Origin of the sequence: Variovorax sp. RA8 (genome assembly GCF_901827175.1) — a bacterium.
Classification (GTDB): domain Bacteria; phylum Pseudomonadota; class Gammaproteobacteria; order Burkholderiales; family Burkholderiaceae_C; genus Variovorax.
Window position 1 is genome coordinate 2,851,609 of sequence record NZ_LR594662.1, and the last position, 56,886, is coordinate 2,908,494.

Consider the following 56,886-nt stretch of genomic DNA (forward strand, 5'->3'; position numbering starts at 1 on the left):
AACGGCCAGGGCGCGGGGTTGTGGCCGGCGAGCAGCAGGCGGCCGATGTCGATCACCAGCCAGGCGATCAACCCGATCGACAGCGAGTAGACGAGGTGCGAGGCCCACCCCCCGCGCCCGGAGATCGCGAGCGCCGCGGCGATGACGCAGCAGAAGCCCGCGGTCGCGATGCCATGCCGCAGGACAGCCCGGAGGTTGTCCGGGCTGAACCTGCGCGCGAGGGCATCGCTCACCGTGAGTTCCCGCGGCGCAGGGCGCGGCGCTCGCGCTCCAGCAGGCGGTCGTAGAGCTGGCCGCCGGGCGCGACGAAGAACACCACCGCGCCGTGTATCAGCAGTCCCAGGCCCCAGCCCAGCAGGGGGTACATGGCCCAGTTCTGGCCGCGCGAGCTGGCCAGCAGCACGAGGAAGACGTTCACCAGCACATACACGGTTGCATGGACGTACCAGCCCATCTTGGCGCCGGCGCGACGGCGGGCGAGGCGTTCGGCGGGGTCGCTGGTGGGGTGGAGATCGTGGGTCATGGCGTTGGCTCTCGTAGGAAAGGACATTCTTGCGGAAGAAGCGGGGTACGTCTAAGAGGTCTGCGCCTTTTGTCAGGCGCGTGCGGCCGGCAGGCCCATGCGGCCCTCGCGGATCGCCAGCTTCCACAGGCGCAGCGCACGGGCCGAGAAGATGCCGCTGAAGGTGCCGTAAAGCGTGCCGATGCCCAGCGCGAAGCCGGCATGGCGTGCCAGTTCCGGATGCATTGCGAGCAGCACGCCGACCGTGTACTTGGTGAAGAAGATGCCCATCATCAGCACCAGCGGCGCTGCGCTGCCGGGCAGGTGGAAGGTGCGCGTCGCGGCGTCGAAGCGGGCGGCGGCGGGCAGCGGCCAGCGCTGCACCGCCAGCATCAGCGCGGTGGCTGCACCGGCCCAGCCGAGCAGCGCGACCGGCGAATCGCCGAAGGTCGAGAGCATGCCGTAGAAGGACAGCCCGATCATCGCGATCGGCAGCAAGGTCACGCGGGCCAGGCTCACGGTGCCGGCGGCCAGTTGCTTGAGGCCCAGCCACACGAGCAGGGCGAAGAGCACGAACACCCAGCGTGGGGTGTGGGCCAGGATCTGGGTCAGCATCAGCATGTTGTTTCTCCGTGGAGGGGTTCCGAAAGCGTCGATGGAGCGGACTGTGCCGGCCCGTCCGCACACCCGCCATGCCCTTGCGACGAACTGCCGTGGCCCGGCGCGAGTTGCAATCCGCAGTCGCCGGACGCAATGCGCAACGCTGGCTTTACCGGGGCTTTACGGTTCGTAAGAACAGGGCGCTACGATTCGACGCTCCACTAAAGGCTGCTTGCGAACCGCCCAGTGCCGATGTCTTCCCCCACCCCAGAGCCCGCCGCCACCGCTCCCCTCGCCGAACCGCCCGCGCCGCGGCCGCCTTCGCGCCGCAGGCTCTGGCTGGGCAGCCTGGCCGCGCTGCTGCTCGTGGTGGTCCTGGGCGGCGTGGCCTGGTACCTGATCAAGCGCTCGGGCGAGCCGGTCGCCGGCCGCGGCGGCTTCGGGCCTCCCGGCTCCACCGTCGGCCATGCGGTGGCGCGCCGGGCCGAGCTGCCGGTGACCATCGATGCGCTCGGCACGGTGACGCCGCTGGCGACCATCACCCTGAAGCCGCAGGTCGGCGGCGTGCTCACCGAGGTGCTCTATACCGAAGGCCAGGCGGTGACCAAGGGCCAGTTGCTGGCCCGCATCGATCCGCGGCCCTACGAGCAGGCGCTGATGCAGGCCCAGGGCACGCGCGTGCGCGACGAGGCGCAGCTGGAGGCCGCGCGCGTCACGCTGGCGCGCTACCGCACACTCCTGACCCAGGATTCGATCGCGCGCCAGGACGTCGACACCCAGGCCGCGCTCGTCAAGCAGCTCGAAGGCACGGTGACCACCGATCGCGCCTCCGAGGCCGCGGCCAGGCTCAACGTCGAATACACGCGCATCACCGCGCCGGTGGCCGGGCGCATCGGCCTGCGCACGGTCGATCCCGGCAACACGGTGACGGCCAACGCGGCCACCGGCATCGCGGTGATCACGCAGATGAACCCCATCGACGTGCAGTTCGCCGTGCCGCAGGACCGCCTGCCCGACATCCAGGCCCAGCTCGCCAAGGGCCTGGCGCTGCCGGTCAAGGCGATGGACCGCACGCGCAGCGCCACGCTCGACACCGGCACTTTCTCCACGCTCGACAACGTCGTGGACACCAGCACCGGCACCATCAAGGGCAAGGCCCGCTTCGGCAACGCCGGGACCACGCTGTTCCCCAACCAGTTCGTCAATGTGCAGATGACCCTGCGCACCGTCGACGCGGTCGTGGTGCCGGTGACTGCGGTGCGCACCGGGCCCACCGGGAGCTACGTGTACGTGATCAACGAGGACCGCACCGTCTCCATGCGGACGGTCAAGCGGGGCGAGTCGACGGTCGAGCTGGCAGCGATCACCGAGGGCCTGGAGGCCGGCGAGAAGGTGGTGACCGAAGGCGGCGACCGCCTCAAGGAGGGCGCGCAGGTGGTGCTGCAGGGCGACAAGCCGGCAGCCGGCCCGCGCGCGGGCGCCTCGGGTCCTCGGGGCCCGCGCGGCGAGGGACGGCGCCGCCAGGCACCGCCGCAGTGAGGGATCCTCGATGAGTCCATCGCGCCCCTTCATCGAGCGGCCGGTGGCGACCGGCCTGCTGATGCTCGCGATCGTGCTCGCCGGCCTGGTGGGCTTCCGCTTCCTGCCGCTGGCGGCCCTGCCGCAGGTGGACTACCCGACCATCCAGGTGCAGACCCTCTACCCGGGCGCCAGCCCCGAGGTGATGAGCCGCACCGTCACAGCGCCGCTGGAGCGCCAGTTCGGCCAGATGGCGGGGCTGGACCGGATGAGCTCGGTGAGCTCGAACGGCGTGTCCATCGTCACCCTGCAGTTCGCACTGGACCAGACGCTGGACGTGGCCGAGCAGCAGGTGCAGGCCGCGATCAACGCCGGCGGCTCCCTGCTGCCGGCCGACCTGCCGGCGCCGCCGGTCTATGCCAAGGTCAACCCGGCCGACGCGCCGATCCTCACGCTGGCCGTCAGCTCCAGCACCATGCCGCTGACGGAGGTGCAGAACCTCGTCAACACCCGCCTCGCGCAGAAGATCAGCCAGGTGGCCGGCGTGGGCCTGGTCTCGCTCTCGGGCGGGCAGCGCCCGGCGGTGCGCATCCAGGCCGACACCAACGCGCTGGCCTCGGTGGGCATCGGGCTGGACACGCTGCGCACCGCCATCGCCGCGGCGAATGCCAACAGCGCCAAGGGCAGCTTCGATGGGCCACAGCGCGCCTACACCATCAATGCCAACGACCAGCTGGTCGCCGCGGCCGAGTACAAGAACCTGATCGTCGCCTGGAAGAACGGCGCGCCGGTGCGCATGAGCGATGTCGCGCGCGTGGTCGATGGGGCCGAGAACACGCAGCTCGGGGCCTGGGCGGCGGCGCGCGCGGAATCGAAGGACGATCAAGACGCGGCAACCCGCGCCGCGCCGGGCCGCCCCAAGCAAGCGGGCGCCCCCTCGGGGGGCAGCGAGGACACGGCAGTGCCGAGCGTGGAGGGCGAGTTGTACCCCGCGATCATCCTCAACGTGCAGCGCCAGCCTGGGGCCAACGTCATCGGCACCGTCGATGCCATCAAGAAGCAACTGCCCGAGCTCGAGGCCTCGTTGCCGGGCGCGCTCAAGGTCGAGGTGCTGAGCGACCGCACCACCGGCATCCGTGCCTCGGTGCGCCACGTCCAGCTCGAGCTGGCCTTGGCCGTGGTGCTGGTGGTCCTGGTGATCTTCCTGTTCCTGCACAGCGTGCGCGCCACGGTCATCGCGAGCATCGCGGTGCCGATCTCGCTGATCGGCACGCTGGGCCTCATGTATCTGCTGGGCTACAGCCTCAACAACCTGAGCCTGATGGCGCTGACCATCGCCACCGGCTTCGTGGTGGACGATGCGATCGTCATGATCGAGAACATCGCGCGCTACCTGGAGGAGGGCGATCCGCCCTTCCAGGCCGCGCTCAAGGGGGCGACGCAGATCGGCTTCACCATCATCTCGCTGACGGTGTCGTTGGTGGCGGTGCTGATCCCGCTGCTCTTCATGGGCGACGTGGTGGGGCGGCTGTTCCGCGAGTTCGCGGTCACGCTGGCGATCACCATCCTGATCTCGGCCGTGGTCTCGCTGACCCTGGTGCCGATGATGTCGGCGCGCTGGCTCAAGCCGCAGGCCGAGGAGGGTGGCCGCTTCGGTACGCGCGTGCAGCATTTCTTCGAGCGCGTGATCGCGCGCTACGACACCTGGCTGCAATGGGTGCTGCGCCACCAGCCCCTGACGCTCGTGGTGGCGGCGCTGACGCTGGCGCTGACGGTGCTGCTCTACGTCGCCATCCCGAAAGGGCTGTTCCCGACGCAGGACACCGGCCAATTGCAGGCGCGGGTCGAGGCGGCGCAGGATGTGTCCTATGCGCGCATGGCCGAGCTGCAGAAGGCCGCGGCCAATGCCATCCTGGCCGACCCCGACGTGCGCAGCCTCAGCTCGGTGGTGGGCGTGGACGCGGCCAACAACACCGCGCTCAACACCGGGCGCATGCTGATCAACCTGCGCTCGAGCCGCGATGACCAGGCCGCCGTCATGCAGCGCCTGCGCGAGCGCGTGAACGCGGTGGCCGGCGTGACGCTCTACCTTCAGCCCACGCAGGACCTGACCATCGATGCCGAGACCGGCCCGACCGAGTTCCGTGTCGCGCTCGAGGGCGTGGACACCGCGGTCGTGAATGGCTGGGCGAAGAAGCTGGTCGAGCGGCTGCGCAGCACGCCGCAGGTGCGCAACGCGACCACCGACGCCGGCGCGCAGGGCCTGGCCGCCTACGTCGACATCGACCGCAACACCGCCTCGCGGCTGTCGGTCACGGCCAGCTCGGTCGACGATGCGCTCTACAGCGCATTCGGCCAGCGCATCGTCTCCACCATCTTCACCGAGACCAACCAGTACCGCGTCATCCTGGAGGCGCAGCGCGAGGCCCTCGCGTCGCCGCAGGGCCTGGGCAACCTGCAGCTGCGCACCGGCGCCGGCACGCCGACGCCGCTGTCCTCGCTGGCCACCGTGCGCGAGCAGCTCGCGCCGCTGCAGGTCACGCGCGTGGCGCAGTACCCGTCCGCGACCGTGGGTTTCGACACCGCGCCCGGCGTCGCGCTGGGCAAGTCGGTCTCGGCGATCCGCGCAGCGGCCAGGGAGATCGGTCTGCCGGCGAGCGTGCGGCTGAATTTCCTGGGCGCGGCGGGCGCTTACGAGAGGTCGCTCACCAACCAGCTGTGGTTGATCCTCGCAGCGGTGGTGTGCGTGTACATCGTGCTGGGCGTGCTCTACGAGAGCTACATCCATCCCCTGACCATCCTGTCCACGTTGCCCTCCGCCGGCGTCGGCGCGCTGCTGGCGCTGATGGTGACGGGCAACGACCTGGGGGTGATCGGGATCATCGGCATCATCCTGCTGATCGGCATCGTGAAGAAGAACGCGATCATGATGATCGACTTCGCGATCGACGCCGAGCGGCATGAAGGGAAGTCGCCGCAGGAGGCGATCCACCAGGCGGCGCTGCTGCGCTTCCGGCCGATCCTGATGACGACGCTGGCGGCGCTGTTCGCGGCGCTGCCATTGATGTTGGGATGGGGCGAAGGCGCGGAGTTGCGGCGGCCGCTGGGGCTGTCGATCTTCGGTGGGCTGGTGGTGAGTCAGGTGCTGACGCTGTTCACGACGCCGGTGATCTATCTGGCCTTTGATCGGATGGGGCGGAGGTTCGGGGGGAAGCGTGATGCTGCGCACGCCTGAGGTGTTGCTCCGTCTTTCCTTGAGAGAGGGTTGGGGCGGGGGCACTCGTTCGAAAGAAGGGGCACCTTCACCTTCTCCCGAAAGGACAGGGAAGACCGGAGAGAGGCGCAGATGAACCTCTCCCGCCCCTTCGTCGAACGCCCCATCGCCACAGTCCTCCTGACCATCGGCATCGCCCTGGCCGGCATCGTGGCCTTCTTCGTCCTGCCGGTCTCTCCGCTGCCCCAGGTCGACTACCCGACCATCTCCGTCCAGGCGAGCCTGGCCGGAGCCAGCCCCAGCACCATGGCCTCCAGCGTGGCCACGCCGCTGGAGCGCAGGCTGGGCATCATCCCCGGCGTCAACGAGCTGACCTCGACCAGCTCCAACGGCTCGGCGCGCATCACGCTGCAGTTCGACCTCAGCCGCAACATCGACAGCGCCGCGCGCGAGGTGCAGGCGGCCATCAACGCCGCCCGCGCGGACCTGCCGGCCACGCTGCGCAGCAACCCGACCTACCGCAAGCGCAATCCGGCCTCGGCGCCGGTCATGATCCTCGCGCTCACCTCCAGGACGCGCACGCCGGGCCAGATCTACGAGGCGGTGTCCAACATCGTGAGCCAGCGTCTGTCGCAGGTCGAGGGCGTGGGCGAGGTCGAGATCGGCGGCGGCTCGCTGCCGGCCGTGCGAGTGGAGCTGGAGCCGTTCTCGCTCAACCGCATGGGCATCAGCACCGAGGACGTGCGCGCCGCCATTCAGGCCAACAACGCGAACCGGCCCAAGGGTGCGATCGAGAGCGGCGACCGCCGGCTCCAGATCTACACCCCCGCGCCCGGCCGCCGCGCCGCCGACTATCGCGACCTGGTGATCGCCTGGCGCAACAACGCGCCCGTGCGCCTGGGCGACGTGGCCCGCGTGATCGACAGCGTCGAGAACACGCGCACGCTGGGCCTCTTCAACGGCGAGCCGGCGGTGGTGATACTGGTCACGCAGGAGCCGGGCGCCAACATCATCGACACGGTGGACGGCATCCGCGACCTGATGCCCGAGCTGCGCGCGCAGCTGCCGCAGGACATCGACATCCAGATCGCCTCGGACCGCACCAACTCCATCCGCGCCTCGCTGCGCGAGATCGAGACCACGCTGATGATCTCGATCGTGCTGGTGGTGCTGGTGGTGGGCCTGTTCCTGCGCAAGGCGCGCGCCACCATCATCCCGGCGGTGGCGACGGTGGTCTCGCTGCTCGGCACCTTCGGCGTGATGCACCTGCTGGGCTTCAGCCTCAACAACCTGAGCCTGATGGCGCTCACGGTGGCCACCGGCTTCGTGGTGGACGACGCCATCGTGGTGCTGGAGAACACCGCGCGCCATGTCGAGGCCGGCATGAAGCGCATGGAGGCGGCGCTGCGCGGCGCGCGCGAGGTAGGCTTCACCGTGCTGTCGATCAGCCTGTCGCTGGTGGCGGTGTTCATCCCGCTGCTGTTCATGGGCGGGCAGGTGGGGCGGCTGTTCCGCGAGTTCGCCGTGACGCTATCGGCTTCGGTGCTGATCTCGCTGGTGATCTCGCTGACCACCACGCCGATGCTGTGCGCCATGCTGCTGCGCAGCGAAGCGGAGGAGCCGAGAAAGAAGCGCGGGCGCGTGCTGACCTGGCTGAGCGGCAGTTTCGAGCGCGCCTGGCATTGGACGCTGCGCGTCTACGCCCACAGCCTGGACTGGGCGCTGGCCAGCAAGGGCGTCGTGATGGTGGTGCTGCTGGCGGTGATCGGCCTCAACGTGTACCTCTTCAACGCCATTCCCAAGGGCTACTTCCCGCAACAGGACAACGGCCAGCTCAACGCCGGCATCCGCGCCGACCAGAGCATTTCCTCCGCCGCGGTCGCCGACAAGCTGCGCCAGGCGGTGGACATCATCCGCAAGGACCCGGCGGTCGCGACCGTGGTCGGCTTCTCCGGCGGCGGCCGCGCGGGCGGCGGCTTCATGTACGTGAACCTCAAGCCGTTGGCGCAGCGCAAGGAAAAGACGCAGGCCGTCATCGACCGCCTGCGCCCGCAGCTCAGCCAGCTCACCGGCCTGCGCGTGTTCCTGTTCCCGGTGCAGGACCTGCGCATGGGCGGGCGCTCCAGCAACTCCAGCTACCAGTACACGCTGAAGAGCGACAACCTCCAGGACCTGCGCAAGTGGACCGGCAGGCTCGCCGAGCGCCTGCGCCAGGAGACCGCGCTGACCGACATCGACAGCGACGACGCGGCCAATGGCGTCGAGACCTTCGTCGAAGTGGACCGCGACGCCGCGGCGCGCCTGGGCGTGACTTCGAGCGCGGTCGACAGTGCGCTCTACAACGCCTACGGCCAGCGCTCGGTCGCCACCATCTACGACGAGCTCAACCAGTACTCGGTGATCATGGAGTGGGCGCCGCGCTTCCAGCGCGCACCGATCGCGCTGAAGGATCTCTACGTGCCCTCGACGCTCAACGCAGTCACCAGCGCGAGCGGCACGACCACCGTCAGCACGCTGCGGGCCAACACCGACACCTCCACCGGCACCTCGACCACCACCTCGGCCAACCCGGCCTCGCGCACCTCGTCGGCCGGCCAGCAGATCGCGACCAGCACCACGCCGATGGTGCCGCTCGCGGCCTTCGCCAAGCTCAGCGAGCGCGCGGTGCCGAGCTCCATCGACCACCAGGACACCGAGCTTGCGAGCACCGTCTCCTTCAGCCTGGCCGAGGGCGTGAGCATCGCCGACGCCAGGCGCATCGTGGCCCAGGCCGAGGCCGACATCGCGATGCCGGTCAACGTGCGCGGCAGCTTCCAGGGCACCGCGCTGGCGGCGCAGCAGTCGCAGGCGCAGCAGCTGTTCCTGATCTTCGCGGCGCTGGTCGTGATCTACATCGTGCTGGGCGTGCTGTATGAAAGCCTGGTGCATCCCATCACCGTGCTGACCACGCTGCCCTCGGCCGGCGTGGGCGCGGTGCTGGCGCTGCTGATATTCCGCATGGAGTTCTCGATCATTGCGCTGATCGGCGTGTTCCTGCTGATCGGGATCGTCAAGAAGAACGCGATCCTGATCATCGACTTCGCGCTCGAGGCGGAGCGCGCCCGCGGCCTGAGCGCCGTGGAGGCGGTGCGCGAAGCCTGCCTGCTGCGCTTCCGCCCCATCCTGATGACCACGCTAGCCGCGGCGCTGGGCGCCTTGCCGCTGGCGGTCGGTTTCGGCGAAGGCGCCGAGCTGCGCCAGCCGCTGGGCGTGGCCATCATCGGCGGGCTGATCGCGAGCCAGCTGCTGACGCTCCTGACCACGCCCGTGGTCTACGTGCTGCTCGACAAGCTGCGCCGCCGTCCCGCCAACGAGAAGTACCTGAGCCGCAACGCCTCCGATCCTTCCCTGTCTCCCGCCACCTCTCTGTCTCTCGCTCCCTCCGGGAGGGGGCGGGGGTGAGGGCTGCGGCAGTTGATCCAACGACTACGAACATGAACGTCCCGAACGCGCTACTTCACCGGCCCCTGCGCTGCGCTGCCGTCATCGCAATGGCACTCGCGCTCGGCGCCTGCGCCGTCGGCCCGAGCTATCAGCAGCCTTCGACGGCCATGACCTCGTCATGGAAGGAAGCGTCCGCCGCTGAAGGCTGGCTCCCGGCCGCCCCGGCCGATGCCCTGGACCGCGGCGAATGGTGGAAGCTCTTCGGCGACCCGGTACTCGACGAGCTGGCCGCCCGCGTGCAGGTCTCCAACCAGAACATCGCAGCCGCGGTGGCCAGCTACACGCAGGCCCAGGCGGTGGTGCGCGAGCAGCGCGCCGCGCTGTTCCCCTCGGTCTCGGCCGGCGGCAGTGCGACGCGGTCCGGCGCGCGCAACACCTCGCCCAGCACCGCCGCCAGCGCCGCACTGCGGGCCGACTGGGCGCCCGACGTCTGGGGCCGGCTGCGCCAGGCGGTCGGTGGCGCCCAGGCCAGCGCCCAGGCCAGCGAGGCCGACCTGGCCTCGGCGCGCTTGTCGGCGGTGGGCGAGCTCGCGACCAACTACTTCTCGCTGCGCGAGGCCGATGCCGAGCTGCGGCTGCTGGAGGTCACGCTGGAGGGCTACCAGCGCAGCCTGGAGATCGCGCGCAACCGCTACAACGCCGGCATCGCGGCCCAGACCGACGTGCTGCAGGCGCAAACGCTCTACGTCAATACGCAGGCCGAGCGCGTGGCGCTGAGGCGCAACCGCGACACGCTGGAACACGCGATCGCCGTGCTGGTCGGCGCTGCGCCCGCCGACTTCGACCTGCCCGCGGCCGACTGGACGCCCACCGTGCCCGGCATTCCGACCGGCGTGCCGTCGACGCTGCTGCAGCGCCGGCCCGACATCGCCGCGTCGGAGCGCGCGGTGGCAGTGGCCAATGCGCAGATCGGCATCGCGCGCACGGCCTACTTTCCGAGCTTCAGCCTGAGCGGCGCGCTCAGCAGCAGCGCGAGCCGCGTGGGCGATCTGTTCAACGCCTCGAACACGTTGTGGTCGCTGGGCCTGTCGGTGGCGCAGACGGTGTTCGATGCCGGCGCCATCGGCGCCCAGGTCGACCAGGCGAAGGCGGCGCACGAGGCGGCGGTGGCGCGCTACCGCCAGACCGTGCTCATCGCCTTCCAGGATGTCGAGGACCAGCTCACCGCGGGCGCGAGCCTGGCGCAGCAGGAAGGCCTGCGGCGCGAGGCCTCGGCGGCGGCGGACCGCAGCGAGCAGCAGTTCCTCAATCGCTACCGGCAAGGGCAGGTGAGCTATACGGATGTGGTGTCGGCGCAGGTCCTGGCGCTCAATGCGCGGCGGACGGTGCTGCAGCTGCAGGTGAGTCGGCAGAGTGCGGCGGTGGGGCTGATCCAGGCGTTGGGTGGGGGGTGGCAGGCGGGGTGGGCAGGGACTGCGGCGTCTCGCACCAGTTCCTGACTTTGCTCCCTCCCCCGAAGGGGGAGCAGGACCTCAAGCGGCTCCGCTCGCAGTCGCAGCGCTTGCAGATACGATCCGTGATCCAAAGGCATCCGAGAACCTTGTCGATGACCCGTATCGCCCTGATCCACGCGCTCGCCCATTCGGTGCCGCCCATCAATGCAGCCTTCGAGCGCGACTGGCCCGAGGCGCTGCGGATGAACCTGCTCGACGACAGCCTCTCGGCAGACCTGGCGCGCGAAGGGCGCGGGCTGGACGCGGCGATGCACGAGCGCTTCCAGCGGCTGGCGCAGTACGCGGTCGACACCGGCGCGCAGGGCATTCTCTTCACCTGCTCGGCCTTCGGGCCTTGCATCGAGGCGGTGGCGCGGCGGCATGCGGGGATGCCGGTGCTCAAGCCCAACGAGGCGATGATCGCGGAGGCTGCGGCCGGGGCCGGGACTGGCAAGCTCGGGCTGATCGCTACCTTCGGGCCGACGCTCGAATCCATGCCGCCGGAATTTCCGGCCGGCGTCGAGCTGGTGCTCGCGCTGGCCGAAGGCGCACTCGATGCGCTCAACGCGGGCGACACCGGGGCGCACGACGCGTGCATCGCCGCGCAAGCCCGTGCTCTGCGCGACAAGGGGTGCACCGGCATCGCGCTCGCCCAGTTCAGCATGGCGCGCGCCCGCGCAGCCTGCGAGGCCGCCTCGGGCCTGCCGGTGCTGACCACGGTCGACAGCGCGGTGAGAGCGCTGCGCACGCGCCTGGCAGGGCGCGCATAAGGTCTTCGCGCTGCGTCCTTCTTCGCATGCCGGTGCTGGGACGGGCATGCCAGATGCGGATGAATTCTCGCTTTTTGTCGTATCTGTCTGACGCCGCGGGCGAGTATTTCTAGCATTCGACGGTCGCTGGCCCTCGGGGTTTCACAAGCAACGGTCTGAGCTTCCGGCGTGTGCGCGGGAAAGGAGGGCCACCGCTCTGGCGGCATTGCCCGCCACGTGCGCGCCGCGCGTGAGTCCCTGAGCGGCCTGCAGGCCGGCACCGATCTCTGGACCAACGCCCACTGGCGCGCCGGCGTCTATGCCGGCCAGCTCGACGGCGACATGCAGGTCAAGGGCTTCGCCCGCGGCATCGCCAACCTCGCCGTCGGCAGCAACGACCTGCGCAGCCAGTACCTAGGCGGCTATGCGACCTATACCGATACCAGCGGCTTCTATGTCGATGGCGTGCTGCAGGCCGGGCGCCATCGCTACGAGGTCAAGCCCCAGACCAGCCTGCGCACCAAGGGCAAGGCCAGCAGCCTGAGCGCCTCGCTGGAGCTCGGGCAGTCCTTCGCGCTCGGCGAGGGCTGGCAGATCCAGCCGCAGGCGCAACTGGTGCACCAGCGCCTGGACCTCGACGACGTGGACATCGCTGGCGCACTCGTGCAGCAGGCGCGCGACAGCAGCTGGCTCGCCCGCGTGGGCGTGCGCGTCAAGGGCGACATCGCCACCCCCGCAGGCCGGCTGCAGCCCTATGCGCGGGTGAACCTGTACCGCGCCTCGGGCGGCAACGATGTCACGCGCTTCACCAACCCGGCGGCCAGCACGGCCATCGCGAGCAGCAGCGGCAATACCTCGACCGAGCTGGCCGCGGGCTTCACGCTGGGGTTGAGCGAATCGACCAGCCTCTATGGCGAAGTGGGCAAGCTGTGGGCCTCGGGCGGAGATACGCGCGTGAAGAGCTCCATCGACGCATCCGTTGGCATCAAGGTGCGCTGGTAGAGGAGGCGCCCTGAACGGAGGCTGACCCGCCTCCTCGCGATAATCGGCGCTCTTGAAAAAGGAGCGCGCGTGGATATCGTTTTGCTGGCCAAGGCCGCCATCATGGGCATCGTCGAGGGACTGACCGAGTTCCTGCCCATCTCGTCGACCGGCCATCTGATCCTCGCCGGTTCGCTGCTGGGCTTCGACGACGACAAGGCCAAGGTCTTCGACATCGCGATCCAGACCGGCGCCATCCTCGCCGTGATCATCGTCTACTGGCAGAAGATCCATTCCACGCTCGTGGCGCTGCCGCGCCAGCACAAGGCACAGCGCCTGGTGCTCAACGTGCTGATCGGCTTCCTGCCGGCGGTGGTGCTCGGGCTTTTGTTCGGCAAGCTGATCAAGGCGCACCTGTTCACCGCGATCGTGGTCGCCAGCACCTTCATCATCGGCGGCTTCATCATCCTCTGGGCCGAGAAGCGTCCGCCCGGCTCGGTGCGCGTCGAGCACGTGGACGACATGACGCCCTGGGACGCGCTCAAGGTCGGCCTGGTGCAGTGCTTCGCGATGATCCCGGGCACCAGCCGCAGCGGCGCCACCATCATCGGCGGCATGCTGCTGGGCCTGTCGCGCAAGGCGGCGACGGACTTCTCTTTCTTCCTCGCCATCCCGACGCTGATCGGCGCGGGTGCCTACAGCCTCTACAAGGAGCGAGCGCTGCTGTCGATGGCGGATCTTCCAATGTTCGTGGTCGGCCTGGTCTTCTCCTTCGCGAGCGCCTGGCTTTGCGTGCGCTGGCTGCTGAAGTACATCAGCACCCACAGCTTCATCCCTTTTGCCTGGTACCGCATCGCCTTCGGCATCGTGGTGCTTGCCACGGCGTGGAGCGGTGCGGTCGTCTGGGCTGACTAGCACCAAAAAAAAGCCCCAGCAAGAGCTGGGGCCTGGGCCGGGGATGCACTCAACGCATCACGGCACGTTCGAACTGTGCACCGAGAAGGGCTTGAACGGCAGGGCCAGCTTGCCGGCGAACTCGCCGTTGGCGGTCAGCGTGGGGCAGACGCCGGCGCTGGTGCAGAAGCCGCTGCTCGGATCAGGGTAGACCACGTCGCCGAAGCGGTAGTTGGCGATGCCCGCTCCCGCGTAGTCGGCCACCGTCAGGACGTTGCCCTTGGTCGAATAGTTGTCGGCCATCGTCACCATGATCGGGTCGACGCGTGAGTCTTCCATCGTGCGAATCACGCTGCCGGTGGACGCAGTGTCGCTGCTGTTCACGAGCCTGACCCAGCCCCACTTCCGGTTGGCCCGGTCGGTGAACAGGATCAGGTCGTTGATCGGGTCCGACACGCCGGCGTAGTCCTTGGCTGCCGCCAGGTGCGTGATGTTCGCGCCCAAGCCGTAGACGGTGCCCGCCGGCTGGATATCCGTCGGGGCGGGCGTCGTCGGCTTCACGCCGGCGGCGTAGCGGCCCAGGGAGTACAGCTGCAGGTCGCCCCCCTCGGTCGCAATGGCGGCGCGGGCATATTGCGGGTCGGCACGCCAGAACGGGTAGTCGGAGATCCGGGCCTGTTCGTCCTTGCTCCAGTAGCTGCGGGTGGCGGTCGTCCACACCGCCGTCGGGCGCTTGGGCAGCGTCTCGGTCTTCACCACCACGGGCATGGCCTGAGGCTTGTCCGCCAACAGGTACGGCCATTGGGTAGCGGCCAAGCCGACGTTCTGCGTTTCGAGGTTGCTCGCGGCGCTGCCCAGGTACATGTCGTTCGTGTACTTGAACAACGGCCCGAGATCGATGAACGCCGCCTTCTTCTCGCTCTTGGAGACCACCACCACCACGCCGCCCTTGGCGTAGCGTTCGTAGTCCTCACCGCCCGGCAGCATCTTGGCCCGGTTATTCGCCATCGGCGAGTTGAGCAGCTGGAAGTTGGAGATCTGTCCTGCGGCGTCGTACTTCAGCATCGAGGTGTACGGGTGGACGCCGGTGGTGGCGGCGATGCCCGTGGGCGCCTTGACGTCAGCCGGCAGATCCACGTAACCGACGACCTTCATGAACACGTAGTTGCCCTGGTCGGGGAAGCCGGGGTGCATCATGTCCATCCAGCCGTGCCACCAGTCGTAGCGGGCCTGTCCCGGCTTCCAGTCCTGCGGGGCCGAGCCGAGGGAGACGATGGCCACCTGGCCCTTGGTGTTCGGCACGTCCCATCCTGACACCAACGCGAATTCGCCACCCCCGGTGACAGTGACGGCGGTCGGCACGAAGCCGAGCTTGAACGAGGTCGAGGCCCGATTCTGCGCGGTGAGCGTGCCTACCGTGTACAGCTTGGCCGGCTTTGTCGGGCTGCCTTGGGTGCACACCAACGACAGGCGCGTGGCCGGGGAATCGGCCGCGTTCTCGCCGCGATGCTCACAGACCGGGAGGTCGGCCGGGTCGTTCTTCGTCAGCACGCCCGTCGCAACGTAGTCGTCGATGGAGGTCGGCAGGAGCCGGCGTTGCTGCCACAGCAGCTGTGGGCGCTGCTGGAACGTGCGCCGGTCGGTGGCCGAGTTCTGGAACCAGCCCACGGAGTTCTCCATGCTCTGGCCGGAGGTCGGAACGCCGACGCTGGCAGCGTGGATCGACACGTACATGTTGTTCGTCGAGTCCTCGCGGCCGAGCTGGTAGACCGAGCCGATGCCGCTCATCGTGCCGACGTCAGCGCGCTCGGGCAGTGTCGCCACGCCGCTCTTGCTGGCGGGCGACCCGTACTTGTAGGTCACGCCCACGTCGGCGTTGAACTTGTAGGCCATCGCCGCATAGGCGCTGGGCACCACCGTTCCGGCGCTGTCGACGATGTCTCCAGTCAGGGCACTGCCAGGGGCGGGAGCCGGTGCAGGAGCAGGAGCAGGAGCAGGAGCAGGAGCCGGCGCTGGCGCTGGCGCTGGCGCTGGCGCTGGCGCTGGCGCTGGCGCGGGAGCCGGAGCCGGAGCCGGAGCGGGAGCGGGAGCGGGAGCCGGGGCCGGAGCCGGAGCCGGAGCAGACGTAGGTGCAGGACCGGCCGACACGCATGACTTCGCCGTCATGAAGGCGGGATCCGTACCGAAGAAGTTGTTCGTGCACTCCGCGGTCCCGGTGACGGACTTGGTGACCCAGCGCGAGTCGGCGCCGTACTGCACCGATGTGTCAGCAGGCACTGTGAACGAGGAACCTTCCTGGGCGAGCACGGTTCCCGCTGGAGGCACGGTGGGAGCGGAAGGAGCAAGGGCGGTCTGCACATAGCACGCCTTCGCCACGTATTCCAGCGGGTCGCGGCCGAAGGTTTCGTTGTTGCAGACGACGCTGCCGGAGAGCTGTCTGCTTGTCCAGGACGATCTCGCACCGTACTGCACCTCCGTCGACGAGGCCAGGTTGAACGTCTGTCCTTCATTGGCGACCTTGACCCAGCTCGAATCGAGCTTGTCGAGCAGTTCCGCCCCTTTGCCTGCCACGGGCTCGGGTGTCGATGCGGCTGGCGAAGCAGGCGTCACGTCCGCGCTTTGAGGTAAAGCGAAGCCGCCGCCTGCGCAGCTTCCTCCACCCCCGCAACCTGAGAGCGCGCTTGCCGCGACGCAAAGCAGAAGGGCGTGTTTGTCGATCTTTCTCACACTGAGTCTCCTAGTTGGCTTTAAGTTGGAAAAAAGAAGTCCCCCTGCGCCTTCCAAAGGCGCAAAGAACTTGGCGAAGAAATCGGGAAAGGGCTCGCCGAGGCGAGCGGCTACGGGGGCGGCACGGTGGGCGCGCCTTCCCCGGTTGCTAGTGCGTGGTGGGAGGTGGCTGCAGATCGAATCCAGCGATCACGGCGGCAGCCTGGCCGTTCAAGAGAGCGCCATGTGTCGCATCCCTTCTCGCGTGCCGGTTCGACTCGTTCGTTCTGGAGCTGCTAGACAGCGACCGCGTCGATCAGGCTCCGGAGCCTGGTCTTGAAACGCATGCCGACCGACGCGCCTTGCGGCCGCACTGCCACCGCGGAAGGGCGGCCGGCTTGGGTCGGTGCCCACATGTCGTCGCGCGAGGTCGGCCCGGCACTACCCGTCTGAGGCGAGGCCAGCATCACGGAAGCCAGGAAGGCCGACTGGCCGGCTGCCTTGGACGCCTCGCTCAGTTGGCTCCAGTTTGCTGGACGCGTGTTCGAAGGAAGCACATCCAGATGGCCCAGCAAGGAGCGGCTCACGTCCAGCAGCGCACTGGCGGAGGCCAGGCAGAAATACACCGCGGTCGGCGTGGGTGCTTGCTCGGCGCCTGGCCGTTCGAAAGGTGCAGCGGAGAACTCGTCGCGCGGCAGGCAGTGATGCGCTGTGGCGGTGGTTTCGAGTGCGCAGAGCAACTGGTCGATCTCGTGCAGCGCGCGGTGCATGAGTTCGGTCTCGAGTGGTGTGCTTGTCACGGAGAAGCTCCTGGACTGGCGCGAGACAACTCTGGAATCTGACTACCGGGATCGGTCTCGCTCGATCACCGGCTTGAATTCAGTGTTCCTTTTTGCCTGGCGGGTCGATAGGCCCGGAGGAGCCAAGAAGCTGCCGCGCGGCGGGTCACGGCGCCGGAGGCTGGGTGTGGCCCGCGTCAGGCCATCCGCTTGGGTCGCGGGGCGCGATCCGTTCCTGGTGACGGCTGCGTGCCGGGCGCCATGCTGTCGAGCATGACGGGGTGCAAGTCGACAGTTGAGCCGGTTGGCCCGCCCGGATTGATCCGTGGCGGATTAATCCCTTTGTCGGGGCGGGCGTGGGAATGCCGGGTGGCGATTGCACCCGGAGCGCGCGACGCTCAGATGAGCTTTTCCTCGGGCGTCGAGATCTTGCGCAGCGGGCTGTGGCGCGTGGCCGGCATCTTGAGCGGGTGCTCGGCGTAGGTGTCGTCCCAGACCGGGTCCTCGATGCTGTCGAACACCTCGCGCAGCTTCTGGCCCCAACTGCTGTGGACCATGCGGTAGTACGGGTTGTCGGCGTCGATGCAGACGACCTTGTCGGTCTCGAGGCGGTTGGCCTCATACACCACCAGGTCCAACGGCAGGCCAACCGAGAGGTTGGACTTCATGGTGGAGTCCATCGAGACCAGTGCGCACTTGGCAGCCTCGTCCAGCGGCGTGTCGGGCGTGAGCACGCGATCGAGCACGGGCTTGCCGTATTTGGACTCGCCGACCTGGAAGTAGGGCGTCTCGGTGGTGGCCTCGATGAAATTGCCGGCAGCGTAGACCAAGAACAGGCGCATGCCTTCGCCCTTGACCTGGCCGCCGAAGATGAAGGAGACGTTGAACTCCAGGCCTGCGTGCTTGAGCGCCTCGGCGTCGCGGTCGTAGACATGGCGTACCGCCGAGCCCAGCACGCGTGCGGCGTCGAACATGCTCTTCGCGTTCCAGATGGTGATGGGCGGGCGGTCCTCGCCGTCCTCGCCCGTTTCGCGCACTTCGCGCAGTTCCTCGATCTGCAAAATCTCGCGCACCGACTGCGAGATGCTCAGGTTGCCGGCCGACAGCAGCACCATGACGCGGTCGCCCGGCTGCTCGTAGACGATCATCTTGCGGAAGGTGCTGATGTGGTCCACCCCCGCATTGGTGCGCGAGTCGGAGAGGAACACCAGGCCGGCGTTGAGTTTGATGCCTACGCAGTAAGTCATGGGATTCAGCGATGCTCGCGCGCGTGGAGTTTCTTGAGTGTGTAGATCGCTTCGAGCGCCTCGCGCGGGCTCAGGGTGTCGGGGTCGAGCGCCGTCAGCGCGGATTCTACGGCGCTCGCCGGTGGCGCCTCCACCGCGGGCGCCGGCGCAAACAGGTCGACCTGGGCGCGGGCCTGCTGCTGCTGGGCCTCCAGGGCTTCGAGCGCCTGGCGCGCATGGTTGACCACCGCGGCCGGCATGCCGGCCAGGCGTGCGACCTGGATGCCGTAGCTCTTGCTGGCCGGCCCCGGCTGCATCTCGTGCAGGAACACGATGTCGCGCCCGGCCTCGGTGGCGCTCACATGCATGTTGACTGCGCCATGGTGCGTGGCCGGGAACTCGGTGAGCTCGAAATAGTGGGTCGCGAACAGCGTGAAGGCGCGTGTGCGGTCGTGCAACTGGGCCGCAATGCCGGCGGCCAGCGCCAGGCCGTCGAAGGTGCTGGTGCCGCGGCCTATCTCGTCCATCAGCACCAGCGAATGGGCGGTGGCACCGTGCAGGATTTGCGCCGCCTCTGTCATCTCCAGCATGAAGGTCGACTGCGCGTTGGCCAGGTCGTCGGCCGCGCCGATGCGCGTATGGATGGCATCGATGGGCCCCAGCCGGCAGGCATCGGCCGGCACGTGCGAGCCGATGGAGGCGAGCAGCACGATGATCGCGACCTGCCGCATGTAGGTGGACTTGCCGCCCATGTTGGGGCCGGTGATCACCTGCAGGCGTTGCTGGGGGCCCATGCGCGTGTCGTTGGCAATGAACGCGCCCGACGACTTCTCGGCCAGCCGGGCTTCGACCACCGGGTGGCGGCCCTTCTCGATCTCGATGCAGGGATGGGCCACGAAGGAAGGCTGGCGCCAGTGCAGCGTGTGAGAGCGCTCGGCCAGCGCGCATAGCGCATCGAGCGCGGCCAGTGCGCCCGCCAGCCGCGTGAGCGCCGGGACCGAGGGCTGCAGCGCATCGAGCAGCTGCTCGTAGAGCCACTTCTCGCGCGCCAGGGCGCGGTCCTGCGCCGACAGGGCCTTGTCCTCGAAGGCCTTGAGCTCGGGCGTGATGAAGCGCTCGGCGTTCTTCAGGGTCTGGCGGCGGCGGTAGTTGTCCGGCACCTTGGCCAGCGCGCTCTGCGTGACCTCGATGTAGAAGCCGTGCACGCGGTTGAACTGCACGCGCAGGTTGGAAATGCCGGTGCGCTCACGCTCGCTGGCCTCGAGCTGCAGCAGGTAGGCGTCGCTGTTCTCGCTGATGGCGCGCAGCTCGTCGAGCTCGCCGTCGTGGCCGGTGGCAATCACGCCGCCGTCGCGCACCAGCGCGGAAGGCTCGGGGTGGATGGCTGCCACCAGCAGCTCGACGCAGCCGGGCGGCGGCGCCAATTGCCCGGCCATGTGCGCGAGCAGCGGCGAGGCCGAGGCGGGCAGGGCCGGCGCGAGTTCTTCCGCCTTGGCCAGCGCCAGGCGCAGCGCGACCAGCTCGCGCGGTCGTACCTGGCGCAGCGCGATGCGCGCGGCGATGCGCTCCACGTCGCTCGTATTCTTGAGCCGATCGCGCAGGGCGCGCCATGGCGGCGCGGTGGCACCCGATGGCGCGGCCTGCAGCGCGGCGATGGCCTCCAGGCGCGATTGCGCCTCGCTGCGGTCCCGGCGCGGCGCCAGCAGCCAGCGCTTGAGCAGCCGGCTGCCCATGCCCGTCATGCAGGTGTCGAGCAGCGAGAACAGCGTCGGCGAATCCTCGCCGCGCAAGGTCTGCACGAGCTCCAGGTTGCGGCGCGTGGTGGGCGGCAGCTCGATCAGCTCGCCGTCGCGCTCCACCGCGAGCCGCTGCACGTGCGAGAGCGCGCGGCCCTGCGTGTGCTCGGCGTAGCCCAGCAGCGCGGCCGCGGCTGCGTGGGCATTGGCCAGCGACTCCGCGCCCCACGCCGCGAGGCTGTTGCTGCCCATCTGCTCGCACAGCTTGCGCTCGCCCAGGCCGCCGTCGAACTGCCAGGCCGGCCGCACCGAGAGCGTGAAGGCCGCGCCGTTGCGTGCCGCCTTCAGGCGCTGCTCGAATCCGGGCGTGACCTCCGCGCTGTAGAGCAGCTCGCTCGGCCCGACGCGCGCGATCCAGGCTTCGAGCGCATCGGCCGGGCACTCGGCCAGGCGCAGTTCCGCGCCGGTGACGCTGAGCCAGGCCAGGCCGCAGAAATTGCGCGAGCCCGCGTGCACGGCCAGCAGCAGCGAATCGCTCTTGTCCTGCAGCAGCTCGGCATCGGTCAGCGTGCCGGGCGTGACCACGCGCACCACTTTGCGCTCCACCGGACCCTTGGTCGCGCCCACCTCGCCGACCTGCTCGCAGATGGCCACCGACTCGCCGAGCTTGATCAGCCGCGCGAGGTAGGTGTCGACCGAGTGGAAAGGCACCCCGCACATCACCACCGGCTGCCCCGCCGATTGGCCGCGCTGCGTGAGCGTGATGTCGAGCAGGCGCGCGGCTTTTTCGGCGTCGGCGTAGAACAGCTCGTAGAAATCGCCCATCCGGTAGAACAGCAGGGTGTCGGGATGGTCCGCCTTGAGGGCCAGGTACTGGGCCATCATCGGCGTGTGCGGTGCGGTCGCGGGAAGGGTCATCGAGGCGGTGGATGGGTGCGAGGCCGGGAAATCAGCCGGGCCCGCATCATAAGGAAACGGGCGTCCGCCACGCTGCGCACGCCCGTTGTTTCAATCGAGACAGCTTCTAGATCTGCCCGCGCCGCCGGCGCGCGACACGCACGGCATCCACCCAGGTGTCGATGTTGAAGCGCTGCCCCGACTCCGCGACGCGCGCCCCGGTGATCATGTGCAGCGGGATGCGGTGCGTGTCACCCGGCAATTCGCCGCGCCCGGTGAGGAGCCTCTTCTGCAGGTCCAGGTGCTCGACCTGCATCGTGCACTCCGCCTTGCGGCCGTGCGGATCGACATAGCGCACGCGGATGCGCGGCTGCTCGTCGACGATGGAATGCTCGCCCTTGCCCTGGATGAACCAGCCGGGCAGCGTATCGGGCACTGAATCGCCAGAGCGGTGCAGGCCGGCGCGCACAGTCGGGATCTCCAGCGGCACATGGCCGGAGCGCACCCGCGCCGCGGCGATGCGGCGCTCGGCTTCGCGGCGCTCGGCGACGCGGTGCCAGGCGATCCACATGACGACGAACAGAAGAAGCGCCCCTGTCAGCAGCGCGAGCAGGAACTGCCATTGGGCAAGTCCGATATCCATCTCCGAAACCTCTGTGACCAGATAGCCATTAAGTACTCAATCGGAAATTCTGGTCGAGCGGGGAAGGGGTGTCAAACGGCCGCGTGGCATAGGGCGTTCGGCCAGTGCGCCAGTGCGCCGGTGCGCCGGTGCGTCAGTCGTCGTGCGTGTCGTGCGTGGCCACGGCGCCCCGGCGCCAATAGCCACAGGCGCGGATCCACTTCGGGTTCGCGCGGCGCGGCAGGCTGGCAGGCGGGCGCTGTGCCTGCTCCCCCTGCCATAGGGCAAGCCTGCGTCAGCGCTGAGGCATGTCCTTGGCCGAGTAGCCGAGGCTCACCGTCGCATCGTCCGGAATGGAAGGCATGCCGGCGTTCCAGTCCAGCCAGGCCTGGCGCATGGCGGCCAGCCGCTCGGGCTCGCGGAGGGCCTGATTGGCGCGCTCGCGCTCGTCGGCCGGGATATTGAACAGGTACTCGTGCCCGTCGACCTGCAGGTACTTCCAGTCGCCATCGCGCAGGGCACGCTGGCTGCGGTGGTTCATGCGCCAGTGCAGCGGGCGGCGCAAGCAGGTCGCCGCGTCGCGCAGGACGGGCAGCAGCGAGACGCCATCGAGCGGATAGTCCGGATCGGCAGCAGCGCCTGCGGCTTCGAGCATCGTGGCCGACCAGTCCATCGTCATGCAGTGCTGGTCGCTCTTGCTGCCGGCGCGAATGACGGCGGGCCAGTGGGCGATCCACGGCACGCGGATGCCGCCCTCGGTCAGGTCCATCTTGCCGCCGACGAGCGGCCAGTTGTCGGAGAAGCGTTCACCGCCGTTGTCGCTGGTGAAGACGACCAGCGTGTTGTCGGCGATTCCCTGCTTATCGAGCGCGGCCATGATCCAGCCGATGCCCTCGTCCATGTGGTGGATCATGCGGCGGTAGACGTGGATGTTGCCGCCTGCCAGGTCGAAGAGCTTGTTCTTGACGGCCGGGGCGCGGCCCGCGTCCTCTCGCGTCTCCCAGGGCCAGTGTGGTGCCGTGTAGTGCAGGCTCAGGAAGAAGGGCGCCTCCTTGCCGGCCATGCGCTCCACGTAGTCGACGGCGCGGCGCGAGAGCAGGTCGGTGAGGTAGCCCTCTTCCTGCTTGTCTTCCTCGCCCGCCCAAAGGTCATGGCGGCCCGCAGAGTCGCAATGCGTGAAGTAGTCGACGCCGCCCGACATCGGGCCGAAGAACTCCTCGTAGCCTGAGCGCAGCGGTCCGAAGGCGGGCGGAAAGCCCAGGTGCCACTTGCCGATCAGCGCCGTGCGGTAGCCCGCGTCACGCAGCAGCGAGGGCAGGGTCGGATGCGCCGGCGGCAGGCCCAGGGTGGCGCTGCCGCGGCTCCTGCTGTTGATCGGCTCCTCGGCTGCGCCTCGGAGGCGGTACTGGTAGCGCGCGGTCATGAGCGCGAAGCGCGTCGGTGAGCACACGGGCGAGTTCGCGTAGCCTTGCGTGAAGCGGATGCCCTTGGCGGCCAGGCGATCGAGCACCGGCGACACGGGACCGAACGCCGCATCGCGCCCGCCGTAGCAGCCGAGGTCGGCGAAGCCGAGGTCGTCGGCCACGATGAAGATGATGTTGGGACGTTGCATGAGGGTCAGGGCTGGTAGCCGGATTTCTGGACCACCGGCGCCCATTGCGCGCGATAGGCCTTGAGCATGGCCGCGGTCTGTTCCTGCGTGCTGGCCACCGGCGTCATCAGCGAATCCTTGAAGCGCCGCGTCGTGTCCGGGTCCTGCATGACTTCGCGAATGGCTTGCGAGAAGCGTGCGACCTTCTCGCGCGGCATGGTCGCCGGCGCAAAGAAGGCGTTCCAGCCGAGCGCGACGAGGTCGAGGCCGGCCTCCTTGAAGGTCGGCACCTCGGGCGCAAAGGGCGAGCGCTTCGCGCCCGACATCGCGAGGATGCGCACCTTGCCGGCCTGGTGCTGCGGAATGACCACGTCCAGCGTGTCGACGGCGATCGGCACCTGGCCGCCGATGAGATCGGTCAGCAAAGGGCCCGAGCCGCGATAGCCGATCACCTGGGTCGGCACCCTGGCCTTCTCGCCGACCATGAGTCCGAAGAAGTGCGGCAGGCTGCCCGTGGCCGGCACGCCGACGTTGGCCTTGTCCGGATTGGCCCGTATCCATGCCAGCAGGTGCGACAGCTCGCGCACCGGTACGGCGGTCGAGACCGACAGCGCGAACTCGTAGTCGTTGACGTGCGACACCGGCACGAAGTCGCGCTCGGGGTCGTAGCCGCTGTCCTTGAAGACCAGCGGCGCGACCACCATCACCGCGGGGTTGGCCAGCATCAGCACGTTCTGCCCGGCCGGCGTGGCCTTGACCTGCTGCGCCGCGAGGCGCCCGCCGGCGCCGGGCTTGTTGTCGACGACCACCGGCACGCCGAGCCTGGCCTGGAGCTTGTCACCCACGATGCGGGCCACGCGGTCGGTGGCGCCCCCCGGGGCATAGCCGACGACAATGCGCAGCGGCCCGTCCGGAGCTTGCGCGAAGGCGCCGCTCGTCGTCAGCGTGGCGATGGCGGCGAGGGCGAGGGTGCCGGCAAGGCGGCGCAGAAGATGTTGGAGCATGGGAGGTTCAATCGTTGGCCTGGAAGTTCACAGCCTTCATGATGCCGCTCCAGCGTGCGGTGTCTTCGCGCATGGTCTTCAGGAGCGCTTCGGGTCCGTCGCTCACCGGGTACATGCCGTTCTGAAGCAGCTGCTGGCGCACTTCGCGCGAGTTCACCGCGCGGGTGAACTCGGCGCGCAGCTTGTCGACGATCGGTTGGGGCGTGCCGCGCGGCGCGTAGTAGGCGAACCAGGCCGCCGCGACCACGTCCTTGTAGCCGGCCTCGACGAAGGTGGGCAGGCTGGGCATCAACGGGGAGCGCTTGCCGCCGCTGGTGGCCAGCACTTTCACTCGGCCGCTCGCCTGCAGCTGGAGCGCGCCGCCGACGGTGTCGAAGTAGACCGGCACGGTGCCGCCCATCAGGTCCTGGCGCGCCGGGGTGGAGCCGCGATAGGCCACGTGCACCATCTTCAGCCCGGCTGCGCGGTTGAGCATCTCGCCGAGAAAGTGCGAGGGCGTGCCGGCGCCGTACGAGGCGAAGCTCAGCTTGTCGCCCTGGCCCTTGGCCCAGGCGATGAACTCGGGCAGCGTGTTGGCCGGCACGTCCTTGTGGATCACCAGCGCCAGCTCGAAGCGCGCCGCGTTGATGATCGGCACGAAGTCCTTGACGGGGTCGTACGAAAGATGCCGGTAGGCACTGGGAAACATGGTCATCATGCTGGCCGTCCCCAGCAGCAGCATGCGGCCGTCCGGCGCCGCAGTCTTCACCGCCTCGGCCGCAATGCGGCCGGCCGCGCCGGAGCGGTTGTCGATGATCAGCGGGCCCAGGGTGTCCCGCACCTCGTGCGCAATCGCACGCGTCAGCACGTCCTGGGTGCCGCCCGCGGGCACGCCGATCAGCACCTTGATGGGCTGGCCGGGCGTGAAGGCCTGCGCATGCGCGAGCGGGGCCAGTGCCATGCCTCCCAGCACGGTGAGGGCGCGACGGCGATGAAGGGTGAAGGCCTGCATGGGGTTGTCTCCGGTCTTTGATTCTCTGTTCGTCGGGCCGCGGCCGTGCGGCAGCATCGATCGAATTTAGGGTCGGGGCTTCTGATTGATCTAATCAACCATCCCCCGGATTAACCCCGACATGAGCGAATCTGCGCGCCAATCCCTGGACGGGCTGCTGCTGTACCGGCTGTCGCGCCTGCTTTCCGTCGCGGGCAGCATGGTCATTCGCCTGTGCGAAGGCCGCTTCGGCATCACCCGGCGCGAATGGCGGCTGATCGCGACGCTCGCCAGCCGTGGCGCGCTGAGCTCTTCGCAACTGGCCGAACATGCCCAGCTCGACCGGGCGCGCACCTCCAAGGCGGTCGGATCACTGGTCGAGAAGCGGCTGCTGTCGCGCACCCATCCGGCCGGCGACCGCCGGCAGGTGCTGCTGCAGCTCACCGAGCGCGGGCAGGCCGTGTACGACGAGCTCCATCCGCTGGTGACCCGCATTAACGCCGACCTGCTGGCGGCGCTGGATGCCGACCAGGCAGCCAGCCTGGACGAGGCCCTGCGCCAACTGCAGGAGCGCGCCGAGCAGCTCGCTGCCGTGGCGGTGCTACCCAAGGCCGACCGCCGCCGGCGCGGCACAGGCTGAGGCTGCGCGCGCATGGGCTTTAGTCCAGCTTCATGCCGGTGGCCTTGACGATCCGGCCGTAGCGCTCGCGGCTTGCGTCCAGATGTTGTTGCGCCGCGGCGCCGGTTTCGCCGAGCGCCACCATGTCGAGCGCGGCGAGCCGCGTCTTGAGCTCCGGCAGGGCCAGCGCGGACTGCAGCGCGCCGCGCAAGGTCTGCATCACCGGTTCGGGCGTCGCGGCCGGAACCATCGCGAGGTAGAGCACCTCGAATTCCAGGTCCTTGAGCCCGAGCTCGCCCACCGGGGCCACCTGCGGCAGCAGCGGCGAACGTTGCCGCCCAGTCACCGCCAGCGCGCGCAGCTTGCCGGCCTGCAGGTGCGGCAGCAGGCCGGGCGTGGCAAGAATGCCGGCCTGCACCTCGCCCGAAAGCAGCGCCGTGACGGCCGGAGCATTGCCCCTGTAGGGCACGTGCGTGATCTTCGCGCCGGTCGCGCTCGAGAAGATCTCGGCGGCGATGTGGCCCGGGCTCCCATTGCCCGCCGAGGCGAAGGTGAACGGCTGCGCCTTGCCCTGGCGGATGAAATCGGGCAGCGTCTTCGCATCGACCGAGGAGCCGACGCCGAAGGCGAGGCCCGAGGAACTGAAGATCATCAGCGGCTTCAGGTCTTTTGCCGCGAAAGGCATCGAGGCGTACAGGTGCGGATTGATGGTGAAGGTGGTGTCGATCGACAGCAGCACCGTGTAGCCGTCGGCAGCGCTCTTGGCCACCACGTCCGCACCGATGTTGCCACCCGCGCCGGGGCGGTTGTCGACGACGAAGGGCTGCTTCAGGTCTTTCTGCAATGCGTCGGACAGCGCACGGCCGAGGATGTCGAGAGGGCCGCCGGCCGGGAAGTTGGTGATGAGCTTCACGGGCTTGGCAGGGTAGGCAGTGTCTGCCTGGGCGGGTGGGCCTGCGAGCCCGAGCGCCAGCGCGGAGCAGGTCGCCGCGAGAGCGAGGCGGCGCATCGCGCCGAAGGAAGCAGGGCGGGTCACGTATTTGTCTCCATGGTGGGGCGCCGAATGCGGCAAGGGGCGCAACAGGAGACTCTAGGAGCGCGTTCGTCCCGGCACAACTGAAAGCTGTTCTGCGTGCTATTCCGGGTGGTTATATTTGCAGGAACACAGCCAGGTTGCACTGCACATGCCAGCTATAAATTTTGCTCGTCTCAAGCTGCGCCATCTGCAGTGCCTTGTGGTGGTCGCCCAGGAGCGCAACCTGGTGCGCGCGGCCAAGGCGCTGGCACTGACGCAGCCTGCGGTCTCCAAGACCATCGCCGAGCTCGAGGACATCGTCGGCCGCCGGCTGCTGCTGCGCAGGCGGCGCGGCGTCGAGCTGATGCCGGCCGCCGACGTGCTGGTGCGCCACGCCGTGGTCGCGCTGCGCGGCTTGCGCGAAGGCCTGGGCCTGGCGCTGGAGCAGCCGGAGCTCGATCAGCTGCACGTGGCGGTTGGCGCGTTGCCGAACATGGCGGCCCATCTGCTGCCGGCGGCCATCGCGGCGCTGCACGTGAAGGCGCCCGCGCTGCGCGTGCGTGTCGCCAGCGGCACCAACGCCCAGCTCATGACGCAGCTGCGCCAGGGCGAGATCGACCTGGTGCTGGGCCGCCTGGCCCAGGCTTCGGCGATGGCAGATCTGGCCTTCGAGCACCTGTACAGCGAGCCGCTGCTGCTGGTGGCGCGGCCCGGCCATCCGCTCGCTTCGCTGCGGCGCCCCAAGCTCGACGCGCTGGCGGGGTATCCGCTCGTCGTGCCGGTGTCGGGCACGTTGATCCGTCACACCGCCGATGCCTTCCTGGTCGCGCACGGGCTGACGCCGCCGCGCTGCATGGTGGAGGCGACCGACACCAGCTTCGCCGTCGGCCTGCTTCAGTGCGCCGACGCGGTGTGGTTCGCGCCGCAGGGCGCCGTCGACGGGTTTCTTGCACGCGGCGAGCTGCGCCGGCTGGCCATCGACACTGCGAGCACCGAAGGCCCCGTGGGGCTCACCGTGCGGCGCGGCAGCGAAGCGGGTGAGGGCGCCCGGGCGTTGATCGAATCCATCCACGAAGTGGTGCGGCAGCGCGCCCAGGTGCTCGCCGCCGCAGCCCGCCCCGGGCGGGCGCGCCGCTCAGCCCCGGCTGGCTGAGGACAGCCGGGTGGTGGAAGGGGCTGCCGCTTCCACTTCCGCTTGCGATTGCGGGCCGCCCTCGACGCGCAGCCTGGGCAGGAACTGCGGGTACTCGCGCTGCATGAAGTCGATCAGCCCCTCGCGCACCGTGCAGCGCAGGTCGAAGGCGAGCGACGACGAGGCGGCGGTGCACAGCACGCGGATCTGCATGGTCCGGTCGGTGGCGTCGGTCACGCGCAGATTGAAGAAGCGGCCGTCCCACTCGGGCGCCGACTTCACGATTCGCTCGACCTCCTCGCGAAGCGGCGCCAGCGGCATGCCGTAGTCGGCGTAGATGAAGACCGAGCCCAGGAGCTGCGCGCTGCTGCGTGTCCAGTTCTGGAAGGGCTTCTCGATGAAGTAGGACAGCGGCAGGATCAGCCGCCGGTCGTCCCAGATGCGCAGCACGACAAAGGTGCCGGTGATCTCCTCCACGCGGCCCCATTCGCCCTCGACCACCAGCACGTCGTCGATGCGGATCGGCTGCGCCAGCGCGATCTGCAGCCCGGCGATCAGGTTGCTGAAGACCGGCTTGGCCGCCAAGCCGGCCACGATGCCGATCACGCCCGCCGATGCCAGCAGGCTGGCCCCGACCTGGCGCGCGCCCGGGAAGGTCATGAGCATCAGCGAGGCGCCGGCTACCAGCAGCACGGTGCCGGCGGTGCGCGCCAGCACGCGGGTCTGGGTGAGCACGCGGCGCGCCTGAAGGTTGTCTTCCACATCGTGAGGGTGCTTGGCCAGGACGCCGTCGGCGATGCCGTTGACGGCACGGATGGCAAGCCAGGTCGCTGCCGCGATGAACAAGAGTCCATTGACGTGCCGCACACTGTTGATGAAGGCCAGGTCCTCCGGTGCAGCCTGCCACACCATCTGGAGCGCGATCAGCGGGAGAACGAAGCGGGCCGGGCCCTGGATGTTGAGGAGCATTGCGTGAACCACGGGCGCGTGGCGCGTCAGCCGCAACAGCACCATGCCGCCGATGCGGTGGACGACCAGTGCGAGCGGAACGGCGATCAGCGCTGCAAGGCAGGGCGCGAACCATGGATGGGCGAGCAGAATGTCCTTGGTCATCAGGCAGTCTTGAGTATCTCGTTGGTGGAGGTTTGAAGAATGCGAGCCGCGTCGTCGCGCAGCTGCGCCGAGATGCCGATCGCCATGTCGAGCCGCCGCAGCAGCCAGGGGCTGACGTCGTTCTCGAAGGGATCGGGCAGGGGGATGGGCTCGGCCACCGTGGTGGCGGCGGCGCTCTCGGGCATCACCGGGCCTGTCGTGGGCGTGCTGCCGATGTTGGCCTCGATGCGCTCGGCAGCACGCTGCAGCGGCCCCTCGATCTCCTCGGGAGTGAGGCGGTCGCGCCGCAGCACCAGCATGGATTTCACCGCGCTGAGCTGGGCCAGCAGCTGGTAGCTGTGCGCCTGCAGGTGCTCCAGCGGTTCCAGCGGGGGGCGCACTGCACGCGGCTCCGACAGGGAGCGCTGCGTGGCCTGCACCAGCGCCGAAAGGCTGTCGTAGGCCTCGCGGCGCGCCAGGCGCCAGTCGAGCTCGGGGCTGGTCTGCACCGCGCGCAGCTGGCCCAGGCCGAGCGCGAGCCGCGCATGGCGCGCCTGCGCCGTCAGCGTGCGCGCGACCAGCGAGGGGATCTGGCTGCGCTCCCACGAGGGCAGCACGTAGCAGAAGGCCCAGGCCAGGCCGGCGCCGATCAGCGTGTCCGCCACGCGCTCGAACAGGGCGAAGGTGGGGCTCATGCCCACGTTGAGCGCGTGCGCCTGCAGCAGTCCCAGGACGGTGGCCGCCACCGAGGTGACCAGGTAGCGCCGCACCGCGAAGCCGTGCGCGATGGCCTGCGCGGCAGTCATCGCGATGAGCGAGCCCAGCGCGGAGGGATGGGCGGACAGCACCGCCACCGCGAACACGCAGCCCAGCAGCGTGCCGGCCACGCGGCTGTTGCGCCTTTCCAGCGTCTGCGAGAGGCTGCCGCGCAGCACCACCACGATCGTCAACAGGATCCAGTAGTCGTGCGAGCCCCAGGGCAGCATGACCGCGATGGCGTAGCCGACGGCGACCGCGAGCGCGGCGCGAATCGCATGGCGCAGCGGCGGCGCATCCCATTGCCACAGCGCGAGGAAGGGGCGCAGCGACCAGTCCGTAGGGCTCACGAACATGTGCCAGTTCGCGCGCACGATCGTGAGGTCGGGCTCGCGCTCGCCGCGCGCGAGGGCCACGAGGTGCAGCACCTCGTCGTTGATGTGGCCGATGCGGCTGGCCAGGCCGCGCGCGAGCATTGCGGGCGTCGGCCCGGCGGCGGCCGGCTGCGCCGCATCGCCTTCGAGGTGGATGGCCGCGAGCTCCGGGCGGCGGTCGGGCGCGGGGTCGGGCTGGCGGCCGAGCAGCAACGCGTCGGCCAGCGCGACCGTCTCGTGGGCCAGTTCGTCGAGGATGCGCTGCATCTCGCACAGCGCCGCGGCATGGCCGGGGTGCGCCTTGAGCGCGTCGAGGTCGAGCTCGCTGGCCAGCAGCATGTCGCGCAGTTCCAGGACCATGACCAGCATTCCTGCGAGCCGCTGCCGGCGCGGCGTGCGGGGCGATTCGAGCACGATGTCGCGCGTCGCCTGCAACTGGTCGGCCAGCGCCGCCTGCGCGCGCAGCAGTTGGCCCAGCAGCGGCGCCGGCACTTCGCGCACGTCGCCGGACTCGTCCCGGGGCGTGAACTGGCGGGCCTCGGTGCGCATCAGCGCGGCCAGCGAGAACAGGAGGTCGGCCATCGCCTGCACGCGGTAGCGGCCGTTGAGCGCGTGGTTCGCGAGCAGCGCGTAGATCACGTAGAGCCCGGCGCCCAGGCCGAAGTGCAGCGTGCGCTCGACGATCTCGTGCATGCCGGTGGGCGCGGGCGTGGCCATCGAGAAGATCATCGAGAACATGATCGCGATGGCGATCGGGATGCCGCGCTTGCCCCAGGCCATGGCCACGAAGGCCAGGAAGGTCGCGGGAACGAGCAGCAGCCCGAGACGCAGCGGTGCGGAATGCAGCAGCTGCACGCAGAAGAAGAGCGGCAGGCCGACCAGCGGCGAGGGCACCATCTGCCAGAACTTGCCGCGGCGCGGGCCGGGCAGGTCGGGCGGCGCGGTCACGATCACGCCCACCCCGGCTGCTGCCGCTGCGGCGCTGCCCAGCACCAGGTGGACGCCGCCCGAGATCAGCAGCAGCCCGAAGGCAACCGACAGCCCGTTGGCGATGTAGTGGGAGAGCGCCACGCGCAGCGCGGCGCGGCCCCGTTCGGTGGCGGCGCGCTGCGCCTGCATCACTCGGCGGCGTCGTCGCCCGCGGCCGGCGTGACCGGGCTTTCTTCGCGGCGCAGGCGGGTGAGCTTGCGCGGCGCCGGGGCGGCGGCCTGGGCATCGGCCGGTGCCTCGCCCTCGGTCGACGCGCCGGGCACCGTGCTGCGCGCGTAGACGCTGCCGGCGGAGGGATCGACCGCACGCACGCGCTCGCTGGCGGCGAACTTGTCGTCCACGCTCGCGAACTTCGAGTACTTGGCCAGGAGCGGCACCAGCTGGCCATAGATCCGCGGCGCCCCGGCGAGGCATTCGCGTTGCTCGAGGAAGTCGGGCTCGCCGGTGAAGTTGCCGATCAGTCCGCCGGCCTCGGTGACCAGCAGCGAGCCGGCCGCCACGTCCCAGATGTTGAGGCCGGTCTCGAAGAAGGCGTCGCTGAAGCCGGCCGCGACGTAGGCCAGGTCCAGCGCCGCGGCGCCGGGACGGCGCAGCCCGGCGGCGCGCGGCATCAGGTCGGCCATGATGGCCAGGTATTGCTTGAAGTTGTCGCCGGTGCGGAAGGGGAAACCGGTCGAGATCAGGCACTCGTTCAGCCGGATGCGCTTGCTCACGCGGATGCGGCGCTCGTTCATGTAGGCGCCGCGCCCGCGGGTGGCGGTGAAGAGGTCGTTGCGGGTCGGGTCGTAGATGACGGCCTGCTCGACCTTGCCCTTGATCGCGAGCGCGATCGAGACGCAGTAGACCGGGAAGCCGTGGATGAAGTTGGTGGTGCCGTCCAGCGGATCGATGATCCACACGTAGTCGGAATCGCGCGCGCCGTGCTCGGTGCCCGATTCCTCGGCCAGGATGCCGTGCCCCGGGTAGGCGCCGAGCAGCGTCTCGATGATCGCCCGCTCGCTCGCGTGATCGACTTCGGTGACGAAATCGTTGACCTGCTTCTGTGAAATGCGCACCGCCTCGATGTCGAGCGCGGCCCGATTGATGATGGCGCCGGCGGCGCGGGCGGCCTTGACGGCCACGTTGAGCATGGGGTGCAGGTTGGGAGACGACATCGGATTGGGGGAAGAACGGCGGGCGGGGCCCTGGGGAGGCGGCCCGGCGATGCAGGCGGCGAGAATCGTGGATTTTACCGGGTCGGGCCCCGCGTTCGGGCCCGCTTCCTTTTGGCCTTCCCCATGCGCACCCGCTTCATCCTGATCCAGACCAGCCATGCCGGCAATGTCGGCGCCGCCGCGCGCGCCATGAAGACCATGGGCTTCGACGAGCTCGTGCTGGTGGCGCCGCGCTGGGCCAACGTGCTGCGGCGGGAGGAAACCATCCAGCGCGCCAGCGGGGCACTCGACGTGCTGGAGCAGGCGCGCATCGTCGATACGCTGGACGAGGCGCTCGATGGCGTCACCCACCTCTGCGCCACCGCGATGGTGCCGCGCGACTTCGGTCCGCCGACGCGCACGCCGCGCGAGCACCTGGTGCCGCTGGCCCAGGGGGAGGCGCAGCACGTGGCCTTCCTGTTCGGCTCGGAGCGCTTCGGCATGCGCAACGAGGACGTGTACCGCTGCCATGTGGCGCTCACCATTCCCACCGACCCGGCCTTTGGCTCGTTGAACCTGGGCGCGGCGATCCAGGTGATCGCCTACGAATGGCGGCTGGCGCTGGGCGGCTTCGGGGTGCGCGAGGCCGCCGCGCCGGTCCGCGCGGCCGACGCACGGGCCGTGGCCGGCATGCTGGAGCACTGGGAGCGCTCGCTGGTGCAGATCGGCTTCCTGGACCCCGAGGCGCCGAAGAAGCTGATGCCGCGGCTGCAGCAGCTCTTCAACCGTGCCCAGCCGACGCCGGAAGAGATCCACATCCTGCGCGGCGTCGCCAAGGCCATGGCCGACGCGGCGGCGGGCGGCAGCTACAAGACCCCATCGCCTGCGCGCGATGACCCGAGCCCTTAGACTGCGCAGCCCATATCGTCATAACAAGAACATCCCATGTTCTCGCGACTGCGCTCCGACATCCAGTGCATCCTCGACCGCGATCCGGCGGCGCGTTCGCGCTGGGAAGTGCTGACCCTCTATCCCGGTCTGCATGCCCTGGTGCTGCATCGCATGGCCCACTGGTGCTGGGGCCACGGCCTGAAGTGGGTGGGACGCTTCGTTTCATACGTGTCCCGCTGGTTCACCGGCATCGAGATCCATCCGGCTGCGGTCATCGGCGATCGCGTGTTCTTCGACCACGCGATGGGCGTGGTGGTCGGCGAGACGGCCGAGATCGGCGACGGCTGCACGATCTACCAGGGCGTCACCTTGGGCGGCACCTCGCTCTACAAGGGGACGAAGCGGCATCCGACGCTGGGCAGGGACGTGGTGGTAAGCGCCGGCGCGAAGGTGCTGGGGGGCTTCACGGTGGGCGATGGCGCCAAGATCGGAAGCAACGCGGTGGTGATCAAGCCCGTGCCTGCGGGTGCGACCGCCGTCGGGATCCCGGCGCGCATCATTGCGGCCAAGACGGCCGGTGGCGGCGATTCGACAGGCAGCGCCCGGAAGTTCGAGGCCTACGGAATCACGCAGGAAGACGATCCGCTGTCGCTCGCCATGCGCAGCCTGATCGACAACGCGTCGAGCCAGGAGCACCAGATCGCGCTGCTGTGGCAGGCGATCGAGACGCTGTCGGCGCAGCCCGGCAAGAAGGATTGCGTGCCCGGGGATGCCGCGACGAAGGAGTGCTTCGAGGCGCAGCGCCTGACCGAGCTGGTCGGCAAGTGACGGTCTTGCGCCTCAGGGCGCCGGAGGGCGGATCGCCGACTTCGGCCTGAAGGCCTTGCAGACCGCGTCGTCCGTTTCCAGGTAGGGCCCGCCGATCAGGTCGATGCAATAGGGCACCGCCGCGAAGATGCCCGGGACCACCTGCGTGCCATCGGGGGCCTTCAGGCCTTCCAGCGTCTCCGCGATGGATTTCGGCTGCCCCGGCAGGTTGATGATCAGGCTCTTGTCGCGGATCACCGCCACCTGCCGCGACAGGATCGCGGTCGGCACGAAGCGCAGGCTGATCTGGCGCATCTGTTCGCCGAAGCCCGGCATTTCCTTCTGGGCGACCGCCAGCGTGGCCTCGGGTGTCACGTCGCGCAGGGCCGGGCCGGTGCCGCCGGTGGTCAGCACCAGCGAGCAGCCGGCGTCGACCAGTTCGACCAGCGCTGCGCTGATGGCGGCTTGCTCGTCGGGGATGAGCCGCGGTTCGAAATCGATGGGGTTGCGCAGGGCGCGCTGCAACCATTCCTGCAGTGCGGGCAGGCCCTTGTCCTCGTACACGCCGCTCGACGCGCGATCGCTGATCGAGACGATGCCGATGCGCACCGGGTCGTGGGGATTGCTGGTCATGCGTCTTCCTCCCGCGCCTGCGCGGCGGCTTCGGCCGCATGGTCCGCGGTTCCATGGAATTCGAGCTGCGCGCGCAGCAGCTGGAACAGCTCCCGATAGGCTTTGCCCTGACGCGGTGCCTCCCCGGGTGGGCCTTCCTTGAGATCCTTGCGCGCCTGGCGCACCAGCGCGCGCAGCTGCTGGGCATCGGTGCCGGGATGGGTTTCGATCCAGCCGCCCAGGGCGTCGTCGTCGGCGATCAGCCGGTCGCGCCAGCGCTCGGCGTCGTGCAGGATCGCGGCTTCCTGCGCGGGACCGCGGTTCTGCTCGTCGAGCGCCGCGCGGATGGCATCGAGCGTGGCGGCGTCGAGGCCCCGCATCAGCTTGCCGATGAACTGCAGTTGCCGGCGCTTGCCCTCGAAATTGGTGATGCGTTTGGCTTCGTCGATGGCGTCGCGCAGCTTGTCCTCGAGTTCCAGCTTGTCGAAGAGGCCGGTGCGCAGGCCCAGCAGGGCCTCGCCCAGCGTCTGGAGTTCGGCGCTCTCGCGCTTGAGGTCGGTCTTGCTCGCCGCGTCGGTGCCTTTGAGCTCGCGCTTGAGCTCGAGGTCGAGTTCGCTGCCTTCGGCGACAAAAGTGCCGCGGACGAAGTAGCCTTTCTTGGGTTTGCGGGGCATGGAGGCAATCGTAGTCCGCTCCGTCGAAGACGGAGGCGCAAGTATCATAGCCGCCACATGAGCACCTCTTCCTCGCGCGCCGACTCCGGCTTCGCCTACAGCCGTCCCTTCTTCGAAAACCTGGTCGACTCGGCCCTGGCGCATGCCAGGAAGCTCGGCGCCACCGATGCCGGCGCGGAGGCGTCCGAGGGCTGCGGCCTCAGCGTCTCCGTGCGCAAGGGCGAGCTCGAGAACGTCGAGCGCAACCGCGACAAGTCGCTTGGCGTCACGGTCTACGTCGGGCACCGGCGCGGCAATGCCAGCACCTCCGATTTTTCCGAGGCGGCCATCGCCCAGACCGTGCAGGCCGCCTACGACATCGCCCGATTCACGGCCGAGGACCCGGTCAGCGGCCTGCCCGACGAGGCCGATATCGCAACCGAGCAGCCCGACCTGGACCTGTTCCATCCCTGGGACGTCAGCAGCGAGCAGGCCGCTGCGCTGGCCCTGGAATGCGAGGCCGCGGCCCTGTCGACCGACAAGCGCATCACCAACAGCGAGGGTGCCGGGGTCTCGGCGCAGCAGAGCCACTTCTTCAGCGCCCACACCCGCGGCTTCCGCGGCGGCTATGCGAGCTCGCGCCATTCGATCTCGGTGGCGCCGATCGCCGGCAAGGGTGACGACATGCAGCGCGACGCCTGGTACAGCTCGATGCGCTCCGCCGAGGAGCTCGCGAGCCCCAAGGCTGTCGGGCGCTATGCCGCCGAGCGGGCGCTGAGCCGCTTGAAGTCGCGCAAGATCAAGACCACCGAATGCCCGGTGCTGTTCGAGTCGCCGCTGGCCGCGGGCCTGCTGGGCGGGCTGGTGCAGGCCACCAGCGGCGGCGCGCTCTACCGCAAGAGCAGCTTCCTGCTCGACTCGCTGGGCAAGCCGGTGCTGCCCTCGCACATCGACGTGCTGGAAGACCCGCACATCCCGCGCGGCAAGGGCAGCTCGGCCTTCGACGACGAGGGTGTGGCCACCCGCAAGCGCAAGGTGGTCGACGGCGGCCGGCTCGAAGGCTACTTCCTGAGCACCTATTCCGCGCGCAAGCTGGGCATGAAGACCACCGGCAACGCCGGCGGGTCGCACAACCTCACGCTGAGCTCGCGCAAGACGAAGAAGGGTGACGACCTCGACGCCATGCTCGACAAGCTGGGCACCGGCCTGTTCGTGATCGAGCTGATGGGGCAGGGCGTCAACTACGTGACGGGCGACTACTCGCGCGGCGCGAGCGGCTTCTGGGTCGAGAACGGGAAGATCGCCTATCCCGTGCAGGAGATCACCATCGCCGGCAACCTGAAGACCATGTTCATGGGCATCGAGGCGGTGGGTGCCGACGCGTACAACTACGGTGCCAAGACCACGGGCTCGGTGCTGGTCAACCGTATGAAGGTGGCGGGCAGCTAGCAAGCTGCCGCCGGCATGCTCAGCCGCCCGAGAGTGCGCTCTTGACGGCGGCGCTGACCAGGCCCATGTCGGCCTTGCCGGCCAGCCGGGTCTTGACGGCGCCCATCACCTTGCCCATGTCGCCGGGTCCCTTGGCGCCCAACTCGGCGACGATGGCCTTGACTTCCGCCGCGATCTCGTCGGCGCCCATGCGCTGGGGCAGGTAGGCCTCCAGCACCTTGATCTCGGCGGCTTCCTTGTCAGCCAGGTCGGTGCGGCCGCCCTGGGTGAAGGCGGTGACCGAGTCCTTGCGCTGCTTCACCAGCTTGTCGACGATGGCGACGACCATCGTGTCGTCCAGTTCGACACGCTCGTCGACTTCCTTCTGCTTGAGAGCCGCCAGCAGCAGGCGGATGGTGCCCAGGCGCTCCGAGTCCTTGGCGCGCATGGCGGTCTTCATGTCTTCGGTGATCTGATCCTTGAGGCTCATGGCTTTGCTTTCGGGAGGGCGGAAAAGACAAGAGCCGCGGCAGGTTTTCCCTGGCGCGGCTCGGAGGCTCGGAATGGGCGTCGGTACGAGTCCGACGCGGCGGGTGCCAGCTTAGTACAGCTTCTTGGGGAGCTGCATGCTGCGCACGCGCTTGTAGTGGCGCTTGACCGCGGCGGCCTTCTTGCGCTTGCGCTCGGCGGTGGGCTTCTCGTAGAACTCGCGGGCGCGCAGGTCGGTCAGCAGGCCGAGCTTCTCGATGGTGCGCTTGAAGCGGCGAAGCGCGACGTCGAAAGGCTCGTTTTCTTTAACGCGGATAGTGGTCATTTAAAAATCGGTTGCAGACTTGCTTTTTGGCCTGGGGAAGATCGGGCCCCGGGCCGGGTTTCCTCAACACGAAAAGGGTTAGGCCGTTGAGGGGTGGCCAAAGTTAGCCGGGCATTATAGCGTGTTCAGAGCTTGCCGCCAGTGCCTGCGCACAGGCATGCGCGCTGGCCCAGGCCCACTGGAAGTTGTAGCCGCCCAGCCATCCCGTCACGTCCACCACCTCGCCGATGAAATACAGGCCGGGCTGCTTCGATTCCATCGTTTGCGAGGACAGGCCCCGGGTATCGACGCCGCCGGCCGTGACTTCGGCCTTCTTGTAGCCCTCGGTCCCGCTGGGCGTGATCTGCCAGCGCGTGATGCGCTCGGCCAGCGCCGCCAACGCCCGATCCGCCGCCTCGTTGATCGGACGCTGCAGCGCGGCGTCCTGCCCCACCCAGGCGTCGGCCAGCCGGGCCGGCACCAGGCCCGCGAGTTCGTTGGCGATGCGCTTGCGCGAACGCTGCTTGGCCTCGGCCAGCGCGGCCTGCATGTCCACGCCGGGCGCAAAGTCGATGTCGAGCGGCGCGCCGGGCTGCCAGTAGCTGGAGATCTGCAGCATCGCCGGGCCGGAGAGGCCGCGATGGGTGAACAGCAGGTCCTCGAGGAATATTGCTCGCGCCTTCTTGCTGCCGGTCGCGATCTGCACGGGCAGCGCGAGGCCCGCCAGGTCGGCATAGGGCTCCCAGGCTTCGCCGCCGAAGGTCAGGGGCACCAGGGCAGGGCGGGGCGGGACCACGCGCAGGCCGAACTGGGCGGCCAGCCGGTAGCCGAAGTCGGTCGCGCCGATCTGGGGAATGGAAAGGCCGCCGGTCGCCACCACCAGCCGGGGCGCGCGCACCTCGCCGCGGCGGGTCTGGAGGCGATAGCCCTCTTCCGGCGCAAAGGCGATCTCCCCTACGCTGCAAGGCTGCCAGTGCGTTACGCCGCCGGCCGCACACTCGGCCAGCAGCATGTCGATGATCTGCTGCGACGAACCGTCGCAGAAGAGCTGTCCCTTGTGCTTCTCGTGGAAGGCGATGCCGTGGCGCTGGACCAGCTCGATGAACTGTTGCGGCGTGTAGCGCGACAGCGCCGAGCGGCAGAAGTTCGGGTTCTCGCCGATGAAGTGGCGCTGCGGCGCGCGCACGTCCAGGTCGCGGTTGGTGAAGTTGGCGCGGCCGCCGCCGGAGATGCGGATTTTCTCGGCGATGCGTTCGGCATGATCGATCAGCAGCACCTTCAGCCCGCGCTGGCCCGCCAGCCCCGCGCAGAACAGGCCGGCCGCGCCGGCACCGATGACGATCGCGTCGAATGCGCTTGCTGCCCCCATCAGCCCTTCCACGAGAACGGGAACTTCAGCTGCTTGAAGAAGCCGTTGGGCACGTAGTCGCCCACCACCCCGTAGCGCTCGGGCCAGAGCCGGGTGCTCTTCACCGCGGTGCCGAAGAGGTAGTCCAGGAAGGCGTAGTGCGCGGCGTAGTTCTTGTCGATCGCCTCGTCGTCCTGGCTGTGGTGCCAATGGTGGAAATTGGGCGTGACGATCACGTAGCGCAACGGCCCGAGGCGCACGCTCACGTTGGCATGGTTGAACACGGCCTGGAAGCCCACCACCACGATGTAGGCGTCGATCACCTCCTTGCTGAAGCCCAGCACGTAGATCGGCGCCAGCACCAGCGTGCGGGTGATCAGCAATTCGAGGATGTGCTGGCGCGAGCCGGCCAGCCAGTCCATGCTTTTCACGCTGTGGTGCACCGCGTGCAGGCGCCACAGCAGCGGGACCTCGTGGTAGGCGCGGTGCGTCCAGTACTGCACCAGGTCGGCCACCAGGATGATCAGCAGCAGCCCGGCCCAGAAGGGCAGCCCCGCGATCCAGCCGCGGATGCCGTCGTTGGCGGCCCAGCCGAAGAGCTTGTGCACCAGCAGGTTGGTGGCCAGCAGCACGAAGCCGACGATCATGTGGTTGACCACGAAGTGGTGGAAGTCGGTCTGCCACTCGGCGCGGAACACCGGCTGCTCCTTGCGGTGGGCGAACAGTTTCTCGATGAAGATGAAGATCAGCGAGGAGCCCAGCAGGTCGAGGATGAACCAGTCCAGCCCGATGTAGGGCGTGTTGTCCGCGAAGTCGTTGACCGGTACCTTGTGCCCGCCCAGCAGCGCCGCGGCCACCACCAGCAGGAAGGCGAAGGCCGAGAGCCAGCGCGAGCGGTTGAAGATGATGTTGACCAGCGCCAGCCCGCCGGCGACGACCATGGCCGCGAGCAGCACCATGCGCATCACGTCGACGTCGTAGCTTCGGCGCAGCTCGGGCGTGCTCAGGTATTGCGGGAAGTGGAAGACCAGCACGCCCAGGAAACAGAGGATGCCCAGCGAAAGCGCGATGGTGCCGGTGACCAGGCCGCGGCCGCGCTGCAGTTCGCCGTGGCTCTCGACGAATTCGTTGAGTTTCCCGAGTTCCAGCATGCCTAACTCCGCCCGTTGTTCTTCAGGCCGGAGATTCTAGGGCGGCGGCCTGGATGTGCCGACTGGCCGAACGGCCGGTTCAGGTGCCGAAGCGGGTCGCCGGCAGGCCTGCAGCCGCCAGGCCGCGCAGCACGTCGCCGACCACGATCACGGCCGGGCTGCCCAGCCCGGCGGCTGCCAGGTCCCCTGGCAGGCGCGCCAACGTGGTCGCGACGTGGCGCTGCTGCGGCAGGCTGGCGTGCTGGATCACCGCCACCGGCGTGTCGCCTCCGAGGCCGTGCAGCAGCTCGTGCTGGATATGCGCCACCCCGCTCACGCCCATGTAGATCACGAGCGTGAGATGCGCGTCGCGCGCCGTCGCGGCCAGCTGGCGCCAGTCGGTAGGGTGCTCGTGGGCCGCGTGGCCGGTCTTGGCATGGCCGGTCACGAAGACCACGCCCTGCGCATGATCGCGGTGCGTGAGCGGCACGCCCAGGGCGGTGACCGCGGCCAGGCCGGCGGTGATGCCGTTGATCACCCGCACGTCGATGCCTTCCTCGCGCAGGTGCTCCACCTCCTCGCCGCCACGGCCGAAGATGAAGGGGTCGCCGCCCTTGAGGCGCACCACGGTCTCGCCCTCGCGCACCGCGGTGATCATCAGCCGCTCGATGAAGGCCTGCGGCGTGCTCTTGCAGCCGCCGCGCTTGCCGACGTGAACGATGCGCGCGCCGGGCCGTGCGTAGCTGGCCAGGATCTCGTCGCTCACCAGGTCGTCGACCAGCAGCACCGTGGCCGCCTGGATCGCCTTGACGGCCTTGATCGTCAGCAGCTCGGGATCGCCCGGGCCGGCGCCCACCAGCGTACAGCTGCCTTGGGAGAAGGAAAGATGGCTCATGCGTGCTCCATGCCTCGGGTCAGTTGCAGGACTTGTTGCACCTGCTGGGTGATTGCCGCCGGCGCCGGCGCCGTGCCGTCCAGGACGCGGCGCGTGTAGTCGGCCGTGGTCTGGACATCGATTTCCGCCGGCAGGCCAGGAACCTCGGACAGTGTTCCGGGCTGCTGCGCCTGCAGCGAGATGCGCCGCCCCCGCACGAAGCCATCGACCTGCGCGGTGCGGCGGGGGTCGGCCACGCTTTCGCCCTCGAGCCCGCGCGAGAGCAGGGCGTTCATGCCGAGCAGCTCGAAGGTTGCGGCCATCGATTCCGCATAGGCCGGGTGCGTGTAGCTGCCGACCACCACGCAATCGCCTTCGCAGGGCTGCATCAGCTTGACCACGCTGTGGCCGGGATTGCGCAGGCCCACCACGCGGCGCACGTCGAGCAGGCGCTTGAGGCCGGGGCTGAGCAGCCCTGTCGGCGCGAACACCACCTCGCCGTCGGCGATGGGCCGCACGCGCTCGAGCGGCTGCACGTCGAGGGCGGCGAGCACGTTGGAGGCCAGGACCCGCGCGGATTCGGTGGCCGCGCCGTGCACCAGCACGGGCAGCCCTTCGCGCGCCAGCAGCAGCGCGAGCAGGGGCGTGAGCACGGGCAGCCGGCGTGCGCCGTTGTAGCTGGGCAGCACCACCAGCGGCCGGCCCGTGGCCGGGAAGCGCGCGAGCCGGGCGTGCGTCGCATCGAGAAAGCCCGCCATCTCCTCGGGCGTCTCGCCCTTGATGCGCATGGCCAGGCAGAAGGCGCCGGTCTCCAGGTCGGTCACGCTGCCGTCGAGCACCTGGCCGAACAGGTCGCAGGCCTGCTCGCGGTCGAGCGGCTTGGCGCCGCGCGCGCCGCGGCCGATTTCCTTGATGTAGTGGCTGATTCCCATGGGTGCGCGAATTGTCCTGCAAGCCTTATGCCGCACGGCGGGGTTGCTTATGCCCCGGCGTGCAGCAGGGACGAGGGGTGTGCCGTGCATCGATAGCCTCATGCGGCGCTCGCCAGTGCCGGGCTCGCCCGCACCATGCGCTTGAGCTCGGGCAGGCAGGAGCCGCAGTTGGTGCCGCACTTCAGCGCGCCCTGCAGCGCGCCGAGGCGCTCGCCGTCCGAACCGGGGGTGTCCGCCAGCCGTTCCTCGATGGCGGTCTGCGTGATGCCGAAGCAGCTGCAAATGGTCTTGCCCCGCGCGGCGATGCCGGTGGGGGCCGTTGCGCCCGGCTTCAGCAACTGGCGGCCGTAGGCCTGTGCGGGCAGTCGGTCCTGGAGGATCGCCTTGATCCAGGCCTCGGCGCGCGTGTCGCCGGCCAGCAGGAAGGCTTCGAGGCGCGCGTCCTCGCCGTCGCGGACCAGCCGCGCCGCCCGCCGCTGGCCGTGCTTCCTGTCGGCATAGCGCAGGCTGTCGGCGCCATCGAGCGCGAACAGCGCCTCGATGCGGGCCAGCAGCTCGTCGGGAGGCGCCTCGTACGCGGCGGCGCGCAACAGCACGCCGGTGCGTTCCGGTCCGCCACCCTGCAAGGCGCCGCCGGCACCGAAGGGCACGCAGCTCGCGAAGGCGAAGGAGGGCATCAGCGCGCGCAAGGCCTCACGCACGCGCAGGGCCGCGTCCTCGGGCAGCCAGCCCACCGCCAGCAGGGACCAGGGAAGCTCGGCCTTGAGGATCTTCACGGCCGCGTGCTTGAGCTCGGGCTGTTTCGAATCGGGGCAGAAGGCCGGCGTGGTGAGTGCGTTGACCCCGGCCAGTCGCTCCCCGGTGCTGGAACAGCCGCTGAGGTATTCGCCGCCCCAGTGCATGGCGATGAAGGCCTGGCTCAGGCCGATGTCCGTGCTGCCGGCCACGGGCAGCACGATCGAGCCGCGCCGCGAGGTGACGTGCACCAGCTCGCCTTCGCGCAGCTGGCGCCGCGCCATGTCCTGCGGGTGCATCTGAACCGAGGGCTCGGGCACGTGGCCGAACAGCCGGCCCAGGGTGCCGGTGCGGCTCATGCCGTGCCACTGGTCGCGCAGGCGGCCGGTGGTGAGGGAGAAGGGATGGCGTGCATCGCGCGGCTCGGCCACCGGCTTGTAGGCGACATCGGCGAAGCGCGCGCGGCCGTCGGGCGTGGGGAATACGCCGTCCTCGTAGAGTCGCGCGCGGCCGGCGGATTCGCCTTCGCGCAGCGGCCACTGCCGTGGCGCGGCGTCCAGCATGGCGTAGCTCATGCCGGTGATGTCGAGGTCGCGGCCGCGGGTGCTTTCGCGATGCTCGTTCCACACCGATTCGGCGTCGACGTAGGGAAAGAGCGTGTCCGTGCGCCCGAGCCGCGCTTCGAGCCGGCGCGCGAAGTCGGCGGCGATCGCCCAGTCGTCGCGCGTCTCGCCGGGGCGCGCCACGGCATTGCGCACGCGCGAGATGCGGCGCTCGCTGTTGGTGACGGTGCCGTCCTTCTCGCCCCAGGTGGTGGCCGGCAGCAGCAGGTCGGCAAATGAGCAGGTGGCGGTGGTCGAGAAGGCCTCCTGCACCACCACGAACTCGCAGCGCTCGAGTGCGCGCCGCACGGTGGCCTGGTCGGGCATGGACTGGGCCGGGTTGGTGCAGGCGATCCAGAGCGCGCGGATCTCGCCGTCGGCCGCGGCCTGGAACATCTCGACCGCCGTCCTGCCGGGCTTCTCCGGCACCAAAGGAACGCCCCACAGCGCGGCCACCTCCGCGCGGTGCGCCGGGTTGGCCAGATCGCGGTGTGCCGACAGCAGGTTGGCCAGGCCGCCCACCTCGCGCCCGCCCATCGCGTTCGGCTGGCCGGTCAGCGAGAAGGGGCCGGCGCCAGGCTTGCCGATCTGGCCGGTCGCGAGATGCAGGTTGATCAGCGCTGCATTCTTCGCAGTGCCCGAGCTGGACTGGTTGAGGCCCTGGCAGTAGAGGCTCAGCGTCGCGGCCGAGGTGGCGAAGAGGCGCGCCGCCTCCAGCAAATCCTCCTTGGAGATGCCGCACACCTGTGCCACGCGCTCCGGCGTGCAGTCGCGCACCGTGCGCTTGAGTTCGTCGAAACCGCTCGTGTGGGCCGCGATGTAGGCCGCATCGGTCCAGCCTTCCCACAGCATCAGGTGCAGCATGCCGTGAAAGAGCATCACGTCGGTACCGGGCTGCAGCGCCAGGTGTACGTCGGCGATCTCGCAGGTGTCGGTGCGGCGCGGGTCGGCCACGATGATCTTCATCGCCGGGTTGGCCGCCTTCGCATCCTCGATGCGGCGGAACAGGATCGGATGCGCCCAGGCCGTGTTGCTGCCGGTGATGAAGAGGCACTGCGCGTGCTGGAAGTCGTCGTAGCAGGCCGGCGGCGCGTCGGCCCCCAGCGTCTTCTTGTAGCCGGCCACCGCGCTGCTCATGCACAGGCGCGAGTTGGTGTCGATGTTGTTGGTGCCGATCAGGCCCTTGGCCAGCTTGTTGAAGACGTAGTAGTCCTCGGTGAGCAATTGGCCGGAAACGTAGAAGCCGACGGCATCGGGGCCGTGTTCGCGAACGACCTGGGCGAACTTGTCGACGGCCGTGCCGAGGGCCGCATCCCAGCCGATGGCCTCGGGGGCGGCTCCGCGTTCGGCGCGCCGCATGGGCTGCAGCAGGCGCGTCTGCCGCGTGACCGCCGCGCTGGCCGTCAGGTGCAGGGTCGATCCCTTCGTGCACAGGCGGCCGAAGTTCGCCGGGTGATCCGGGTCGCCGCGCACGCCGGTGATCTGCGCGCCATCGGACTCGATGATCACGCCGCAGCCCACCCCGCAGTACGGGCAGGTGGAGCGGGTTTCTTTCATGGCCGTATGCCTTCCGCGCCTACGCGCCTTGGGGTGCCTGCACGTCGAAGCTCTCGTCGCCCAGCTTGCCGGCCGTCGCAGCGCCGGGGCCCGCGCGAGGCGGGGCCAGGTCGAGCGCCAGCGTCGCCAGTTCGTGTGCGTCCAACATGACCTGATCGCCTTCGACCTTGCACGCGAAGCGTGGCGTGCAGCCGTCGTCCGGCGCCTTGGCGCACCCGTCGTCGAGCCCGATCGCCCAGTTGTGCAGCGGACAGGCCACGCTGGTGCCGAACACGATGCCCTGCGACAGCGGACCGCCCTTGTGCGGGCAGCGGTCGAGCAGTGCGAACACCTGGTTCTCGGCATTGCGGAACACGGCGACGTCGATGCCGTCGCTCCGGGCCACGCGGCGGGCGCCCAGCACGGGGATGTCGTCGACGCGGCAGATGGCTTTCCATTCACTCATGGTCGCGGTCCTTTCAGGCGGTTTGGGCGGCGGTGTCCACCACGGCCACGGGCGTGAACTGCCGCACGTCGACCGAGGCCTGGCTGGACTCGAACCACGGATCGGGCTCGCCGTCGAGCGCGAACTGCAGCCGCTCCCACAGGGCCTGGCGGCCCTCAGCGTCCTCGACGATGCGCTTCTTCACGTAGTCCAGGCCCACGCGCCCGATGTAGTGCACCGTGCGCTCGAGGTACCAGCCCTCCTCGCGATAGAGCTGCAGGAATGCGCCCGCGTACGCCATCACCTCCGCCGAGGTCTTGAGCTTGACCAGGAACTGCGCCACCTCGGTCTTGATGCCGCCGTTGCCGCCCACGTAGATCTCCCAGCCCGAATCGACGCCGATCACGCCCACGTCCTTGATGCCGGCCTCGGCGCAGTTGCGCGGGCAGCCCGAGACGGCGAGCTTGACCTTGTGCGGCGCGTACATGGCCCACAGGGCGCGCTCCAGGTCCTTGCCCATCTGGGTCGAGTCCTGGGTGCCGAAGCGGCACCACTCGCTGCCCACGCAGGTCTTCACCGTGCGCAGCGACTTGGCGTAGGCGAAGCCCGAGGGCATGCCGATGTCCTTCCAGACGTTGGCCAGGTCCTCCTTCTTCACGCCCAGCAGGTCGATGCGCTGGCCGCCGGTGACCTTGACGGTCGGGATCCGGTACTTGTCGGCCGCATCCGCGATGCGCCGCAGCTCGTCGGGCGTGGTATGGCCGCCCCACATGCGAGGGATCACCGAGTAGGTGCCGTCCTTCTGGATGTTGGCGTGGCTGCGCTCGTTGATGAAGCGGCTCTGCGGGTCGTCCTTCGCCTCCTTCGGCCAGGTCGAGATCAGGTAGTAGTTGACTGCCGGCCGGCAGCTGGAGCAGCCGTTGGGCGTGCGCCAGCCCAGGCCGCGGTAGACCTCGGCGTGGGTGAGCCAGTGCTCCTTGCGGATCGCATCGCGCACGTCCTGGTGGCTGGCCTCGGTGCAGCCGCAGAGGGCCTTCTTCTTCGGCGCGGCCGAGTAGTCGCCGCCGGCGGTGAACATCAGGATCTGCTCCACCAGCCCGGTGCACGACCCGCAGGAGGCGCTCGCCTTGGTGTGCTTCTTGACCTCTTCCAGCGTGAACAGGCCCTTGTCCTTGATCGCCTTGCAGATGGTGCCCTTGTTGACGCCGTTGCAGCCGCAGACCTCGGCGTCGTCCGGCATGCTGGCTGCCTTGCTGTGGCCCTCGTGGCCGGTATCGCCGATGTTCGACTCGCCGAACATCAGCTTGTCGCGGATGTCGTTCACGCTGCGCCCGTCGCGCAGCAGCTTGAAGTACCAGCTGCCGTCCACCGTGTCGCCGTAGAGGCAGGCACCGACCAGCTTGTCTTCCTTGATCACGAGCTTCTTGTAGACGCCGCCGAAGGGATCGCTCATCACGATCTCCTCGCAGCCGTCGCCGCCCATGAAGTTGCCGGCGGAGAAGAGATCGATGCCGGTCACCTTGAGCTTGGTGGAGGTGAGCGAGCCCGAGTAGCGCCCGATGCCGAAGTGCGCCAGGTGGTTGGCCGCCACCTTGGCCTGCTCGAACAGCGGCGCGACCAGCCCGTAGGCGATGCCGCGATGGGCCGCGCATTCCCCCACCGAGTAGATGCGCGCGTCGGTCACTGTCTGCATGGTGTCGTTGACCACGATGCCGCGATCGCAGTGCAGGCGCATCTTCTGCGCGAGTTCGACGTTGGGGCGGATGCCCACCGCCATCACCACCAGGTCGGCCGCGGCTTCGGTGCCGTCCTTGAAGCGGATCGCCTTGACGCGGCCGCTCTTGCCGTCATCGCTGTCGCCGACCAGCTCCTGCGTCTGCGCGCCGATCATGAATTGCAGCCCGCGGTCCTCCAGCGACTTCTGCAGCAGCTTGCCTGCGACGTCGTCGAGCTGGCGCTCCATCAGCCACGGCATCACGTGCACCACCGTCACGTTCATGCCGCGCAGCATCAGGCCGTTGGCGGCTTCCAGGCCCAGCAGGCCGCCGCCGATGACGACCGCGTTCTTGTGCGTCCTGGCGGTCTCGATCATGTAGTCGGTGTCGGCGATGTCGCGGTAGGCGATCACGCCCTGCAGGTCCTTGCCGGCCACCGGCAGCATGAAGGGGTTGGAGCCGGTGCACATCAGCAGCCGGTCGTACTCGGCCTCGGTGCCGTCCTCGGCGCGCACGATGCGCTTGACGCGGTCGACTTCGACCACCTTCTTGCCGGCATGCAGGGTGATGTTGTTCTCGGCATACCACTCCCAGCTGTTGAGGATGATCTCGTCCACCGTCTGCTCCCCGGCCAGCACCGGCGACAGCAGGATGCGGTTGTAGTTGGGATGCGGCTCTGCGCCGAAGACGGTGATGTCGTAGAGCTCCGGCTCGATCTTGAGCAGCTCCTCGACGGTGCGCACGCCGGCCATGCCGTTGCCGACCATCACGAGTTTCATCTTCTTCATGGGGTGGACCTTTCTGGACTCAAGCAAAGTGGTTGTGCATGGCGTAGTGCGTAGACAATCGCGCGCCATGAGCTTCGAGGTGGAAATCGGCTACAGCAGCCATCGCGGGCCGCGCCCGCAAAACGAGGACTTCGCCGGCGCGGTGCATGCGCCGCGCGGCGAGGAGTCGCGTGGGCTGATCGCGGCCATTGCCGACGGCGTCTCTTCCGGCGGCCATGGGCTGGAGGCGGCGCAGACCACCGTGATCGGCCTGCTGGGCGACTACTTCGCCACGCCCGACACCTGGGAGCCGACCGTGGCCATGGACCGCCTGATCGCGGCCCAGAACGCCTGGCTGGCCGATCACAACCGGCGCCGCCGCCACGACAGCGCCATGACCACGCTGACCGCGCTGGCCCTGCACGGGCAGAGTTACACGCTGGCCCACGTGGGCGACACGCGCGCCTGGCGCGTGCGCAAGGGCGAGGGTGCGGCCACGCCGCTGACGATCGACCATGCGCTGGACCATCCCGACCTGCGCAGTCGCCTGACGCGCGCCGTGGGCCTGGACGACCACGTGCGGGTCGACTACCTGCAGGGCGAGCTGCGCGTGGGCGACTGCTTCGTGCTCAGCACCGATGGCGTGCACGGCGTGCTCAAGCCGGCGCGCGTGGCCGAGCTCGCGCTCGCCACCGGCGCGCAGCAGGCCAGCGACGCGCTGGTCGATGCCGCCATCGCGGCCGGGACCCGCGACAACGCGACCGCGCTGGTCATCCGCGTGCTGGGCCTGGATGCGCGCCAGCTGCACGACGAGCTCGGTGATGCACGCCGGCTCGCGCCGCCTCCGGCGCTGAAGGTGGGCGATGTACTGGACGGCTACGCGATCACCGCGCTCGTGGCCGACACCGGCGTGCACCGGCTCTACCAGGCGCGCCATCTGCAAAGCCGCGCGCTGGTGGCGCTCAAGACCCTGCACCCTTCGCGTGCCAGCGACCCCGAGGAACGCGCCATGCTGGCGCACGAGGCCTGGCTGGGCCTGCGGGTGGGCGCCGTCCGGCTGCCCGAAGGCGCCCGCACCGCAGCCGAAGGCGAAGGTGGTGCAATGAACGCTCGTGGCGAGCGCGGTTTCGTGCGCGTGCACGAGCGCGCCGGCGATGCCAGCGCGCTCTACACCGTGTTCGACTGGCATGGCGGCCGCACCATCGAACAGATGATGCAGGCCGGCACGCGGCCGACGGTCGCCGAGGTGGTCGCGGCAGCGGTCCAGATCTGCAAGGCCCTGGGCCGGCTGCACCGCCACGGCGTGGTCCATCGGGACATCAAGCCCGGCAACCTGCACCTGGGCGACGACGGCTGCTGGCGCATCCTTGACCTCGGCGTGGCGCTCTCGGGCCGCGAGGGCGCGGCGCAGCGCGAGTTGCATGCGGGCACGCCCAGCTTCATGAATCCGGAGCAATGGGAGGGCGCTGCGCCCGACGCCGGCAGCGACCTGTTCGCACTCGGCGTGGTGCTCTACCAGTGGCTGGGCGGGCGCCTGCCTTACGGCGAGATCGAGCCCTACCAGGTCGCGCGCTACCGGCGCGATCCGGGCGCCCTGTCGCGCATCCGGCCCGACGTGCCGATGTGGCTCGACCACCTGGTGCGCAAGGCCGTGGCCCGCGATCCGCACCAGCGCTTCGAGACCGCCGAGGAAATGCTGCTGGCGCTCGAGCGCGGCGCCGCCCGTCCGGTTGGCGCGCCGGCCTCCACGCCGCTCGTGCGCCGCGATCCGGCCCTGCTGTGGAAGATCGGCCTGGCCGCGTCCCTGCTGCTCAACGCGCTGCTCGTCTACTGGCTGCTGTTCCTGCCGCGCTGAGCGGGGGAGGGAAACGGCATCGCGCATGGTCGTCACCGTCCGGCGCTGCGGCGCATCGGGCGAACCGGCCGGTCGGCCTGGTGGCTCGCGGTGTGCGGGCTGGTGCGCGCGCGGCCCCCTTTTTCTGCCCAGGTCCGCGTCCAGCGGATCTGCATGACCCGCATCACCCCGAGCATCACCACGGCCAGCGCCGCGAACAGCACGAAGCCCCAGGTGTAGCTGCCGAGGTACTGCTTCGACAGACCCATTGCATTGGGCACCAGGCCGCCGCCCAGGGCGCCGATCTCGCCGATCATCGAGCCGGCCACCGCCGTGGTGGTGGGCCAGCGCAGCGGAACCAGCTGGAACAGCGCGCCGTTGCCCGCGCCCAGGGCCGCGAAGCAGACGATCATCAGCAGCGTGGTCAACACCAGCGAGCTCGAAGTGAAGCCGATCAGCGCGAGCGTGACGGCCGACACCAGCAGCACCAGCGTCAGCGTGTTGACTCCGCCCCAGCGGTCGGAAATCCAGCCGCCCATCACGCGCACCGCCGCGCCCATGAAGGCGGCCAGCATCGTCAGCTGGCCCGCCTGCACCTTGCTCACGCCGAACTGGTCGTAGTAGTAGGAAGGCAGGAAGGTGGTGAGGCCGATGAAGCCGCCGAAGGTGATGCCGTAGATCAGGCTGAACGCCCAGCCGTCCTTCTCGAACATGCAGGCCACGTGCTCGCGCAGGCTCGCGTGGCTGTCGACGTCCGGCGGCTCCTGCGCGAACAGCACCATCACCGCCATCGGGACCAGGATGGCCACCGCCGCCACGCCATAGACCGCCTGCCAGCCGAGCCATTGCGCCAGCGGAGGCGCGACCAGCACCGACAGCGCCGTGCCCACGTTGCCGGCGCCCACGAGACCCATGGCCAGGCCTTTGTTCTGCGGGGGAAAGGAGCCCGAGCCCAGCGACAGCGCCACGCCGAAGCTGGCGCCGGCGATGCCCAGCAGCACGCCCATCGCCAGCAGGTCGTTGAAGCTGTGCACCATGAAGAAGCCGAACAGCATCGCCACCGCGATCAGGCCCATCTCCACCAGCGTCGCGTTCTTGCGGCCGATGTACTGGGACAGGATGCCGAGCGGAAAGCGCATCAATGCGCCGGCAATGATGGGGATCGACAGCATCAGCCCCTTCTGCGCGGCGTTCAGCTGGAAGCTCTCGCTGATGAACGGCGCCATCGCACCGTTCAACACCCAGATGCAGCACGAGAACATGAAGTAGAAGAAGGCCGCGAAGAGGGTGGGGGCGTGGCCGGAGCGCAGGAAAGACTTGAAGCTGGTCATGGCGGTGGCGATGCGAAAAAGCATCCGCGCAACCTTGGCGCGGCCGCGTGGATGGGCAATGAATTGGGAGCGTCCCGCCGGGAGCCGGCGGAATGGACTGGGGGTGAGCGAGCCCCCGCGGGACCCGGGCCGGCATGGAGGCCGACGACGTCACCAAAGCGGTGCTTCGTTACACCGCGTGGGTCATCACGCAAGAGGCGTGCCTGCCGCTGCGCTCCCGCTTCGCCTATGCTGCGACCGCCTGCATTGTTCGCAATCCACCTTCCATGATCCGACTGCTGCTCGTCCTGCCCGATCCCGATGCCGAGGCCCCGCCCGAAGCGCTGCGCCAGGTTCTGGCCGACGCCGATGCGGCGGCCATCGGATGGGCGAGCTGCGACACGATGGTGCAGGAGGCCGCGATGCTCGCACCGCAGCAGGTACTGTTCTACAGGCCTGCGTCTGTTGCCCGCCTGCAGGCCGCGCTGCAGGCCTGGGCCGGTGCGCCGCCGCACCCCGTCGTCGTGGTCAGCGAGCCGCTGTCCCCGCAGGTGCACGAGGAACTGGTAGGCCTGGGCGTGCACGCCTGGGCCTGCGCCGACGCAATGGATGCACCCGGCCTGCATGCCCTGCTGGCGCGGGCGCGAGCGCGCTGGCAGCGCGAGGCCGCGCTGCGCGACACCTTGGTGCGTTCGCTGGCCCATCTGGACGAGCGCAAGTGGGTGGACCGCGCCAAGGGCCTGCTGATGTCGGCCCGCGGCATCGGCGAGGATGCCGCCTTCGGCCTGCTGCGCGGCGCCGCGATGCACGCCAACCTGCGCGTCGGCGAGCTGTCGCGCTCGGTGGTGGAGGCGGCGCAGTGGGCCGACGCCATCAACCGCGCCGGCCAGCTGCGCATGCTGTCGCAGCGGCTGGTGCGCCTGGCGGCGCAGGTGCTGGCGAACGTGGAGGTGCGGCGCAGCCGCGCGCTGCGGGCGGAGTCGATCGAGCGGGTGAAGGACAACCTCGATCATCTGGCCGGCCTCCCGCTGGATGCGACGAGCGTGCAGGCGCTGGCGGGCGTGCGTTCGGCCTGGGAGGCCTTGGACGGCGCGCTGTCGGCGCGGCTGTCGCAGGCCGCGCTTGCGGCCATCGATGCGAGCGCCGAGGCCCTGCTGAGCGCCGCCGAGGCGCTCACCGACTCGCTCGAATCCTCGGGGGGACGCAGGGCCTTGCGCATCGTCAATCTCTGCGGCCGGCAGCGCATGCGCGTGCATCGGCTCGCAAAGGATGCGCTGCTCGCCGCGATGCTGCCCGGCGGCGCGTGGAGCGCGCACCTGGCTTCGACCATGGACGCCTTCGAGACCTCGCTGCTGGAGCTGGAACGCGCGCCGTTGAGCTCGCCCGAGATCCGCGCGGCGCTCAGCGGCGCGCGCGACGAGTGGCTGAGGCTGGTGCGCGGCGTGCGCCAGGCCGAGCGGGCCGAGGGCCGTGCCGAACTGGTGCGCGCCAGCGAGGTGCTGGCGGAGACCTTCGACCGGCTCACCGCTTCATACGAACACAGCCTGCAGGTCATCATGTCCTGACGACATGGGCTCGCCCCCAGGTTGGCTCACTTCGTGTAGCCGCCCACCCCCTACCGGGGGCAACACCAGCGGCCCGGCAAAGCCGGTTCCGCGGTGTTCCCCGAACAGGCCCGGCTTCGTCGGCCGCGAATTTCATGGCTGATCAGGCCGCGGCCTTCTCCACGTGCGCCTGGCGCGTGTAGAGAAAGTCGATCACGGCCTTGCGGGCGTGAACGTAGACCGGGTCCTCCGCGAGCTCGACGCGGTTGCGCGGGCGCGGCAGGTCGACGGCCAGCACCTCGCCGATGGTCGCGGCCGGGCCGTTGGTGAGCATCACGATGCGGTCGGACAGGAGCACCGCCTCGTCCACGTCGTGCGTGACCATGACCACGGTGCTGTGCGTCTTCGCGACGATGGCCAGCAGCTCGTCCTGCAGCTTGGCGCGTGTCAGCGCGTCGAGGGCTCCGAAGGGCTCGTCCATCAGCAGGACCTTGGGTTCCATAGACAGCGCACGGGCGATGCCCACGCGCTGCTTCATGCCGCCCGAGATCTCGCCGGGGCGTTTCTGCGCGGCCGCGGTGAGGCCGACAAGCGCGAGGGCGGCCGCGGTGCGCGCCTTGAGCTGCGCCTTGTTCTCGGTGGCCGAGAACACGCGCTCCACCGCGAGGTAGATGTTCTCGTAGCAGCTGAGCCAGGGCAGCAGCGAATGGTTCTGGAACACCACCCCGCGCTCGGGGCCGGGGCCCTTGATCTCGCGATTGGCGCACAGCATTGCGCCTTGCGTGGGCGTGGTCAGCCCGGCGATCAGGTTCAACAGCGTGGACTTGCCGCAGCCCGAATGCCCAATCAGCGTGATGAACTCGCCCTTGGCGACGTGAAGGTTGATGTCGCGCAGCGCCAGGAAGCTGCCCTTGGGAGTCTTGAAGCGCTGCTCGACGCCCTCGATCTGGATGAACTTCTGGTCACTCATGTCTTCACCTCTTCGAACGTGAATGCGGTGGCGATCCGGATCAGGGCGAACTCGAGCACCAGCCCGACGATGCCGATCACGAAGATCGCGATGATGATGTTGGCGACGTTGAGGTTGTTCCATTCGTCCCAGACCCAGAAGCCGATACCGACGCCGCCGGTCAGCATCTCGGCCGCGACGATCACCAGCCAGGCGGTGCCGACCGCGAGGCGCACGCCGGTGAGCATGTAGGGCAGCACCGCAGGGAACAGGATGCGGGTGAGGATCTTCCATTCGGAAAGATCGAGCACCCGCGCCACGTTCATGTAGTCGCTGGGCACGCGCTGCACGCCCACTGCGGTGTTGATGATCATGGGCCAGATCGAACAGATGAAGATGGTCCAGATGGCAGCCGGGTTGGCGCCCTTGAAGACCAGCAGCCCGATCGGCAGCCAGGCCAGTGGCGACACCGGGCGCAGCAGGCTGATCAGCGGATTGAACATGCGCGCCAGGAAGCCGAAGCGCCCGATCGCGAAGCCGGCCGGGATGCCGACCACGGCGGCCAACCCGAAGCCCAGCGCAACTCGCTGGAGCGAGGACAGCACGTTCCAGCCCACGCCCTGGTCGTTGGGGCCCTTGCTGTAGAACGGATCGCTGAACACGGTCAACGCCTGCTGCCAGACGGCGCCTGGCGAGGGGAAGCCGGTGGTGCTCTTCAGCGCCACGAGTTCCCAGATCAGGACCAGCAATGCGAAGCCCATGATCGGCGGCAGTACGCGTAGCCAGATCCAGCTGAAGTCGTGCGGCGGACGAGCGGGGGGCGCGGGCGCGGCCGCGCCATCCTGCATGGCCGGCGCCGCGACAGCGGCAGGCTGGATCGGGCTGCGCGATGCCGGGGCGCTCGATACGCGCGTATCAAGGGGTGAATGGAAGACGGCGCTGACCATGGTGCGCTCCTCAGGCATGAACCTTGAACGAATCGGCGTACTTCTTCGGATCCTTGCCATCCCAGACCACGCCGTCCGAGAGCTTGCTTGTGCGCATCGGGTCCTTGGGCACGCTGACCTTCATCGCCGAGGCGACGTCCTTGTACAGGTCTATCTGGTTGATCTGCCTGGCAATGGCCAGGTAGTCGGGGTGCTCCTTGAGGAGGCCCCACCGCTTGTGCTGCGTAAGGAACCACATGCCGTCAGACAGGTAGGGGAAGTTCACGGCGCCGTCGTCGAAGAACTTCATATGGTTCGGGTCGTCCCAGGTCTTGCCGAGACCGTTCTCGTAGCGGCCGAGGATGCGCTGGTTGATGGCGTCGGCGCTGGTGTTGATGTAGGACTTCTCGGCCACGACGTCTGCCATCTTGGCCTTGTTCTGGAGGTTGGCGTCGATCCATTTGCTCGCCTCCATGACCGCCATCATCACGGCACGGCAGGTGTTGGGATTGGCCTTCACGAACTCGCCACGCGTACCCAGGACCTTCTCGGGATGGTCTCTCCAGATGTCCTGCGTGGTGATGGCGGTCACCCCGATCTTGTCGATGATCGCGCGCTGGCCCCAGGGCTCGCCGACGCAGAAGCCGTCCATGTTGCCGACGCGCATGTTGGCCACCATTTGCGGTGGCGGCACGACGATGACCTTCGCGTCCTTGACGGGGCTGATATCGGCCGAGGCCAACCAGTAGTTGAGCCACATGGTGTGGGTGCTCGTTGGAAAGGTGCCGGCAAAGGTGTACTCGCGCTTGTCCTTGGCCATCAGCTTGGCGAGCGAGGCGGCATCGACAGCGCCCTTGTCGGCCAGCGCCTTCGACAGCGTGATGGCCTGGCCATTGCGATTCAGGCCCATCAGCACGGCCATGTCCTTCTTGGGTCCACCGACGCCGACGTGCACGCCGTAGACCAGTCCGTAGAGCACATGGGCCATGTCGAGCTCGCCGTTGACCAGCTTGTCGCGCACGCCGGCCCAACTCGCTTCCTTGCTGGGCACGATCTTCACGCCGTACTTCTTGTCGATGCCCAGCACCGAGGCCATCACCACGCTGGCGCAGTCGGTCAGCGGGATGAAGCCGATCTTGACCTCCGCCTTCTCGGGCTTGTCGGAGCCCTGGGCCCAGACGGCGGCACGCAGGGCGGGGTCGAGCCCGACGGCGCCAACGGCAGCGGCCTGCAGGACGCGGCGGCGGCTCAGTTTCGGTTTCAGCAGTTCGTTCATGGGGCGCACTCCGAGGATGAAAGACGGGAAGGCAAAAACAAAAAGGCGTCCGCACCATGCACGGGCCGCTCGAAACGAGCCCTTGCAGGATGGGGACGCCTTTGTCCGGTTCGGTGGGCCGCACCCGCCGTTGGATGCCGCCTGCCTGAGGCCTTGCGGGCCTACGCGAGTTCTCTATGCAAAGTGCATGCCATGCCTGAAAAGTCCTGGATTGCTATCGATTCAATAGCGGGTAGGGCCGATGTCGAAAGGCCTCCAGGCCGAATGGTTTGCAACCCCCCGCTGGGCACGCTTGTTGTGCAGCGCACCATTCCAGGCCCCCATGCTCAGCGCACGGGATCGCCCGGCAGGTACTCGGCCATCGAGAGCACCGATTCGGCCACCTCGATCAGGCGCCGCCCCTGGCTCATCGCGGTCCGCCGCAACATCTTATGGGCCTCTTCCTCGCTGAGACGGCGGTGCGCCATCAGGAGACCCTTGGCGCGTTCCACCAGCTTGCGTTCATTGAGGGCGGCGCGCACGGTCTCGAGCTCGTCCCCCATGGCCTGCAGGCGGTGGGATTGCTCCTGCACCATCTCGAGCACCGAGCGTTCCAGTTGGCGGCCGATCGGAGCGGTCGCAGCCAGGGTGCGCGGCTGGCTGCTGCGCATGTCGCCGGGCGGCAGCTCGTCGAGGAAGGCCGCGGCGGCCGCGACGGGCTCGACCGTCAGCTGGGCGAACAGCGCTTCGTGGGCCTGCAACTCGGCCCGGGCGCGCGTCGTCTTCTGCTCGCAAAGCAGGCGCAGGTCGGCGGCCAGGCGCTCCTCGATGGCCTGCATGGCGTCGATGCGAAGGGAGCAGCAGTCGAACCAGACCTGGCTCAGCTCCGCATCCAGGCTCACGCCCGCGGGCGCCGCGCAGGCGACGCGCCGCAGGCGCTCCTGCTCGGCCAGTTGAGGGGCGGACTGGCCGGCGCGCCAGAGTTCGGCTAGGGTCGCGCCCGAGAACTCGACGAAGACCTGGAAGCAGCGCTCCTGCGACTCGATGAGGTGGAGCCATTGCTGCTGGCGCGCGCCGTCGTTGCAGCCGGAGGCGAAGGCCGCAGCGCCGCAGGCGCGTTCCTGGCCGGCGAATTCCTTGCCTTGCATGAAATGGAACATCGCCACCAGCAGGCGCGAGATTTCCGGGTCGGTGGCGCCATCCGCGGCCTCGAAGACCACCGCCAGCAGCCCGGTGACCAGCTTGACGAAGGCAGCCGTGGCGGCGGCGGCCGAGAGCTCCATCGCGCCGATGCGGCGGCGCAGCTCGGGCAGCGCGTCCAGGCCGGGCAGGACCCAGGCGATCCGGCTGAACAGGCGCGCGCCGTTGCCGAGGCGAAGCGCCTCGGTGTCGAGCTGGTCGAAGGCGCTGCGCACGGCCTGCTCCGCGCGCAGGCAGGCGGCGATCTGCGCTTCATGCTGCGCCACGAAGCGCCGGCCGCCCGAGGCCAGCAGGACGTTCGAGATGCCGCGTTCGCGCTGCAGCGCATGGACCAGGCGGCCAATGGTGGCCACGAGCGCGCTGGTGCGGCCGAGTTGATCGAGTTCGTCGATCTCGCAGCGCAGCGCGGCGATCAGAAAACTCAGTCCGGACTTCATGTGGGTGAGGGCAGTGCGGGCGGGCCGGCGGCCCATCCCAAGGGCATGCAGCAACAATCGTGCCCCGATCGATCCGGGTCTACACTCGCGGCATGTTTGTACTGGGAATCGAATCGTCCTGCGACGAGACAGGCGTGGCGCTGGTCG

At 69.0% G+C, this 56,886-nt stretch carries 47 protein-coding genes (2 of these 47 cut by a window edge); 16 read left to right on the forward strand and 31 right to left on the reverse strand.

Annotation, left to right across the window (positions count from 1 at the left end; genetic code table 11):
- From E5P3_RS13465 to E5P3_RS13475, 3 genes are all read right to left on the reverse strand, one after another.
- Positions 1-233, reverse strand: the 5' end (the start) of a protein-coding gene (locus tag E5P3_RS13465) for a sensor histidine kinase (protein ID WP_162586445.1). 835 nt of this gene lie to the left of the window's left edge; 233 of the gene's 1,068 nt are visible here — the first part of the coding sequence; its start codon is at positions 231-233; its stop codon lies off the left edge, out of view.
- Positions 230-523, reverse strand: coding sequence for a 2TM domain-containing protein (locus tag E5P3_RS13470; protein ID WP_162586446.1), 294 nt, complete (start codon positions 521-523; stop codon positions 230-232). The genes E5P3_RS13465 and E5P3_RS13470 overlap by 4 nt, the downstream gene beginning before the upstream one ends.
- 72 nt (positions 524-595) lie before the next feature.
- Positions 596-1,123 carry a DUF6622 family protein gene (locus tag E5P3_RS13475; protein WP_443083247.1) on the reverse strand — a complete coding sequence of 176 codons (528 nt, stop codon included), beginning with the start codon at positions 1,121-1,123 and terminating at the stop codon, positions 596-598.
- A 231-nt stretch (positions 1,124-1,354) separates the two neighbouring features.
- Between E5P3_RS13475 and E5P3_RS13480 the strand changes: the two genes are divergently transcribed.
- The 7 genes from E5P3_RS13480 to E5P3_RS13510 all read left to right on the forward strand — a co-directional run bounded on the left by E5P3_RS13480 (position 1,355) and on the right by E5P3_RS13510 (position 13,395).
- Positions 1,355-2,641 (forward strand): efflux RND transporter periplasmic adaptor subunit, encoded by a 1,287-nt coding sequence (locus tag E5P3_RS13480; RefSeq protein ID WP_162586447.1) that lies wholly within the window; start codon positions 1,355-1,357, stop codon positions 2,639-2,641.
- A gap of 10 nt (positions 2,642-2,651) precedes the next feature.
- On the forward strand, positions 2,652-5,855 hold the full coding sequence (locus tag E5P3_RS13485) for an efflux RND transporter permease subunit (RefSeq protein ID WP_162586448.1): 3,204 nt from the start codon (positions 2,652-2,654) through the stop codon (positions 5,853-5,855).
- Positions 5,856-5,966: 111 nt separating this feature from the next.
- A complete protein-coding gene (locus E5P3_RS13490; protein ID WP_162586449.1) occupies positions 5,967-9,275 on the forward strand; it encodes an efflux RND transporter permease subunit in 3,309 nt (1,102 codons plus the stop codon).
- A 32-nt stretch (positions 9,276-9,307) separates the two neighbouring features.
- Entirely contained in the window at positions 9,308-10,756 is a 1,449-nt protein-coding gene (locus E5P3_RS13495) for an efflux transporter outer membrane subunit (RefSeq protein WP_162586450.1), read from the forward strand.
- A gap of 107 nt (positions 10,757-10,863) precedes the next feature.
- Positions 10,864-11,520 (forward strand): aspartate/glutamate racemase family protein, encoded by a 657-nt coding sequence (locus tag E5P3_RS13500; protein WP_162586451.1) that lies wholly within the window; start codon positions 10,864-10,866, stop codon positions 11,518-11,520.
- 168 nt (positions 11,521-11,688) lie between these two features.
- Complete coding sequence (locus E5P3_RS13505; protein ID WP_162586452.1) at positions 11,689-12,501, forward strand: autotransporter domain-containing protein; 813 nt, start codon at positions 11,689-11,691, stop codon at positions 12,499-12,501.
- 69 nt (positions 12,502-12,570) lie between these two features.
- Complete coding sequence (locus tag E5P3_RS13510) at positions 12,571-13,395, forward strand: undecaprenyl-diphosphate phosphatase (protein WP_162586453.1); 825 nt, start codon at positions 12,571-12,573, stop codon at positions 13,393-13,395.
- Positions 13,396-13,452: 57 nt separating this feature from the next.
- On the opposite strand, the gene E5P3_RS13515 is transcribed toward E5P3_RS13510, so the two are convergent.
- Positions 13,453-15,288 carry a hypothetical protein gene (locus tag E5P3_RS13515; protein WP_162586454.1) on the reverse strand — a complete coding sequence of 612 codons (1,836 nt, stop codon included), beginning with the start codon at positions 15,286-15,288 and terminating at the stop codon, positions 13,453-13,455.
- 59 nt (positions 15,289-15,347) lie between these two features.
- Here E5P3_RS13515 and E5P3_RS13520 point away from each other — a divergent pair, with 59 nt between their 5' ends.
- Complete coding sequence (locus tag E5P3_RS13520; RefSeq protein WP_162586455.1) at positions 15,348-15,503, forward strand: hypothetical protein; 156 nt, start codon at positions 15,348-15,350, stop codon at positions 15,501-15,503.
- 873 nt (positions 15,504-16,376) lie between these two features.
- On the opposite strand, the gene E5P3_RS13525 is transcribed toward E5P3_RS13520, so the two are convergent.
- From E5P3_RS13525 to E5P3_RS13555, 7 genes are all read right to left on the reverse strand, one after another.
- A complete protein-coding gene (locus E5P3_RS13525) occupies positions 16,377-16,880 on the reverse strand; it encodes a hypothetical protein (protein ID WP_162586456.1) in 504 nt (167 codons plus the stop codon).
- 377 nt (positions 16,881-17,257) lie between these two features.
- Entirely contained in the window at positions 17,258-18,106 is an 849-nt protein-coding gene (locus tag E5P3_RS13530; protein ID WP_162586457.1) for a proteasome-type protease, read from the reverse strand.
- Between the two features lie 5 nt (positions 18,107-18,111).
- The gene (mutS, locus tag E5P3_RS13535) at positions 18,112-20,739 is read right to left on the reverse strand and encodes a DNA mismatch repair protein MutS (RefSeq protein WP_162586458.1); all 2,628 of its coding nucleotides are present in this window, start codon (positions 20,737-20,739) and stop codon (positions 18,112-18,114) included.
- Between the two features lie 106 nt (positions 20,740-20,845).
- Entirely contained in the window at positions 20,846-21,361 is a 516-nt protein-coding gene (locus E5P3_RS13540) for a hypothetical protein (RefSeq protein ID WP_162586459.1), read from the reverse strand.
- Positions 21,362-21,635: 274 nt separating this feature from the next.
- On the reverse strand, positions 21,636-22,952 hold the full coding sequence (locus E5P3_RS13545; RefSeq protein WP_162586460.1) for a sulfatase family protein: 1,317 nt from the start codon (positions 22,950-22,952) through the stop codon (positions 21,636-21,638).
- A 5-nt stretch (positions 22,953-22,957) separates the two neighbouring features.
- Complete coding sequence (locus tag E5P3_RS13550; RefSeq protein ID WP_162586461.1) at positions 22,958-23,935, reverse strand: Bug family tripartite tricarboxylate transporter substrate binding protein; 978 nt, start codon at positions 23,933-23,935, stop codon at positions 22,958-22,960.
- 7 nt (positions 23,936-23,942) lie between these two features.
- Positions 23,943-24,926 carry a Bug family tripartite tricarboxylate transporter substrate binding protein gene (locus E5P3_RS13555; protein WP_174263067.1) on the reverse strand — a complete coding sequence of 328 codons (984 nt, stop codon included), beginning with the start codon at positions 24,924-24,926 and terminating at the stop codon, positions 23,943-23,945.
- 121 nt (positions 24,927-25,047) lie between these two features.
- Between E5P3_RS13555 and E5P3_RS13560 the strand changes: the two genes are divergently transcribed.
- Entirely contained in the window at positions 25,048-25,545 is a 498-nt protein-coding gene (locus E5P3_RS13560; RefSeq protein ID WP_162586463.1) for a MarR family transcriptional regulator, read from the forward strand.
- Between the two features lie 19 nt (positions 25,546-25,564).
- On the opposite strand, the gene E5P3_RS13565 is transcribed toward E5P3_RS13560, so the two are convergent.
- Entirely contained in the window at positions 25,565-26,533 is a 969-nt protein-coding gene (locus tag E5P3_RS13565) for a Bug family tripartite tricarboxylate transporter substrate binding protein (protein ID WP_162589677.1), read from the reverse strand.
- Between the two features lie 175 nt (positions 26,534-26,708).
- On the opposite strand from E5P3_RS13565, the gene E5P3_RS13570 reads away from it, so the two are divergent.
- The gene (locus E5P3_RS13570; protein WP_162586464.1) at positions 26,709-27,692 is read left to right on the forward strand and encodes a LysR substrate-binding domain-containing protein; all 984 of its coding nucleotides are present in this window, start codon (positions 26,709-26,711) and stop codon (positions 27,690-27,692) included.
- On the opposite strand, the gene E5P3_RS13575 is transcribed toward E5P3_RS13570, so the two are convergent.
- The 3 genes from E5P3_RS13575 to E5P3_RS13585 are packed head-to-tail and all read right to left on the reverse strand — an operon-like array spanning position 27,675 to position 32,037.
- A complete protein-coding gene (locus E5P3_RS13575) occupies positions 27,675-28,784 on the reverse strand; it encodes a mechanosensitive ion channel family protein (protein ID WP_162586465.1) in 1,110 nt (369 codons plus the stop codon). The genes E5P3_RS13570 and E5P3_RS13575 overlap by 18 nt on opposite strands.
- A complete protein-coding gene (locus tag E5P3_RS13580; RefSeq protein ID WP_162586466.1) occupies positions 28,784-31,012 on the reverse strand; it encodes an FUSC family protein in 2,229 nt (742 codons plus the stop codon). The genes E5P3_RS13575 and E5P3_RS13580 overlap by 1 nt, the downstream gene beginning before the upstream one ends.
- Positions 31,012-32,037 (reverse strand): inositol monophosphatase family protein, encoded by a 1,026-nt coding sequence (locus tag E5P3_RS13585; RefSeq protein WP_162586467.1) that lies wholly within the window; start codon positions 32,035-32,037, stop codon positions 31,012-31,014. Before E5P3_RS13585 ends, E5P3_RS13580 begins: the two co-directional genes overlap by 1 nt.
- A 123-nt stretch (positions 32,038-32,160) precedes the next feature.
- Between E5P3_RS13585 and E5P3_RS13590 the strand changes: the two genes are divergently transcribed.
- Both E5P3_RS13590 and cysE read left to right on the forward strand, forming a co-directional pair.
- Positions 32,161-32,925 carry an RNA methyltransferase gene (locus tag E5P3_RS13590; protein WP_162586468.1) on the forward strand — a complete coding sequence of 255 codons (765 nt, stop codon included), beginning with the start codon at positions 32,161-32,163 and terminating at the stop codon, positions 32,923-32,925.
- 36 nt (positions 32,926-32,961) lie between these two features.
- On the forward strand, positions 32,962-33,735 hold the full coding sequence (gene cysE / locus E5P3_RS13595; RefSeq protein ID WP_162586469.1) for a serine O-acetyltransferase: 774 nt from the start codon (positions 32,962-32,964) through the stop codon (positions 33,733-33,735).
- 12 nt (positions 33,736-33,747) lie between these two features.
- On the opposite strand, the gene mog is transcribed toward cysE, so the two are convergent.
- Positions 33,748-34,347 (reverse strand): molybdopterin adenylyltransferase, encoded by a 600-nt coding sequence (gene mog / locus E5P3_RS13600; protein WP_162586470.1) that lies wholly within the window; start codon positions 34,345-34,347, stop codon positions 33,748-33,750.
- Positions 34,344-35,000: a ribosome biogenesis factor YjgA gene (yjgA, locus tag E5P3_RS13605; protein ID WP_162586471.1), complete on the reverse strand. Its 657-nt coding sequence runs from the start codon at positions 34,998-35,000 to the stop codon at positions 34,344-34,346. The genes mog and yjgA overlap by 4 nt, the downstream gene beginning before the upstream one ends.
- A 57-nt stretch (positions 35,001-35,057) precedes the next feature.
- On the opposite strand from yjgA, the gene pmbA reads away from it, so the two are divergent.
- Positions 35,058-36,428: a metalloprotease PmbA gene (pmbA, locus tag E5P3_RS13610; RefSeq protein ID WP_162586472.1), complete on the forward strand. Its 1,371-nt coding sequence runs from the start codon at positions 35,058-35,060 to the stop codon at positions 36,426-36,428.
- Between the two features lie 19 nt (positions 36,429-36,447).
- Here pmbA and E5P3_RS13615 read toward each other — a convergent pair whose 3' ends face one another.
- The 9 genes from E5P3_RS13615 to nirB all read right to left on the reverse strand — a co-directional run bounded on the left by E5P3_RS13615 (position 36,448) and on the right by nirB (position 47,305).
- On the reverse strand, positions 36,448-36,897 hold the full coding sequence (locus tag E5P3_RS13615; protein ID WP_162586473.1) for a GatB/YqeY domain-containing protein: 450 nt from the start codon (positions 36,895-36,897) through the stop codon (positions 36,448-36,450).
- A 111-nt stretch (positions 36,898-37,008) separates the two neighbouring features.
- Positions 37,009-37,221: a 30S ribosomal protein S21 gene (gene rpsU, locus E5P3_RS13620; protein WP_007833691.1), complete on the reverse strand. Its 213-nt coding sequence runs from the start codon at positions 37,219-37,221 to the stop codon at positions 37,009-37,011.
- 103 nt (positions 37,222-37,324) lie between these two features.
- Positions 37,325-38,569: an NAD(P)/FAD-dependent oxidoreductase gene (locus tag E5P3_RS13625; protein ID WP_162586474.1), complete on the reverse strand. Its 1,245-nt coding sequence runs from the start codon at positions 38,567-38,569 to the stop codon at positions 37,325-37,327.
- Positions 38,569-39,699, reverse strand: a complete 1,131-nt coding sequence (locus E5P3_RS13630) for a sterol desaturase family protein (protein WP_162586475.1) — start codon at positions 39,697-39,699, stop codon at positions 38,569-38,571. Before E5P3_RS13630 ends, E5P3_RS13625 begins: the two co-directional genes overlap by 1 nt.
- Before the next feature lie 79 nt (positions 39,700-39,778).
- Positions 39,779-40,573 (reverse strand): uroporphyrinogen-III C-methyltransferase, encoded by a 795-nt coding sequence (gene cobA / locus E5P3_RS13635; protein ID WP_162586476.1) that lies wholly within the window; start codon positions 40,571-40,573, stop codon positions 39,779-39,781.
- On the reverse strand, positions 40,570-41,484 hold the full coding sequence (gene ybiB / locus E5P3_RS13640) for a DNA-binding protein YbiB (RefSeq protein WP_162586477.1): 915 nt from the start codon (positions 41,482-41,484) through the stop codon (positions 40,570-40,572). The genes cobA and ybiB overlap by 4 nt, the downstream gene beginning before the upstream one ends.
- A gap of 98 nt (positions 41,485-41,582) precedes the next feature.
- On the reverse strand, positions 41,583-44,378 hold the full coding sequence (locus tag E5P3_RS13645; protein WP_162586478.1) for a nitrate reductase: 2,796 nt from the start codon (positions 44,376-44,378) through the stop codon (positions 41,583-41,585).
- Positions 44,379-44,397: 19 nt separating this feature from the next.
- A complete protein-coding gene (nirD, locus tag E5P3_RS13650; protein WP_162586479.1) occupies positions 44,398-44,823 on the reverse strand; it encodes a nitrite reductase small subunit NirD in 426 nt (141 codons plus the stop codon).
- Between the two features lie 13 nt (positions 44,824-44,836).
- Positions 44,837-47,305, reverse strand: a complete 2,469-nt coding sequence (gene nirB, locus E5P3_RS13655; RefSeq protein WP_162586480.1) for a nitrite reductase large subunit NirB — start codon at positions 47,303-47,305, stop codon at positions 44,837-44,839.
- Positions 47,306-47,372: 67 nt separating this feature from the next.
- Here nirB and E5P3_RS13660 point away from each other — a divergent pair, with 67 nt between their 5' ends.
- Positions 47,373-49,139, forward strand: coding sequence for a bifunctional protein-serine/threonine kinase/phosphatase (locus tag E5P3_RS13660; RefSeq protein WP_162586481.1), 1,767 nt, complete (start codon positions 47,373-47,375; stop codon positions 49,137-49,139).
- Positions 49,140-49,171: 32 nt separating this feature from the next.
- Here E5P3_RS13660 and E5P3_RS13665 read toward each other — a convergent pair whose 3' ends face one another.
- Positions 49,172-50,449: an MFS transporter gene (locus tag E5P3_RS13665; RefSeq protein ID WP_162589678.1), complete on the reverse strand. Its 1,278-nt coding sequence runs from the start codon at positions 50,447-50,449 to the stop codon at positions 49,172-49,174.
- Between the two features lie 134 nt (positions 50,450-50,583).
- Between E5P3_RS13665 and E5P3_RS13670 the strand changes: the two genes are divergently transcribed.
- Positions 50,584-51,993, forward strand: coding sequence for a type IV pili methyl-accepting chemotaxis transducer N-terminal domain-containing protein (locus E5P3_RS13670; protein WP_232073130.1), 1,410 nt, complete (start codon positions 50,584-50,586; stop codon positions 51,991-51,993).
- Between the two features lie 142 nt (positions 51,994-52,135).
- Here E5P3_RS13670 and E5P3_RS13675 read toward each other — a convergent pair whose 3' ends face one another.
- From E5P3_RS13675 to E5P3_RS13690, 4 genes are all read right to left on the reverse strand, one after another.
- Positions 52,136-52,942: an ABC transporter ATP-binding protein gene (locus E5P3_RS13675; protein ID WP_162586482.1), complete on the reverse strand. Its 807-nt coding sequence runs from the start codon at positions 52,940-52,942 to the stop codon at positions 52,136-52,138.
- The gene (gene ntrB / locus E5P3_RS13680; protein ID WP_162586483.1) at positions 52,939-53,868 is read right to left on the reverse strand and encodes a nitrate ABC transporter permease; all 930 of its coding nucleotides are present in this window, start codon (positions 53,866-53,868) and stop codon (positions 52,939-52,941) included. Before ntrB ends, E5P3_RS13675 begins: the two co-directional genes overlap by 4 nt.
- Before the next feature lie 10 nt (positions 53,869-53,878).
- Positions 53,879-55,123, reverse strand: a complete 1,245-nt coding sequence (locus E5P3_RS13685) for a CmpA/NrtA family ABC transporter substrate-binding protein (protein ID WP_162586484.1) — start codon at positions 55,121-55,123, stop codon at positions 53,879-53,881.
- 326 nt (positions 55,124-55,449) lie between these two features.
- Complete coding sequence (locus E5P3_RS13690) at positions 55,450-56,739, reverse strand: nitrate regulatory protein (protein WP_162586485.1); 1,290 nt, start codon at positions 56,737-56,739, stop codon at positions 55,450-55,452.
- 92 nt (positions 56,740-56,831) lie between these two features.
- Here E5P3_RS13690 and tsaD point away from each other — a divergent pair, with 92 nt between their 5' ends.
- Positions 56,832-56,886, forward strand: partial view of a tRNA (adenosine(37)-N6)-threonylcarbamoyltransferase complex transferase subunit TsaD gene (gene tsaD / locus E5P3_RS13695; RefSeq protein ID WP_162586486.1) — the beginning only. Its footprint extends 998 nt past the window's final position; only the first 55 of its 1,053 coding nucleotides appear in the window; the start codon lies at positions 56,832-56,834; its stop codon lies beyond the right edge, outside the window.

Coding starts and splice junctions, on each gene's coding strand:
- E5P3_RS13470 (WP_162586446.1), bottom strand. CDS start 523: ATGACCCACGATCTCCACCCCACCAGCGACCCCGCCGAACGCCTCGCC.
- E5P3_RS13475 (WP_443083247.1), bottom strand. CDS start 1,123: ATGCTGATGCTGACCCAGATCCTGGCCCACACCCCACGCTGGGTGTTC.
- E5P3_RS13480 (WP_162586447.1), top strand. CDS start 1,355: ATGTCTTCCCCCACCCCAGAGCCCGCCGCCACCGCTCCCCTCGCCGAA.
- E5P3_RS13485 (WP_162586448.1), top strand. CDS start 2,652: ATGAGTCCATCGCGCCCCTTCATCGAGCGGCCGGTGGCGACCGGCCTG.
- E5P3_RS13490 (WP_162586449.1), top strand. CDS start 5,967: ATGAACCTCTCCCGCCCCTTCGTCGAACGCCCCATCGCCACAGTCCTC.
- E5P3_RS13495 (WP_162586450.1), top strand. CDS start 9,308: ATGAACGTCCCGAACGCGCTACTTCACCGGCCCCTGCGCTGCGCTGCC.
- E5P3_RS13500 (WP_162586451.1), top strand. CDS start 10,864: ATGACCCGTATCGCCCTGATCCACGCGCTCGCCCATTCGGTGCCGCCC.
- E5P3_RS13530 (WP_162586457.1), bottom strand. CDS start 18,106: ATGACTTACTGCGTAGGCATCAAACTCAACGCCGGCCTGGTGTTCCTC.
- mutS (WP_162586458.1), bottom strand. CDS start 20,739: ATGACCCTTCCCGCGACCGCACCGCACACGCCGATGATGGCCCAGTAC.
- E5P3_RS13540 (WP_162586459.1), bottom strand. CDS start 21,361: ATGGATATCGGACTTGCCCAATGGCAGTTCCTGCTCGCGCTGCTGACA.
- E5P3_RS13545 (WP_162586460.1), bottom strand. CDS start 22,952: ATGCAACGTCCCAACATCATCTTCATCGTGGCCGACGACCTCGGCTTC.
- E5P3_RS13550 (WP_162586461.1), bottom strand. CDS start 23,935: ATGCTCCAACATCTTCTGCGCCGCCTTGCCGGCACCCTCGCCCTCGCC.
- E5P3_RS13555 (WP_174263067.1), bottom strand. CDS start 24,926: ATGCAGGCCTTCACCCTTCATCGCCGTCGCGCCCTCACCGTGCTGGGA.
- E5P3_RS13560 (WP_162586463.1), top strand. CDS start 25,048: ATGAGCGAATCTGCGCGCCAATCCCTGGACGGGCTGCTGCTGTACCGG.
- E5P3_RS13565 (WP_162589677.1), bottom strand. CDS start 26,533: ATGCGCCGCCTCGCTCTCGCGGCGACCTGCTCCGCGCTGGCGCTCGGG.
- E5P3_RS13570 (WP_162586464.1), top strand. CDS start 26,709: ATGCCAGCTATAAATTTTGCTCGTCTCAAGCTGCGCCATCTGCAGTGC.
- E5P3_RS13575 (WP_162586465.1), bottom strand. CDS start 28,784: ATGACCAAGGACATTCTGCTCGCCCATCCATGGTTCGCGCCCTGCCTT.
- E5P3_RS13580 (WP_162586466.1), bottom strand. CDS start 31,012: ATGCAGGCGCAGCGCGCCGCCACCGAACGGGGCCGCGCCGCGCTGCGC.
- E5P3_RS13585 (WP_162586467.1), bottom strand. CDS start 32,037: ATGTCGTCTCCCAACCTGCACCCCATGCTCAACGTGGCCGTCAAGGCC.
- E5P3_RS13590 (WP_162586468.1), top strand. CDS start 32,161: ATGCGCACCCGCTTCATCCTGATCCAGACCAGCCATGCCGGCAATGTC.
- cysE (WP_162586469.1), top strand. CDS start 32,962: ATGTTCTCGCGACTGCGCTCCGACATCCAGTGCATCCTCGACCGCGAT.
- mog (WP_162586470.1), bottom strand. CDS start 34,347: ATGACCAGCAATCCCCACGACCCGGTGCGCATCGGCATCGTCTCGATC.
- yjgA (WP_162586471.1), bottom strand. CDS start 35,000: ATGCCCCGCAAACCCAAGAAAGGCTACTTCGTCCGCGGCACTTTTGTC.
- pmbA (WP_162586472.1), top strand. CDS start 35,058: ATGAGCACCTCTTCCTCGCGCGCCGACTCCGGCTTCGCCTACAGCCGT.
- E5P3_RS13615 (WP_162586473.1), bottom strand. CDS start 36,897: ATGAGCCTCAAGGATCAGATCACCGAAGACATGAAGACCGCCATGCGC.
- rpsU (WP_007833691.1), bottom strand. CDS start 37,221: ATGACCACTATCCGCGTTAAAGAAAACGAGCCTTTCGACGTCGCGCTT.
- E5P3_RS13625 (WP_162586474.1), bottom strand. CDS start 38,569: ATGGGGGCAGCAAGCGCATTCGACGCGATCGTCATCGGTGCCGGCGCG.
- E5P3_RS13630 (WP_162586475.1), bottom strand. CDS start 39,699: ATGCTGGAACTCGGGAAACTCAACGAATTCGTCGAGAGCCACGGCGAA.
- cobA (WP_162586476.1), bottom strand. CDS start 40,573: ATGAGCCATCTTTCCTTCTCCCAAGGCAGCTGTACGCTGGTGGGCGCC.
- ybiB (WP_162586477.1), bottom strand. CDS start 41,484: ATGGGAATCAGCCACTACATCAAGGAAATCGGCCGCGGCGCGCGCGGC.
- E5P3_RS13645 (WP_162586478.1), bottom strand. CDS start 44,378: ATGAAAGAAACCCGCTCCACCTGCCCGTACTGCGGGGTGGGCTGCGGC.
- nirD (WP_162586479.1), bottom strand. CDS start 44,823: ATGAGTGAATGGAAAGCCATCTGCCGCGTCGACGACATCCCCGTGCTG.
- nirB (WP_162586480.1), bottom strand. CDS start 47,305: ATGAAGAAGATGAAACTCGTGATGGTCGGCAACGGCATGGCCGGCGTG.
- E5P3_RS13660 (WP_162586481.1), top strand. CDS start 47,373: ATGAGCTTCGAGGTGGAAATCGGCTACAGCAGCCATCGCGGGCCGCGC.
- E5P3_RS13665 (WP_162589678.1), bottom strand. CDS start 50,449: ATGACCAGCTTCAAGTCTTTCCTGCGCTCCGGCCACGCCCCCACCCTC.
- E5P3_RS13670 (WP_232073130.1), top strand. CDS start 50,584: ATGGAGGCCGACGACGTCACCAAAGCGGTGCTTCGTTACACCGCGTGG.
- E5P3_RS13675 (WP_162586482.1), bottom strand. CDS start 52,942: ATGAGTGACCAGAAGTTCATCCAGATCGAGGGCGTCGAGCAGCGCTTC.
- ntrB (WP_162586483.1), bottom strand. CDS start 53,868: ATGGTCAGCGCCGTCTTCCATTCACCCCTTGATACGCGCGTATCGAGC.
- E5P3_RS13685 (WP_162586484.1), bottom strand. CDS start 55,123: ATGAACGAACTGCTGAAACCGAAACTGAGCCGCCGCCGCGTCCTGCAG.
- E5P3_RS13690 (WP_162586485.1), bottom strand. CDS start 56,739: ATGAAGTCCGGACTGAGTTTTCTGATCGCCGCGCTGCGCTGCGAGATC.